The sequence below is a fragment of the Streptomyces sp. NPDC056600 genome (assembly GCF_042792855.1).
Taxonomy (GTDB): Bacteria; Actinomycetota; Actinomycetes; order Streptomycetales; family Streptomycetaceae; genus Streptomyces.
In genome coordinates this window covers 55,420-97,672 of the sequence record NZ_JBHTVQ010000020.1, presented here as the reverse complement: position 1 = coordinate 97,672, position 42,253 = coordinate 55,420, and the positions used below count along the sequence as shown (strand labels likewise).

At 74.1% G+C, this 42,253-nt stretch carries 43 protein-coding genes (1 of these 43 cut by a window edge); 25 read left to right on the top strand and 18 right to left on the bottom strand.

Going from position 1 to position 42,253, the window contains the following annotated elements; translation table 11 throughout:
* Positions 1–72: 72 nt before the first annotated feature.
* Together ACFRAV_RS13230 and ACFRAV_RS13225 are read right to left on the bottom strand one after the other, a co-directional pair.
* Positions 73–993, bottom strand: a complete 921-nt coding sequence (locus ACFRAV_RS13230) for a sirohydrochlorin chelatase (RefSeq protein WP_382554605.1) — start codon at positions 991–993, stop codon at positions 73–75.
* Positions 994–1,420: 427 nt separating this feature from the next.
* Positions 1,421–2,416: a BadF/BadG/BcrA/BcrD ATPase family protein gene (locus tag ACFRAV_RS13225; protein WP_382554618.1), complete on the bottom strand. Its 996-nt coding sequence runs from the start codon at positions 2,414–2,416 to the stop codon at positions 1,421–1,423.
* A 162-nt stretch (positions 2,417–2,578) separates the two neighbouring features.
* On the opposite strand from ACFRAV_RS13225, the gene ACFRAV_RS13220 reads away from it, so the two are divergent.
* The 3 genes from ACFRAV_RS13220 (at position 2,579) to ACFRAV_RS13210 (ending at position 4,615) form a co-directional block, all read left to right on the top strand.
* Positions 2,579–3,256 carry a uracil-DNA glycosylase gene (locus ACFRAV_RS13220; RefSeq protein WP_382554603.1) on the top strand — a complete coding sequence of 226 codons (678 nt, stop codon included), beginning with the start codon at positions 2,579–2,581 and terminating at the stop codon, positions 3,254–3,256.
* Positions 3,257–3,656: 400 nt separating this feature from the next.
* The gene (locus tag ACFRAV_RS13215; protein ID WP_382554601.1) at positions 3,657–4,052 is read left to right on the top strand and encodes a hypothetical protein; all 396 of its coding nucleotides are present in this window, start codon (positions 3,657–3,659) and stop codon (positions 4,050–4,052) included.
* A gap of 44 nt (positions 4,053–4,096) precedes the next feature.
* On the top strand, positions 4,097–4,615 hold the full coding sequence (locus tag ACFRAV_RS13210; protein WP_382554598.1) for a hypothetical protein: 519 nt from the start codon (positions 4,097–4,099) through the stop codon (positions 4,613–4,615).
* Between the two features lie 82 nt (positions 4,616–4,697).
* Here the strand turns inward: ACFRAV_RS13210 and ACFRAV_RS13205 are convergent, their stop codons facing one another.
* Positions 4,698–5,786, bottom strand: a complete 1,089-nt coding sequence (locus tag ACFRAV_RS13205) for a WD40/YVTN/BNR-like repeat-containing protein (protein ID WP_382554595.1) — start codon at positions 5,784–5,786, stop codon at positions 4,698–4,700.
* A 165-nt stretch (positions 5,787–5,951) separates the two neighbouring features.
* On the opposite strand from ACFRAV_RS13205, the gene ACFRAV_RS13200 reads away from it, so the two are divergent.
* Complete coding sequence (locus ACFRAV_RS13200; RefSeq protein WP_382554593.1) at positions 5,952–6,560, top strand: hypothetical protein; 609 nt, start codon at positions 5,952–5,954, stop codon at positions 6,558–6,560.
* 10 nt (positions 6,561–6,570) lie between these two features.
* On the opposite strand, the gene ACFRAV_RS13195 is transcribed toward ACFRAV_RS13200, so the two are convergent.
* Positions 6,571–7,260, bottom strand: a complete 690-nt coding sequence (locus ACFRAV_RS13195; protein ID WP_382554590.1) for a DUF305 domain-containing protein — start codon at positions 7,258–7,260, stop codon at positions 6,571–6,573.
* A gap of 161 nt (positions 7,261–7,421) precedes the next feature.
* Between ACFRAV_RS13195 and ACFRAV_RS13190 the strand changes: the two genes are divergently transcribed.
* On the top strand, positions 7,422–8,912 hold the full coding sequence (locus tag ACFRAV_RS13190; protein WP_382554587.1) for an LVIVD repeat-containing protein: 1,491 nt from the start codon (positions 7,422–7,424) through the stop codon (positions 8,910–8,912).
* A 315-nt stretch (positions 8,913–9,227) separates the two neighbouring features.
* Here the strand turns inward: ACFRAV_RS13190 and ACFRAV_RS13185 are convergent, their stop codons facing one another.
* The 4 genes from ACFRAV_RS13185 to ACFRAV_RS13170 all read right to left on the bottom strand — a co-directional run bounded on the left by ACFRAV_RS13185 (position 9,228) and on the right by ACFRAV_RS13170 (position 12,470).
* Positions 9,228–9,935, bottom strand: a complete 708-nt coding sequence (locus tag ACFRAV_RS13185) for an HAD family hydrolase (RefSeq protein ID WP_382554584.1) — start codon at positions 9,933–9,935, stop codon at positions 9,228–9,230.
* Positions 9,932–10,684 carry a phosphatase PAP2 family protein gene (locus tag ACFRAV_RS13180; protein ID WP_382554582.1) on the bottom strand — a complete coding sequence of 251 codons (753 nt, stop codon included), beginning with the start codon at positions 10,682–10,684 and terminating at the stop codon, positions 9,932–9,934. The genes ACFRAV_RS13185 and ACFRAV_RS13180 overlap by 4 nt, the downstream gene beginning before the upstream one ends.
* Before the next feature lie 102 nt (positions 10,685–10,786).
* Complete coding sequence (locus ACFRAV_RS13175; RefSeq protein WP_382554581.1) at positions 10,787–11,731, bottom strand: M48 family metalloprotease; 945 nt, start codon at positions 11,729–11,731, stop codon at positions 10,787–10,789.
* Between the two features lie 109 nt (positions 11,732–11,840).
* Positions 11,841–12,470, bottom strand: a complete 630-nt coding sequence (locus ACFRAV_RS13170; RefSeq protein ID WP_382554578.1) for a DUF5134 domain-containing protein — start codon at positions 12,468–12,470, stop codon at positions 11,841–11,843.
* A gap of 204 nt (positions 12,471–12,674) precedes the next feature.
* On the opposite strand from ACFRAV_RS13170, the gene ACFRAV_RS13165 reads away from it, so the two are divergent.
* The gene (locus ACFRAV_RS13165) at positions 12,675–14,438 is read left to right on the top strand and encodes an FUSC family protein (RefSeq protein ID WP_382554575.1); all 1,764 of its coding nucleotides are present in this window, start codon (positions 12,675–12,677) and stop codon (positions 14,436–14,438) included.
* Positions 14,435–14,977 carry a MarR family transcriptional regulator gene (locus ACFRAV_RS13160; RefSeq protein WP_351117880.1) on the top strand — a complete coding sequence of 181 codons (543 nt, stop codon included), beginning with the start codon at positions 14,435–14,437 and terminating at the stop codon, positions 14,975–14,977. Before ACFRAV_RS13165 ends, ACFRAV_RS13160 begins: the two co-directional genes overlap by 4 nt.
* An 18-nt stretch (positions 14,978–14,995) precedes the next feature.
* On the opposite strand, the gene ACFRAV_RS13155 is transcribed toward ACFRAV_RS13160, so the two are convergent.
* On the bottom strand, positions 14,996–15,400 hold the full coding sequence (locus ACFRAV_RS13155; RefSeq protein WP_382554572.1) for a VOC family protein: 405 nt from the start codon (positions 15,398–15,400) through the stop codon (positions 14,996–14,998).
* A gap of 27 nt (positions 15,401–15,427) precedes the next feature.
* On the opposite strand from ACFRAV_RS13155, the gene ACFRAV_RS13150 reads away from it, so the two are divergent.
* On the top strand, positions 15,428–15,997 hold the full coding sequence (locus tag ACFRAV_RS13150) for a GNAT family N-acetyltransferase (protein ID WP_382554569.1): 570 nt from the start codon (positions 15,428–15,430) through the stop codon (positions 15,995–15,997).
* On the opposite strand, the gene ACFRAV_RS13145 is transcribed toward ACFRAV_RS13150, so the two are convergent.
* Positions 15,984–16,652: a glycerophosphodiester phosphodiesterase gene (locus tag ACFRAV_RS13145; protein ID WP_382554566.1), complete on the bottom strand. Its 669-nt coding sequence runs from the start codon at positions 16,650–16,652 to the stop codon at positions 15,984–15,986. The genes ACFRAV_RS13150 and ACFRAV_RS13145 overlap by 14 nt on opposite strands.
* A 265-nt stretch (positions 16,653–16,917) precedes the next feature.
* On the opposite strand from ACFRAV_RS13145, the gene ACFRAV_RS13140 reads away from it, so the two are divergent.
* From ACFRAV_RS13140 to ACFRAV_RS13125, 4 genes are all read left to right on the top strand, one after another.
* Positions 16,918–18,324, top strand: coding sequence for a DUF6421 family protein (locus ACFRAV_RS13140; RefSeq protein WP_382554563.1), 1,407 nt, complete (start codon positions 16,918–16,920; stop codon positions 18,322–18,324).
* Positions 18,325–18,390: 66 nt separating this feature from the next.
* The gene (locus ACFRAV_RS13135) at positions 18,391–19,143 is read left to right on the top strand and encodes an SDR family NAD(P)-dependent oxidoreductase (protein WP_382554561.1); all 753 of its coding nucleotides are present in this window, start codon (positions 18,391–18,393) and stop codon (positions 19,141–19,143) included.
* Entirely contained in the window at positions 19,140–20,213 is a 1,074-nt protein-coding gene (locus tag ACFRAV_RS13130; RefSeq protein WP_382554558.1) for a threonine aldolase family protein, read from the top strand. The genes ACFRAV_RS13135 and ACFRAV_RS13130 overlap by 4 nt, the downstream gene beginning before the upstream one ends.
* Before the next feature lie 80 nt (positions 20,214–20,293).
* Positions 20,294–20,884 carry a transglutaminase family protein gene (locus ACFRAV_RS13125; RefSeq protein ID WP_351117887.1) on the top strand — a complete coding sequence of 197 codons (591 nt, stop codon included), beginning with the start codon at positions 20,294–20,296 and terminating at the stop codon, positions 20,882–20,884.
* A 49-nt stretch (positions 20,885–20,933) separates the two neighbouring features.
* Here ACFRAV_RS13125 and ACFRAV_RS13120 read toward each other — a convergent pair whose 3' ends face one another.
* A complete protein-coding gene (locus tag ACFRAV_RS13120) occupies positions 20,934–21,659 on the bottom strand; it encodes a lysophospholipid acyltransferase family protein (RefSeq protein ID WP_382554556.1) in 726 nt (241 codons plus the stop codon).
* A gap of 275 nt (positions 21,660–21,934) precedes the next feature.
* Between ACFRAV_RS13120 and ACFRAV_RS13115 the strand changes: the two genes are divergently transcribed.
* The 5 genes from ACFRAV_RS13115 to ACFRAV_RS13095 all read left to right on the top strand — a co-directional run bounded on the left by ACFRAV_RS13115 (position 21,935) and on the right by ACFRAV_RS13095 (position 26,505).
* On the top strand, positions 21,935–22,261 hold the full coding sequence (locus tag ACFRAV_RS13115; RefSeq protein WP_382554555.1) for a TlpA family protein disulfide reductase: 327 nt from the start codon (positions 21,935–21,937) through the stop codon (positions 22,259–22,261).
* 290 nt (positions 22,262–22,551) lie between these two features.
* Positions 22,552–23,013 carry a flavin reductase family protein gene (locus ACFRAV_RS13110; protein ID WP_382554615.1) on the top strand — a complete coding sequence of 154 codons (462 nt, stop codon included), beginning with the start codon at positions 22,552–22,554 and terminating at the stop codon, positions 23,011–23,013.
* A 194-nt stretch (positions 23,014–23,207) separates the two neighbouring features.
* The gene (locus ACFRAV_RS13105; protein WP_382554553.1) at positions 23,208–23,993 is read left to right on the top strand and encodes an electron transfer flavoprotein subunit beta/FixA family protein; all 786 of its coding nucleotides are present in this window, start codon (positions 23,208–23,210) and stop codon (positions 23,991–23,993) included.
* Between the two features lie 84 nt (positions 23,994–24,077).
* Positions 24,078–25,040: an electron transfer flavoprotein subunit alpha/FixB family protein gene (locus ACFRAV_RS13100; RefSeq protein ID WP_382554551.1), complete on the top strand. Its 963-nt coding sequence runs from the start codon at positions 24,078–24,080 to the stop codon at positions 25,038–25,040.
* Between the two features lie 190 nt (positions 25,041–25,230).
* Positions 25,231–26,505 carry a DUF6986 family protein gene (locus ACFRAV_RS13095; protein ID WP_382554548.1) on the top strand — a complete coding sequence of 425 codons (1,275 nt, stop codon included), beginning with the start codon at positions 25,231–25,233 and terminating at the stop codon, positions 26,503–26,505.
* Positions 26,506–26,580: 75 nt separating this feature from the next.
* On the opposite strand, the gene ACFRAV_RS13090 is transcribed toward ACFRAV_RS13095, so the two are convergent.
* The gene (locus ACFRAV_RS13090; RefSeq protein WP_382554612.1) at positions 26,581–27,573 is read right to left on the bottom strand and encodes a LacI family DNA-binding transcriptional regulator; all 993 of its coding nucleotides are present in this window, start codon (positions 27,571–27,573) and stop codon (positions 26,581–26,583) included.
* 171 nt (positions 27,574–27,744) lie between these two features.
* On the opposite strand from ACFRAV_RS13090, the gene ACFRAV_RS13085 reads away from it, so the two are divergent.
* From ACFRAV_RS13085 to ACFRAV_RS13075, 3 genes are all read left to right on the top strand, one after another.
* On the top strand, positions 27,745–28,704 hold the full coding sequence (locus ACFRAV_RS13085; RefSeq protein ID WP_382554546.1) for an ROK family protein: 960 nt from the start codon (positions 27,745–27,747) through the stop codon (positions 28,702–28,704).
* A gap of 280 nt (positions 28,705–28,984) precedes the next feature.
* Positions 28,985–29,281, top strand: a complete 297-nt coding sequence (locus tag ACFRAV_RS13080) for a hypothetical protein (RefSeq protein ID WP_382554544.1) — start codon at positions 28,985–28,987, stop codon at positions 29,279–29,281.
* Positions 29,282–29,503: 222 nt separating this feature from the next.
* Positions 29,504–30,541 carry an NUDIX domain-containing protein gene (locus ACFRAV_RS13075; RefSeq protein WP_382554542.1) on the top strand — a complete coding sequence of 346 codons (1,038 nt, stop codon included), beginning with the start codon at positions 29,504–29,506 and terminating at the stop codon, positions 30,539–30,541.
* A gap of 90 nt (positions 30,542–30,631) precedes the next feature.
* Here ACFRAV_RS13075 and ACFRAV_RS13070 read toward each other — a convergent pair whose 3' ends face one another.
* Positions 30,632–31,987, bottom strand: coding sequence for a dipeptidase (locus tag ACFRAV_RS13070; protein WP_382554539.1), 1,356 nt, complete (start codon positions 31,985–31,987; stop codon positions 30,632–30,634).
* 305 nt (positions 31,988–32,292) lie between these two features.
* Here ACFRAV_RS13070 and ACFRAV_RS13065 point away from each other — a divergent pair, with 305 nt between their 5' ends.
* Positions 32,293–33,489, top strand: a complete 1,197-nt coding sequence (locus ACFRAV_RS13065; RefSeq protein WP_382554610.1) for a geranylgeranyl reductase family protein — start codon at positions 32,293–32,295, stop codon at positions 33,487–33,489.
* A gap of 67 nt (positions 33,490–33,556) precedes the next feature.
* Here ACFRAV_RS13065 and ACFRAV_RS13060 read toward each other — a convergent pair whose 3' ends face one another.
* Positions 33,557–34,054, bottom strand: a complete 498-nt coding sequence (locus ACFRAV_RS13060) for a nitroreductase family deazaflavin-dependent oxidoreductase (protein ID WP_382554537.1) — start codon at positions 34,052–34,054, stop codon at positions 33,557–33,559.
* Between the two features lie 147 nt (positions 34,055–34,201).
* Between ACFRAV_RS13060 and ACFRAV_RS13055 the strand changes: the two genes are divergently transcribed.
* On the top strand, positions 34,202–34,924 hold the full coding sequence (locus ACFRAV_RS13055; RefSeq protein ID WP_382554534.1) for a TetR/AcrR family transcriptional regulator: 723 nt from the start codon (positions 34,202–34,204) through the stop codon (positions 34,922–34,924).
* Positions 34,925–35,060: 136 nt separating this feature from the next.
* On the opposite strand, the gene ACFRAV_RS13050 is transcribed toward ACFRAV_RS13055, so the two are convergent.
* Together ACFRAV_RS13050 and ACFRAV_RS13045 are read right to left on the bottom strand one after the other, a co-directional pair.
* Entirely contained in the window at positions 35,061–35,624 is a 564-nt protein-coding gene (locus ACFRAV_RS13050; RefSeq protein ID WP_382554533.1) for an SUKH-4 family immunity protein, read from the bottom strand.
* A 92-nt stretch (positions 35,625–35,716) separates the two neighbouring features.
* Positions 35,717–36,481 carry a maleylpyruvate isomerase family mycothiol-dependent enzyme gene (locus ACFRAV_RS13045; protein ID WP_382554608.1) on the bottom strand — a complete coding sequence of 255 codons (765 nt, stop codon included), beginning with the start codon at positions 36,479–36,481 and terminating at the stop codon, positions 35,717–35,719.
* 76 nt (positions 36,482–36,557) lie between these two features.
* Between ACFRAV_RS13045 and ACFRAV_RS13040 the strand changes: the two genes are divergently transcribed.
* On the top strand, positions 36,558–37,451 hold the full coding sequence (locus ACFRAV_RS13040; RefSeq protein WP_382554530.1) for an SIS domain-containing protein: 894 nt from the start codon (positions 36,558–36,560) through the stop codon (positions 37,449–37,451).
* Between the two features lie 57 nt (positions 37,452–37,508).
* Positions 37,509–38,408: a ketose-bisphosphate aldolase gene (locus ACFRAV_RS13035; protein ID WP_382554527.1), complete on the top strand. Its 900-nt coding sequence runs from the start codon at positions 37,509–37,511 to the stop codon at positions 38,406–38,408.
* A 38-nt stretch (positions 38,409–38,446) separates the two neighbouring features.
* On the opposite strand, the gene ACFRAV_RS13030 is transcribed toward ACFRAV_RS13035, so the two are convergent.
* Complete coding sequence (locus ACFRAV_RS13030) at positions 38,447–39,634, bottom strand: methyltransferase (RefSeq protein ID WP_382554525.1); 1,188 nt, start codon at positions 39,632–39,634, stop codon at positions 38,447–38,449.
* 87 nt (positions 39,635–39,721) lie between these two features.
* Here ACFRAV_RS13030 and ACFRAV_RS13025 point away from each other — a divergent pair, with 87 nt between their 5' ends.
* Positions 39,722–40,963: an ROK family protein gene (locus ACFRAV_RS13025; protein WP_382554522.1), complete on the top strand. Its 1,242-nt coding sequence runs from the start codon at positions 39,722–39,724 to the stop codon at positions 40,961–40,963.
* An 84-nt stretch (positions 40,964–41,047) separates the two neighbouring features.
* On the opposite strand, the gene ACFRAV_RS13020 is transcribed toward ACFRAV_RS13025, so the two are convergent.
* Positions 41,048–42,253: the 3' portion of a PQQ-binding-like beta-propeller repeat protein gene (locus tag ACFRAV_RS13020; RefSeq protein WP_382554520.1), read on the bottom strand. 66 nt of this gene lie beyond the right edge of the window; 1,206 of the gene's 1,272 nt are visible here — the last part of the coding sequence; the start codon falls outside the window, past its right edge — the gene reads right to left on this strand; the stop codon is at positions 41,048–41,050.

Below are 42,253 nucleotides of genomic sequence, written 5' to 3'. Positions count from 1 at the left end.
CCTGGGGATCGAGGAGCGGGGCCCGCGGCCTTCGTCGTTCCGACTGCCACCGGTATCCGCAGGACCGGCGGCTCAGCGGACGGGCAGACCCTGGGGCTGCTGGGGCGCGATGCCCAGGGCGGTCGTGTACTTGGCGAGAGCCAGCTTGCCGACGGCCGGGTAGGCGCCCAGCGGCTCGGCTGCCGGGCAGCCCGCCTCCTGCGCGGCCGCCTCCAGCAGCTCAGGCTGGACCTCGGGGCCGATCAGGTACGGGGCGAGCGCGAGCTGCTGCGAACCCGCGTTGCGCAGCTGCTCGGTCACGGAGGCGAGGGAGCCCTCCTGGTCCAGCGCCGCCGCCATGACCGGCACGGCGAGGCGCGCGGCCAGCAGCATGCCGGTGATGCCGGCCGCCTGGACGGCCTCCTCGCCGCCCACGGTCGCCAGGACGATGCCGTCGGCGGCCGTGTGCACGGTGAACAGGCGGGCGCGGTCGGCACGGGCGTGACCCGCCTCCGACAGCCGCACGTGCAGCGCCTCGGCCAGCAGCGGGTGCGGGCCCAGCGCGTCGGTCAGGTCGGCGGCGACCCGGCTGTCCATGACCGCCTGGCGCACCTGGCGCAGCAGGGAGCTGTCCGGGCCGGCCAGCAGCGGCACCACGACGGCCACCGGGCCGTCGGGCTCCTGCACGTCCGAGCCGGCGGCGCGCGCCAGCTCGTAGCGCGCGGTCCGCTCCTCGGCGGCGCGCGTCAGCACGGACTGCAGGGTGGGGAATTCCTCGTCTTCCCCGTCCAGATAACCGATGCGTCCGTCCAGGCCGGGGAGCTCGGAGCGCGCGATGCTCACGACCTCCTCGGCGAGGCTGCGGGTCGCGGTGCTGGGAGTGCCAGGCACCGCGAGCACCAGTGCGGGCGCGCCCTCAGGGGCAGCCAGGGGCTCGGGCCGGCGGTGCCGGCCGGGCTGGCGGGGACGCGGCATTCGTACAGGCAGGCCTGCGGGCCCAGTGGGGGAGCTCATGCTGCCGCATGCTAGTGGCTTCAGGGGCTCCTCTGTTCGGGGAGGGGGCGGGTGAGCGGTATCCGTCCGCATTTGTCCGCCGGGTCGTGTGACAAGCGGAATGGTTTTGTTCACTCCGGGCGCGCACCGTACGGGCTTCGTGGCATCCGGTGACGGGCCTCGCGAGCAGGGCCGGGTGCAAGGGTGCGGAACCTGGGCGTTGCCTGACGCCGCATCATACGGAAGCCGTCGTCGCCGCCCGCGGGGGGAGCGGCCGCCCGCGCCGACGGGGCACAACCGCCGCCGGATCTTCACCCGCAGTCCGGTGCGGCCGGCCGCGAGAGGAGGGGATTTGTCGACTTGTGGTCCCCTTTCCGGCAGTTGTGCCCGGAACCCGCCGTCGCCCGCGGCCGGCGGGTTCCGGCCGGGGCGCGGCGGCTCCGGTCGCTCACCCCTGGGTGAGGTGCAGCAGACGCCGGTCGTGGGGGAGCGCCAGGTCGCCGAGGGCGAGTCCCGCCGCCAGGCGGAAGGCGCCCAGCAGGGGGTCGCCCTCGGGGGCCACCCGGCGGGCGTGCGGGAGGGCCTTGGCCAGCTCCTCCTCCAGCGGAGCGAGCAGCGGCTCCCCGAGGCCCAGCAGACCACCTGTCACCGACACCGCGGCCTCGCCCCCGTCGGGGCAGACCGCGGCCGCCGCGGCGGCCATGTGCCGGGCGGCCTCCCGCAGGATCGCCTCCGCCACCGCGTCCTCGCGCGCGCAGGCGGCCACCTCGGGCGCGAACGAGGCCAGCACCGCGGGCCGGTCGGTCCGCGGGTACAGCGCCTGCGGCCAGCCGTCCGCCGGACCGAGCAGGGCCTGCCCCCGCTCCAGAAGGGCGACCGACCCGCCGGGACGGCCGTCATGGGCGCGGAGCGCGGCCTCCAGACCGGCCCGGCCGATCCACGCGCCGCCTCCGCAGTCGCCCAGCAGATGACCCCAGCCGTCCGCCCGCCGCCAGGCCGCGAGATCGGTGCCGGTGGCGGTCAGTCCCGTCCCGGCCGCCACCACGGCGCCCGGGCGCGCGCCCAGCGCCCCCACGTACGCCGTCACCGCGTCCGAGGACAGCGCGACGCCCGCCCAGGCTCCGTCGCCGCCGAAACGCGCCGTCAGGGCGTCCGGCACCTCCGCCCGCCAGGCGTCGCCGAGCGAGGCGAAGCCTGCCGCGCCCACCGCCACCGCCTCCGGAGCTCCCAACCCGGCCTCGGCCAGCGCCGCTTCGGCGAGCGGGGCCAGCGACTCCAGCAGGTGGACCGGATCCAGACCCTGGGGTCCCGTCCGCACCGGCTCCCGGCCCGCGCGCCGGACCACCGGACCGCTCCGCGGGGTGCCCACGGCGACCCGCAGCCCGGAGCCGCCGGAGTCCACCGCCAGCAACACCCGCTCCCGCGACGCGGCCGGGTCGGCCATGGGACGGAGCACGTTCCCCTCCTCGGACAGGACCGGCCGCACGAGCCACTGGCCCGGCCCGGTGCTCTCGACGAGGATGAAGACTAGCGTCGCGGGCCGTCCCCATGGGCGTGCTTCCGCAGGCGCGGGCGATGTCGGCGGGGGCCAGTAGGGTGACGCGTTGTGGCACCAAGACCTCTACATGCACTCGTTGAAGCGGGCTGGGCGAAGGCCCTGGAACCTGTGGCCGACCGCATCGCCGCGATGGGCGACTTCCTGCGGGCCGAGATCGCGGCCGGCCGGACGTATCTCCCCGCCGGGGCCAACGTCCTGCGGGCCTTCCAGCAGCCCTTCGACGACGTCCGCGTCCTGATAGTCGGTCAGGACCCCTACCCCACCCCGGGCATGGCGATCGGCCTGAGCTTCGCGGTCTCGCCGGAGGTGCGCAACCTCCCCGGCAGTCTCGAGAACATCTTCCGGGAGATGCATTCCGACCTCGGACTGCCCCGTCCGTCCAACGGCGATCTGACGCCGTGGACCCGGCAGGGCGTCCTGCTGCTCAACAGGGCTCTCACCACCGCCCCCCGCAAACCGGGCGCGCACCGCGGCCAGGGCTGGGAAGAGGTCACGGAGCAGGCGATCCGGGCGCTGGCGGCGCGCGGCAAGCCGCTGGTGTCGGTCCTGTGGGGACGCGACGCGCGCAATCTGCGGCCCCTGCTGGGCGACCTCCCGGCGATCGAGTCCGCCCATCCGTCACCGATGTCCGCCGACCGGGGCTTCTTCGGCTCACGTCCGTTCAGCCGGGTCAACGACCTGCTGCTCCGGCAGGGCGCCGAGCAGGTGGACTGGCGCCTGCCGTAGGCACGGCCTGCCGCATCGCGCCGCGGCCCGCAGCCCTGACAGCCCGTCTGGTCGCCGCCGACCAGGCGGGCGCCGTTCTTCTCCGGGCCGTGGGTGCGCGGGCGCGGCCCGGCGACCTCGCGGTACCGCCCGCGCCGTGAGTGCTCCGGCGTCGCCGCGCACTGGTCCGTCCGGACGCCCGCGGATCGCCGGAAAGAGCGGAACCCGTTCCCGCCCGCCCGCGTACGCCCGGTCCGCACGGCATTCCGCGCTGCACTGTTCCCCGCGGGTGTCCTCGCAGAGTTCCCTGCGGGCGTCCCGCGTCGCCGCGTCCGCACCGGTCGCCGTTCCCGCCGTCCGTCCTCACGAGAGGGGGCGCCTGCCGATGCCACAGGGCGCACACCGCCGGTCCGCGTCCCGCATGCCAGGACCGTTCGAACTGCTGACGCGCGTCGTGGCGGCGGCGGGGCTGGCCGTGGACGCGTACCTCCACATCGACCTGGCGTCCACCTACGACGGCGGCTCGGCGACCGTCGGCCAAGGCACCCTGTTCCGGATCGAGGCCGTGCTGGCGGCGCTGGCCGCGCTGCTGGTGCTGTTCTTCCGCAGCCGTCTCCTGCGCGCGTACGCCTTCCTGGTCGCGGCCGGCGGGCTCGCGGCCGTGCTGGTCTACCGCTATGTCGACGTCGGGGCGTTCGGGCCGTTCCCGAACATGTACGAGCCCCTCTGGTACACGAAGAAGGTGGTCAGCGCCACCGCCCAAGCCGTGGCCACGGTGGCGACGGCCGTGCTCCTCGCCCTTCCCCGACGGCGCTGACGCCCGCAGAGATCACCGACCCTTCACCTCCCCAGGAGATCCCCGTGGAAAAGCTCTCCGGACCCGTCCGCGCCCTCGCGGTGGTCGCCATGGCGGCCGCCGCCCTCGGCGGCTGCTCGAACGGCGACCCGGGAACCCCCGCGCCCGACAAGGCGGAGCACGCCTCGCCCACGCCCGCCACGGGTGGCGCGGCCCGCCTGACGCTGAGCTCCGCGGGCGGCCTCGGCAAGATCCTCGCCGACGGACAGGGCCGCACCCTGTACCTCTTCGAGGCGGACACGTCGACGAAGTCGACCTGTGACGGCGCCTGCGCGGGCGCCTGGCCTCCGCTGACCACGCAGGGCGCGCCGAAGGCCGGGCCGGGTGTCGACGCCTCGAAGCTGAGCACCACCACCCGTGACGACGGCAAGAAGCAGGTTGTCTACAACGGCCACCCGCTCTACTCCTACAAGGGGGACGGCGCGGCCGGCGACACCAACGGCCAGGGCCTCGACCAGTTCGGCGCGAAGTGGTTCGTCCTCGACGCCGCCGGAAAGAAGATCGAGAAGAACAGCGCCGGCTGAACTCTCCACCACCTCCGCGCACTCCCGGACGAACGGGCGTGCACCGCCTGCCCGGGGTGCTCGACGAGGGGCCGTGACCGGGTCAGCCGACGACCGCGGCCCGGACACAGAGCACGTCCGGCAGGTGCGCGGCCAGCTGCCGCCAGCTCTCGCCCTCGTCCGCGGAGGCGTAGACCTCGCCGTTGCGGGTGCCGAAGTAGACGCCCGCCGGGTCGGCGTCGTCCGTGCACAGGGCGTCGCGGAGCACCACGCCGTAGTGGTCCTCGTCGGGCAGTCCCGCCGACAGCGGCTCCCAGCTGCCGCCGCCGTCGGAGGTGCGGAACACCCGCAGGCGGCGTCCGGCGGGAACCCGGTCGGAGTCGGCGTTGACCGGGAACAGGTAGGCCGTGTCGCCGCGGCGCGGATGGGCGGCCACGGCGAAACCGAAGGTGGTCGGCAGGTCGTCGCCGATGTCCGTCCAGGACCCGCCGCCGTCGTCGCTGCGGTAGACGCCCCAGTGGTTCTGCAGGTACAGCCGCTCCGGGTCCGCGGCGTCCCGGGAGATCTTGTGGACGCACTGACCGAACTCCGGGTCCGGGTCCGGCAGGAAGACCGCCGAGACCCCGGAGTTGGACGGCGACCAGCTCGCCCCGCCGTCCGCGCTGCGGAAGACGCCCGCCGCGGACACCGCCACGGTGAGGGCGGCCGCGTCGCGGACGTCGGTGAGGATGGTGTGCAGCCCCTCGCCGCCTCCGCCGGGCGCCCAGCGCGAGCGGGTGGGGTGCTCCCACAGCGGGCGCACCAGGGTGAAGCTCTCGCCCCGGTCCTCCGAACGGAACAGCGCGGCGGGCTCGGTGCCGGCGTACACCACGCCGGGTTCGGCGGCGGACGGGTGCAACTGCCAGACGCGCTCCAGGGACGCGCCGGTGTCCTCCGGGAACCGCACGGCGGGGCTGGCCGGTTCGGTCCAGGTGCGGCCCAGGTCGTCCGAGTGGAAGACCGACGGGCCCCAGTGGGAGCTCACGCCTCCGACCAGGATCCGGGGTGCGGGACCGCGGGTGTCCAGGGCCACCGAGTAGACGGCCTGCGCGTTGAAGTGCGGATCGGGATCGAACTCCCAGTCGCCGCCGGATCCGCGGCGGGCGAGGAACAGCCCTTTGTTCGTGCCTACGGCGAGCAGTACGTCGGCCATGCCGGCCACCTCTCAGGACGTCGTCGTCCGGACGGGGAGCGATGCGGTCACGGCCAGTCTGCACGCAGCCACCGACAACGCCCTGTAGCGACGGCGCCACCGTGGGCAGGCGTCCTGCGGCGGTCTGCAGGACGCACCCCGCGGGCCGCCTCGTAGGGTGGCCGCGTGGACGGATCCGGCATGTGGGCGGAGCAGGAGGCGCTGCGCGCCGAGGCGCGGGGCGTGTACGAGGACCTCGCCCTGGGCGGGCTGCTGGAGAGGGCAGGGACGCCCGCCGTCGTCGGGAGCGCCGCGCTGGGCGTGATGGTGCGCCGGGATCTGGACGTCGACGTGACCTGCGAGCGTCTGGACGACGCCACGGCGACGGCCGTGGCCGAGGCGGGCGCGCGGCTCGCGACGCACCCGCGCGTGCGCACGGTGACTTTCCGCGACGACCGCGGGGAGTGGAACCGCGAGCCGGACCGCTATCCCGACGGCCTGTACCTCGGCGTGGAATGCCGCACGCCCACCGGGGCCGTCTGGAACCTCGACGTCTGGTTCCTCGACGACCCCGGACGCCAGCCCTCGACCGCCCACCTGGCCACCCTGCTCCCACGGCTGACCGACGGGAGCCGCAGGACGGTCCTGGAGATCAAGCGGGCCTGGGCCGGCCGCCCCGAGTACGGCACGTCCGTCTCCGGCATCGACGTCTACCGCGCGGTGCTCGACGACGGCGTCGGCGATCCGGCCCAGTTCGAGGACTGGGTCCGGCGGCGGACGAACTCCCCCGACTGACAGCGCCGTTCTAGCGGCGCATGTCCTCCATGCGCGCGATCTCGGTGGTCTGGGTGGCGATCACGTCGTCGGCCATCTCCTCGGCCCGGATGTTGTTGCCGCCGGCCTTCACGTCCCCGGCCATGGCGATCGCCCCCTCGTGGTGGGCGATCATCAGATCGAGGAAGACCCGGTCGAAGGCGGCGCCCTCGGCGCCGCGAAGTTCCTTCATCTGCTGGGGAGTCGCCATTCCGCGCATCTCCGCGTGCGCGTGTCCCGCGGTGTCCTTCTCGGCGCCGTGCTCGTCCAGCCAGCCCTCCATCATGTCGATCTCCGCGCCCTGCACGTCGGCGATGCGCGAGGCCAGGCCCTTCAGCTCCTTCGACTTGGCCCGGTCCGGGGCGAGGCGAGCCATGGTGAGGGCCTGTTCGTGATGCTCGATCATCATCTGCACGTAGGCGACGTCCGCCGCGTTGGGGGAGTCGTCCTCGCGGCGGTGCTCGGCCGCGTCCTCGGGGGACAGCGTCTTGTTCGCCTCTCCGGGCTTGCCCGGGGCGAGGACCGAAGACCCCTTGGCGGTACCGGACTTGGCGGCGGAACCGGAGTCGCAGCCGCCGAGGGCGAGGACGGCCAGGGCCAGCGAGGCGGTGACGAGCGAAGCTCGTGAAGCGCGGCGAAGGAGCACGGCGACCTCCCGGGGGAAGAGCGATTGACGGTTCATCGTGTCTGCCGACGACTGTCCTAGCACGGTTTCCGCGGCGCGTGATCGAAAAATCTTATGCCAATCACATTGCGCTCTATTGATCTGTGCATGATGCAGACGATACTCAGGGGGGTCCGTGCCCGCTCAGTTGCGCGCACGGGTCGATGAGGGAGGACGAAGTGCTCAGACGAAACCCCCGAACGCACAGCGGACGGCTGGGGATCGCGGCCACCGCCGCCGGTCTGTTGGCCGCTCTGCTCACGGCCGCCCCCGCCGGGGCCGTACCCGGCCCGGGAGACATCCCGGAGAAGAAGATCTCCAGCAGTGTCCAGGCCGAGGTCGAGGCCGCCATCGAGAACGGCGAGATACCCGGCGTGGACGAGATCGTCCACAGCGACAACATCGAGCACGTCAGCAACACCCCGAAGGACCTGTTGCCCGGCACCAACTCGGACCTCGCCTTCCAGGGCGACTACGCGTTCTCCGGCAACTACGACGGCTTCAAGATCTTCGACATCAAGAACCCGAAGCGGCCGAAGGTCGTCGCCCAGGTGCTCTGCCCCGGATCGCAGAACGACATCTCGGTCTCGGGCGACCTGCTCTTCCTCTCCACCGACTCGTCGCGCAGCGACGACTCCTGCAACAGCACCACGCAGCCGGTGACGGAGAAGTCCTCCTGGGAGGGCATGAAGATCTTCGACATCAGCGACATCAGGAACCCGCAGTACGTGGCGTCCGTCGAGACCGCCTGCGGCTCGCACACCCACACGCTGGTGCCGGACCGTGACGACATCTACGTGTACGTCTCCTCGTACTCGCCGAACGCCGCCTACCCCGACTGCCAGCCCCCGCACGACGGCATCTCGGTCATCAAGGTCCCGACCGACGCGCCCGAGACCGCGGCCATCGTCAACTTCCCGGTGCTCTTCCCCGGTGAGGGCGAGCTCGGCGGCGGCAACCCCGGCTCCCCGGTGAACCCGGGCGTCTCCCGCACCACCGGCTGCCACGACATCACCGCCCTTCCGTCCCGGAAGATCGCGGCGGGCGCCTGCATGGGCGACGGCATCCTGCTGGACATCTCCCACCCGGAGAACCCGAAGGTCATTGAGCAGGTCCAGGACAACGTGAACTTCGCGTTCTGGCACTCCGCGACCTTCAACATGGACGCCGACAAGGTCGTCTTCACCGACGAGCTCGGCGGCGGCGGCATGGCCACCTGCAACGCGGAGATCGGCCCCAACCGCGGTGCCAACGGCATCTACGACCTGGTCGGAAAGGGCCGCGACCTGGAGCTGCGCTTCGCCGGCTACTACAAGATCCCGCGCCACCAGGCCGACACCGAGAACTGCGTCGCGCACAACGGCTCGATCGTCCCGGTCAAGGGCAAGGACATCATGGTCCAGTCCTGGTACCAGGGCGGCGTCTCGGTCTGGGACTTCACCGACTCGGCGCACCCGAAGGAGATCGCCTTCTTCGAGCGCGGCCCGCTGCCCAACGGCGGGGGCGGTGGCACCTGGTCGACGTACTGGTACAACGGCTACCTGTACTCGAACGACATGGCCAAGGGCTTCGACGTTCTCAAGCTCAACGACAGGCGCACCAACCAGGCCAACGGCGTGCACCTGAAGGGCCTCAACGCCCAGACCCAGCCGGAGTACTACAAGCGGTGACCTGGGACCGGACGGCCGATCAGGCCGTCCGGACCCGTTCCGGCACCCGGTCCCGCCGTGCGGCCCTTCCGCACGGCGGGACCGTCGCTTCCGGGATCCCCCGGGCGACGCGCTTCCCCTACGGGACCCCTGAGCCCGAGGCGGCGGCCCCGCCCCACGGCGGCCGCGGGCCGGCCGGGGGAAACCTCCGGCGAGGCCCCGTTGACCGCGCGGCGGCCCGGCGACATCCTGGTAGGCCCGTCCGGGGCGACGCGGGGGAGCGCCTCGGGCGGGACCGGCCCCGGCCGCGCTCCTTCACGCCTCGCCGTACCGGCCCTACGCGGAGGCCGAGACGGCATCGAGGACGCCGCGCAGCGCGTCGGGCCGCCGCTCGACGGGGAGATGGTCGACGAAGCGCACCGCGCAGCCCAGTGCCGCGGCGCCGCCGTCGGCCCGGCGGTCGTCGCCCACCATCAGCGTCCGCTCGGCCTCCGTGTCCAGGGCGTCGAGGGCGATGCGGAAGAGTTCCGGCTCCGGCTTCTGCACCCCGTGCTCGAACGACAGGGTGTAGGCGTCGACATAGGGGTCGAGCCCATGTGCGCGGAACACAGGGCGCAGATCCCAGCCGATGTTGCTGACCACGCCCACACGCAGTCCCCGGGCGCGCAGTTCCCGCAGGACCTCCAGGGCGTCCGGGTAGGGCTGCCAGGCGTCGGGCGTCATGTGCCGGTCGTACAACGCGTCGTGCAGCGCGGGGTCCGGCAGCGCCACCCGGCGGGACAGGCCGGTGTAGACGCCGCGGTGCAGCTCCGGCGTACGGTCGCGGATCCGCCAGGCGTCCGCCAGCTCGGCGGGCAATTGCAGGGGTGCCCGGCCGCCGGGCAGTGCCCCGGCCTCCTCGAGCGCGCGGGCGGCACGGACGATCTCGTCCTCCGCCATGGGCGTCCCGGCCTCGCGCAGCACGGCGCGCAGCCAGGTCTCCGCGGGCTCGATGCGTAGCAGCGTCCCCGAGAAGTCGAACAGCACGGTGGTCCAGGCGGTCATGGGCGTGAGGGTAGTCCCGTACGGGGCCGGGCGGTGGGGCGCGGACCGGAATCCCGCAGCAGGGGCAGCCGTTCACGCACCACGAGTGCCGCGGCGACCACCAGCGCGCCCAGCAGCCAGCCGCCCACCACGTCCGACAGCCAGTGCACGCCCAGCCAGACCCGGGTGAACCCCACACCGACGACCGAGACCGCCGCCACGGTCACCGCCGCACGCCGGACGCCACGGCCGACTCCCTGGTGGTACAGCACCCACAGCAGCAGCCCGCAGCAGACCGTCGCCGTCATCGCGTGACCGGAGGGGAAGGCGGAGTAGTGGGCGTGGTCCACCGGGTCGGGCCACACCGGACGCGGCCGGGCGACGACCGCCTTGAGCACCTGCTGCGCGAGGGCGGCCACCACGACGACGCCCAGCAGCCACAGCGCCGACCACCACTGCCCCCGCCGCCAGGCCAGCCACACGGCGACCGCGAGGGTCAGCGCGCGCAGCGTGAGCGGGTCCCAGAACCAGTCGGTGAGCACCCGGAACACCGCCGTGGGCCCGTCCTCCGCCACCGCCCAGCGGTGCGTGGTGCGGGCCACCTCGGCGTCCAGGGTCACCAGCGGGTGCCAGGAGGCGTCCACCAGGGCGAGCAGCACCAGGGAGCACACCGCCAGCACGACGGCGGCCCGCAGAGCCGCGTCGTGGAGCCGCGACGGCGGTGCGGCAGGAGGTGCGGTGGGGGGCGGGGCATGCGGGGAGAAGCGCATGGGGCCGATACTGACCCGGCCCGCCACCCTGAAACCACCCTTTCGCGCCGTCCCGTCCCCGGTGACCCGCGAAGGGCGACGGGCGGTTGGGCCGTCCGGCGGTCAGCCGAGGTGCAGCACACCCAGCCCCGGGGCGAAGGCGATCAGCAGCGGGACCACCGGGACCAGCGCGCCCGCCGCGGTCAGGCCGAGGCGGCGCACCGGGGTCAGCCGGCGCGGCGGGGTGATCAGACGGTGGACGCGGCGGGGGACGTCGTCCTGTCCGGCGGAGGGCGTGGGGCCGAAGACGCCGCGGTCCTCGTTGAGACCCACCAGGGCCAGCGCAACGGCGAGACGTCCGTGGCGGCGGGAGGCGGAGTCGTCGGCGGCCAGCTCCACCAGCCGGTGGATCTCGTCCCGGAACGCGGAGAACACCGGTACCCGGGGAAAGCCCCCGGCGAGGGCCGAGGAGCAGTGCAGCAGCCAGTCGTGACGTGCCCGCGCGTGCCCCTGCTCGTGGGCGAGCACCGCGTCCAGCTCCCGCTCGCCCAGGCGGCGCAGGGCGGCCGTCGTGACCACCAGGCGAGGCGTCGGGCCGGGCAGCCACCAGGCGTCCGGCCGGTCGCCCTCCAGCACCACCAGCCCGTCGGCCGCCGCGGCCTCGCCGGGCAGTGTGGGAGCCCGCTCCAGCAGCGCCGCCCGCTCCCGGCGGAGGCGGGAGCGGGCCCGCACCACCTCGCGGGCCAGCATGGCCGCCGTCCACACGCCCCCGGCGGCCAGCGCCACCGCGGTCGCCGCGGCCCACGGGCCGCCGACCCCGCCGGGAACGTACACGTCGACGACGTCGCTGGGAGCCGGTGCGAAGACCCGGCCGCGGACCGCCTGCCAGGCCACCGCGGCGCTGAGCGTCATCGACAGCGCGAAGCACAGCAGCACGGCCGCCACCACGCACTGCCAGACCCAGAGGGCGACCACGGGCTCCCGGTCCACATCGGCCCGCGCCAGGAGACGGGGAGCGACGACGGCGGTCAGCGCGCCGAGCAGCAACAGTGCCGCGGGGACCATCATGGAGGCAGCGTAGGATCCCGGCCCGCGCCGTGGAACCGACCCGCGCCCCGAGTGACGCATGCCACGGCGGCCCGCACCCCGCGGACGGCTCCCGAGGCGCGGGGGACTGTCACATCGTCAGGAGCATCGCCAGCATGGCGATCCCCATCCCCAGCCGGCACGCCCGGGCCAGTTCGGGCCGGTCACCCCAGCGCACCGCGCCGCCCGCCGGTGCCGAGGACCGCGGCGGCACCGCGGAACCCGACGGCGCGACGCCCCCCGACGGGACGGCGGGCCCCGTCCGCGTCACGGACCCGGGCGGGCCCGCGGGCAGCAGCCGGGCGCCGGCGACCAGGACGTACCCGGCGAAGTAGACCAGCAGAACACCCGTCAGCGCGGGCAGCCCGGCGGCGCCGTGACCCGCGTGGCCGGCCGGCGCCGCGGTCATCGCCAGCGCCATGTGGACCATCGCCAGCGAACCCACCGCGTGGTGCAGGTGGTGCGCGCTGCTCCTGGCGGCCCACAGCGAGTGGAGCGCCGCCGCGGCGAAGACGGCCGCGTACACCGGCCACACCCAGCGCGGCGGATCCACGACGGCGGCCGGGACCGCCATCGCCGCCATGCCGAAGCCCATCACCGCCTCCCCGGCGGCCGCCCTGCGCTGCTCCTCCACGCCGCTGCCCGTCCGCAGGACGCAGTACGCGCCCGCCGCCGCGCACAGCGCCACCAGCAGCCATCCGGTCGTGACCGGTCCGTGCACTCCCGCCCCCTTGGTCGAGGTGCCGCCTCCCCGGCGGTCGGTCAGGGGATGCCCGCCCCGGACGGCGCGCATACGGGCGCAGGGGGGCGTACGGGGAGCATCGGACCGGAGGGTGACGGATGCCGCAGATCTTTTACTGGTGAAACACCTGCTAACGTCGGAAGGGAACACCGTTCCGTTCCGCCGTCGCACGAGGAGGCCCCTTTGGGACGCCCGCCGCTGCTCCGGGTCCTGCGACCCGGCCGCCCGGCCGAGATCTGGTACAAGCACGCGGTCAGCGTGGTGGTGGCCACCGCGCCGCCCAACCTGCTGCTCGTGGCCCTGGGCCGGCTCGACCTCGCGATGTACACGATGGCCGGCTCCCTGTGCGCCCTCTACGCCCACAACCGCCCCTACGCCGCCCGGGCCCGGGCGCTGGCGTGGGTGGTCGCCGGCATGGTGGCCGGCCTCGCGGTGGCGCTGACCGCGGCCTCCCTCACCTCCTCGGGCGTGCTGCTGGTCGCGGTGGGAGCCGTGCTGGCCGCGCTGCACAAGGTGCTCTGCGACGCGACCCGCATCGGGCCGCCCGGCAACGTGATCCTCACCTTCGTCTCCTCGGCGGCGCTGTTCGCCCCGCAGACCCTGGGCGAGGTCCCCGGCCACGTCGTACTCGCCCTCGCCGCCGGCGCGTTCTCCTGGCTGGTGGGCATGGCACCGGGGGCCCTCCGTCCCCACGGGCCGGAACGCCGGGCCGTCGTCCAGGCGCTGGGCGCGGTCGCCCGGTACGCGCAGGCCGCCGGGCCCGGGAAGGCGGGCGGGCCGGGTGAGGCCGCCGGGACCCCGCAGGCCGTCGGGACCCCGGAGGCCGCCGGGTCCGCCGCGTCCGGGCCGTCCGCCGGTCCGCACGCCGAGGCGGCCCGCGCGGACGCCGCCGGGGCGGTGCAGCAGGCCTGGCAGACCCTGCTGACGACCGGCCGGCGCTCCGCCTCCCGCCGCCCCCTCGGCGCCCTGCTCGTCCGCGCCGAGACCGTCCTCGCGGCGCCCTCCGCCGGCGACGCGGCCGCGCTGCGGGAGTGGGCGCGGCGGCTGCACGGCCTGGGCCGCGTCACGGACACCTTCGGGCCCACCCTGGACGCGGAGGGCGAGGAAGAACTGCTGGGCGTCGAGGTCGAGCGGGCCTTCGCCTCGCCGCCGCTGCTGCGGCGCCTGGCACCGCTGCGCGCCGTGGCCCTCCGCACGCTGCTGGGCTGCGCCCTGGCCGGCTGGGCCTCGCTGGCGCTGGGCATCGGGCGCCCCTACTGGGCCCTGGTCACCGCCGCGGCGCTGTTCCAGACCACCCTCTCGCTGACCTGGAACCGCGGCGTCCAGCGCGTCGTCGGCAACCTGGCGGGCGTGGTGCTCTTCGTGCTCCTCGCGCCCGTCGCCCACCTCAGCCAGTGGACGCTCGTCCTGACCGGCCTCGCGCTCGCCTTCGGGGCCGAGGCGCTCATCTCCCGCAACTACTGGCTCGGCAGCCTCTGCGTCACCCCGATGGCCCTGCTCATCACCGAGTACGCCCACTGGCAGGACACCCCCGCCCTGGTGGTCGACCGGGCGGTGGACACGCTGGTCGGGGCGCTGGTCGGCCTGCTGGCCGCCGCGGTGGTCACCGACCGCCGGGCCGTGGACCGGGTGGCCGCCGCGCTGCGGCAGGCCCGGGCGGCGCGACTCAGGGCCGAGGCGCTGCTCGCCGGTCCCCCGACCGGTCCCGGCGCCCTGGCCGTGGCCCGACGGGAACTGGCCGCGGCCCTGGTCGGTCTGCGGGGCGCCACCCAGGCGGCGTCCGGTGAATGGTGGGCGCGGGCGCTGCCCACGCGGGACGTGACGTCGGAGGAGCGGGCAGGACACCGTACGCTCGCGGCGACGGTACGCCACCCGGGCCCCGGCACCGCCGCGACGGCGGGGCCGCGGTACCGCCCGGGCACGACCACGGAGGACGCCACGTCATGACGGACAACGGGGACCGCGCCGGCGCGGGAGCTGCGGGCGCTGCGGACACGGTCGCCGCGGTGGTCCGGCAGTGGCGCGAGGTCCTCCCCGAACTGGACACCGACCCGATGCAGCTGATCGGGCGGATCAACCGCAGCGCGGCGCTGCTGCGGCAGGCCGAGGAGGCGCCGCTGCGGCGGGCGGGGCTCACCCGGGCGGAGTTCGAGCTGCTGGGGGCCCTGCGCCGCACCGGACGGGAACTCACGCCGGGCGACCTGGCCCGGGAGACGTTCTCCTCGGGGGCGGCGGTGACCAAGCGGCTCAAGCAGCTCGCCGAGCGGGACCTGGTGGACCGGCGAGCCGACGCCAGGGACCGGCGGGTGGTGCTGGTGCGCCTCACCGAGGCGGGCCGGGAGACGGTCGACGCGGTCCTGCCGCAGCAGCTGTCGTTCGAAGCGGACGTCCTGTCCGGGCTGGCCGACGACGAACGCGACCGGCTCGCCGCGCTGCTCGGCAAGCTGCTCGGCCAGCTGGAGGGACGGATCCCGCCCATGCTGTGAGCCGGCCGGCGGGGCGTCTCAGATGCCCGGCCGGTACCGCAGCGGATGATCCGCGGGGATCTCCACGAGTACGATCGGCAGGCCGTCCGGGTCGGCGATCCACATCTCGATCAGCCCCCAGGGCTCGCGCACCGGCTCCCGGACGATCTCCACGCCGCGCTCCGCCAGCTCCTCGCGCGCCGCCGCCACGTCGGCGACCTGCAGCCACAGGCGGACCGGGCCGCCCAGGGCGACGGGCTCGGCGGGATCCCGCCGCCCCGACAGCTCCAGGAACCCGCCGCCGAGGAAGTACACCGTCCCCCGTTCCTCGCCGGCGCCGAACTCCCGGTGGACCGCGAGGCCGAGCCGCTCGCCGTAGAACGCCCGGGAGGCCGCCGGATCGAGGGGGCGGACCAACGTCCTGCCGCTCAGTACATGCACCATGGGCGGCAGCCTAGACACGGAGAGAAGATGCACCCCACCGACCACGCCGCCCTTCCGCTGGTCTTCCGCGAGGCCACCGCACGGGACGTCGACGCCCTGATCGACCTGGTCCAGTCCGCCTACCGGGGAGACTCCAGCCGGGCCGGCTGGACCACCGAGGCGGACATCCTCGACGGGCAGCGCACCGACGCGGCGGCCGTGCGGGAGATCGTCGAGCACCCCTCCCAGCGCCTGCTGGTCGCCGAACGCGACGGCCTCCTGGTGGCCTGCTGCCAGCTGGAGCACCGGGGGGACCACGCCTACTTCGGCATGTTCGCCGTACGGCCCGGCCTCCAGGGCGGGGGAGTGGGCCGGGCCGTGCTGACCGAGGCCGAGCGTCACGTCCGCGAGAGCTGGGGCGCCACCGAGATGCACATGACGGTGATCACCGTGCGCGAGGAACTGATCTCCTGGTACGAGCGCCGGGGATACCGGCGCACGGGGAGGACCAGCCCGTTCCCGTACGGCGACGAGCGGTTCGGGCTTCCGCGCCGCGACGACCTGGAGTTCGAGCTCCTGGTGAAGGAGCTCGCCGCTTCCGGCGTCAGCCCCGCTTGATCTCCGGACGGTCGGTGACCACCCCGTCGAGCCCGAAGGCGTGCGCGAGACGCAGCTGCTCCGGGGTGTTCACCGTCCAGGCCAGGACGCGCAGGTCGGCCTGCCGGGCCCGCTGCATCGTCTCCAGGGTGAGGCGGCGGATGTTGAGGGACATCGTGCGGGCCCCGGCGCGGACCGCGCGGTCGACGACCTCCGCGTCGTAGCGGCTCGCCACCAGGGCCGTCCGTACGCCCGGCACCAGGCGGGCGATCTCCTCGACCGCCTCCGCGTGGAACGAGATCACCTCCACCCGCTCCACCAGGTCGCGCCGCAGCAGTACCTCGGCCAGCCGCTGCGCGGCCGCCGCGTCCTTGATCTCGGCCTGCAGCGGCGCCGTGACGGCGTCCAGCACCTCCTCGAACACCGGGACGCGCTCGCCCGAACCGGCGTCCAGGGCCCGTAGCTCCTCCAGGGTCTGCTCGGCGATCGCGCCCGTGCCGTCGGTGGTGCGGTCCACCGTCGCGTCGTGCATCACCACCAGCGCGCCGTCCTTGCTCAGGTGCAGGTCCAGCTCGATCACGTCGAGACCGGCCTTCTCGGCCGCGACGAACGAGCGCAGCGTGTTCTCCGGCTCGACGCCCATGACTCCGCGGTGGCCGATGACAAGGAAAGACAAGATCTTCTCGCTCCCGTGCGGGTGTGGCTCTTCTTGTTCTGCGTGCTTGGTCGTTCTCCGACGTCGTTCTCCGCCCCGAAGCCTAGGGGCCCCTGCGGCGCGGTGTGATCCGACCCGGCCCGTAGTCACCCGGACGGCCGCTTGACAGGAAAATCGCCGCTCAAACGGGGCTGCCGCAAGAAGTCTTCCCAAGATCTCCCCTTGCCGAAAAAGAAGATGGTGCATACGGTGAGTCCATCCGAGGTACTCCCGTGGAGGGCGAGACATGACGGAGGTTCTTGTGCAGGTGGGCACTCAGGGGCAGCAGCAGGGTCCCGGGACGCGGGTGGTCGACCACCCGGCGTGGCCCGCGCTCAAGGGCGCGGTGGAGCGCATCCGCCCCTGGCAGAGCAAGGACGGCTCCATCGACCTCGCCGTCGACGGCGCCCCGTCCCGTGACGAGGCCGAGCGGGCCGTGGCCGAGGTGACCGACGCGGTCACCGCGCTGGCGCCGCTCCTCCCGCACGACGCCGCCTACCACGAGGCGCTGGTCAAGGACCTGCGCCGGTGGGCCGAGGGCGGCTTCGGCGTCCCCGACTTCCTCGACTCGCTGATGGCCTTCCAGCCCGCCCAGCGCCGCGAGGACGGCCTGCAGCACCTGGTCGTCTTCCCGATGTACACGCAGAACGGCAACCCGGACCGCAACATCGAGGCCGTCGTGCTGCGCATGGTGTGGCCCGACTGGCTGGCCGAGCTGGAGCGGACGCGCTACGACAACCCGCTCTTCTGCGCCATCACCTTCGAGGACTTCACCTCCGGCTACGACACCAACTCGGCCGTCCTCTTCCCGGAGACCGTCGCCGTCCGCGAGGCCCCCGAGCGCTTCACCTGGGGCGGCATCTTCTGCGACCGCGAGGCCGCGCGCTTCCGCCGGGTCACCGAGGCCGCCGTGGACATCCTCGGCCTGCGTCTGCCCGACGACGTCGCCGCGATGCTCGACGACCAGCAGCGCTGCCAGGACGCCTTCGTGCTCTGGGACCTGGTCCACGACCGCACGCACAGCCACGGCGACCTGCCGTTCGATCCCTTCATGATCAAGCAGCGCCAGCCGTTCTGGATGTACGGCCTGGAGGAGCTGCGCTGCGACCTCACCGCCTTCAAGGAGGCCGTGAAGCTCGAGGCCGAGGGCGTTCCGCAGGCCCGCGACGTGCAGATGGCGGTCCTCTTCGACCGCATGTTCCGCTTCCCGGTCACCGGCGAGCGCCACCGCAACTACGACGGCCTCGGCGGACAGCTGCTCTTCGCCTACCTGCACAAGCACGACGTCGTCCGCTGGACCGACAACAAGCTGCACATCGACTGGCAGCGCGCCCCCGAGGTCACCAACCAGCTCTGCGCGGAGATCGAGACCCTCTACCGCGACGGCATCGACCGGCCCAAGCTGGTCCACTGGTTCGCCGGCTACGAGCTGGTCTCCACCTACCTCGCGCCGCACCCCGGCTCCCGCTGGGCCAAGGGCCCCGACGCCCTCGACCTGACGCAGCCGCCGCGCAAGCTCGTCGACGACGTGCTGCCGGACGAGTTTCCGCTGAGCATGTTCTACGAGGCCCTCGCCAAGAAGCTCAAGCAGGTGATCGCCTCCACCAAGGGCATCACCGCCGAGACGGGCGGCGAACTGCCCGCCGCCGCGTAGGGCGGATCCGGGCCCGGCCCGCGAAGCGGCCGGACGAGTCAGCGACACGCCTGGGAGGCGAGAGCGATGGGGAACGGAAACGGAGCGCTCGAGGGGGCGGTCGTCGCGGTGGCCGGCGCGGGCGGCGCGGCCGGCAGGGCCACGCTGCTGCGCCTGGCCGAGGCCGGCGCGGTGGTCGTCGCCTCGGACAACGACCCGGTGCGCCTTGCGGAGGCCGTCGACGCGGCCCGGTACGCGCACGGCGGTGCCACGGTCACCGGCGAGCCGGTCGACCTGCTGGACCTCGGCGCGGCGCGTGCCTGGGCGGCCGAGACCGAGAAGGAGTACGGCCGCGTCGACGGCCTGGTGCACCTGGTCGGCGGCTGGCGCGGCAGCGCCTCCTTCCCGCAGACCGACCTGGCCGACTGGGAGCTGCTGGAGAGACTGCTGGTCCGCACGGTCCAGCACACCTCCCTGGCGTTCCACGACGCCCTGGTGCGCAGCGACCGCGGCCGCTTCGTGCTGATCAGCGCGGCCGGCGCGGCGAAGCCCACCGCGGGCAACGCCGCCTACGGCGCCGCCAAGGCCGCAGCCGAGGCCTGGACGCTGGCCCTCGCCGACGCCTTCCGCAAGGAGGGGGGCGAGGAGGGCCCGGCCGCCGCGGCTGCCATCCTGGTGGTGAAGGCACTGGTGCACGACGCCATGCGCGCCGAGCGCCCCCACGCGAAGTTCGCGGGCTTCACCGACGTCAAGGACCTGGCCGCGGCCGTCGCCGGCGTCTGGGACAAGCCCGCCAGTGAAGTGAACGGAAACCGTCTGTGGCTGACCGAGAAGCCGTGAACCCTCCGAAGACCGACGCGCGCCGGCGTCACGACCCGTCGGTCCGCGGCTTCGCCAGCGACAACTACGCGGGGGTCCACCCCGAGGTGCTCGCCGCCCTGGCCCTGGCCAACGGCGGGCACCAGGTCGCCTACGGCGAGGACGTGTACACGGAGCACCTCCAGCAGGTCGTGCGCGGCCACTTCGGCGCCACCGCCGAGGCCTACCCGGTCTTCAACGGCACCGGCGCCAACGTGGTGGCGCTGCAGTCCGTCACCGACCGCTGGGGTGCGGTGATCTGCGCGGAGAGCGCGCACATCAACACCGACGAGGGCGGCGCGCCGGAGCAGGTCGCCGGCATCAAGCTGCTCACCGTGCCGACCCCCGACGGCAAGCTCACCCCCGAACTGATCGACCGCCAGGCGTTCGGCTTCGAGGACGAGCACCGCGCGATGCCGCAGGTCGTCTCGATCACCCAGTCCACCGAGCTGGGCACCGTCTACACGCCCGAGGAGATACGGGCCGTCTGCGAGCACGCCCACGCGCACGGGATGACCGTCCACCTCGACGGCTCCCGGCTCGGCAACGCGGCCGCCTCCCTGGACGTGCCCATGCGGGCCTTCACCAACGCGGCCGGCGTCGACCTGCTCTCGCTGGGCGGCACCAAGAACGGCGCCATGTTCGGCGAGGCCGTCGTGGTGATCGACAAGGAGCGGGTGCGGCGGATGAAGCACCTGCGCAAGACCTCCATGCAGCTGGCCTCCAAGATGCGGTTCGTCTCCGTGCAGTTCGAGGCACTGCTGACCAAGGACCTGTGGCTGCGCAACGCCCGCCACGCCAACGAGATGGCCCGGCGGCTGGCCGAGGGCGTCCGGGCGGTGGACGGCGTGGAGATCCTGTACCCGGTGCAGTCCAACGCGGTCTTCGCCCGCCTGCCGCACGCGGTGACGGAGCGGCTGCAGAAGCGCTTCCGGTTCTACTTCTGGGACGAGGCGGCCGGCGACGTGCGCTGGATGTGCGCCTACGACACCCGCGAGGACGACGTGGACGCCTTCGTCGCCGCCCTCAAGGAGGAGATGGCCTCCCGCTGAGTCCACCCCGGTCATGCATAAATATGCGACTGTCCGCAAAACGATTGACCGCGGGCGGTCGCATTCCTATGATCTTGGCCATGGAGACGATCCAGCAGACGCCTGACCTGTCCGCGTATCTCGCCGCCTCCGAGGCGATCGACCACGAGCACCCGGCCGTCCGGGAGGTCGCCGCGCGGCTCGCCGCGACGGCCGAGGACTCGTATGACTATGCGCGCGCCGCCTTCGAGTACGTGCGCGACACGATCCCCCACTCGCACGACGCGGACGACCCGCGGGTCACCTGGCGCGCCTCCGACGTGATCCGGCTGCGCACCGGCATCTGCTACGCGAAGGCCCACGCGCTGGCCGCGCTGCTGCGGGCCGAGGACATCCCCACGGCGTTCTGCTACCAGCGGCTGGGCGACGACCGGGGCGGGTTCGGCGTGCACGGCCTGGTCGCCGTCCGTTTCAACGGCGCCTGGCACCGCCAGGACCCCCGGGGCAACAAGCCGGGGGTCGACGCGCGGTTCTCCCTGACGCGGGAGCGGCTGGCCTTCCCGGTGGACGTCTCGTCGGGGGAGCGGGACTACCCCGAACTGCACGCCGCACCGCATCCGGCGGTGCTCGCGGCGCTGCGCGGTGCGCGCGACCGGACCGAGCTGTGGCGGACGCTGCCCGCGGAGCTGTGACACGCGGGCGGCGTGGGCCGGCCGGGGCCCTTGACGGGCCCCGGGCGACTCAGTGCTTCTCGCGGCGGGCGACGTCCTCCGGCGTGGGGGCGGTGCCGCCCAGGTGCGCCGGGAGCCACCACGAGTCCTCCGGACCGGAGGGCTGGTCCGGGTAGTCGCGCCGGGCGTCGTCCAGGAGGTCCTGGACGCGCTCCCGCAGGCGGGTGGTGAGCTCCTCCGGCGTGCCCTCGGCGGTGTCGATCGGCTTGCCGACCCGGAGCGTGACCGGCGTGTGGCTGCGGCTGAAGTCGCGCTTGCGGCCCTTGGTCCACAGGCGCTGGGTGCCCCAGAGCGCCATGGGGATCAGCGGGACGCCGGACTCCTGCGCCAGCCGGGCCGCGCCCTTCTTGAAGTCCTTCAGGCAGAACGACTGGGAGATGGTCGCCTCGGGGAAGATGCCGACCACCTCGCCCGACCGCAGCGAGTCCAGGGCGTGCGCGTAGGCGGCCTCGCCCTTGCGGCGGTCCACCGGGATGTGGCGCATGCCGCGCATCAGCGGACCGGAGACCTTGTGGCGGAAGACCGAGTCCTTGGCCATGAAGCGGACCAGGCGCTTGCTGGGGAGGGCGGCGTACCCGTCGAAGATGAAGTCGAGGTAGCTGATGTGGTTGCTGGCCAGCACCGCACCGCCCGCCCGGGGAATGTTCTCCGCCCCCCGCATGTCGATCTTCAGGTCCCAGGCCTTGAACAACGACAAGGCGAGACCGATGACGGGACGGTAGACAAGCTCTGCCATGGGCGGGATGAGCCCCTTCTCTCCGAGTGGCTGCCGGGGAAGGGGTTACCGCTCCCGGCCGATCCAACCTACGCGGCCGTAACTTACGGGCGCGTAGAGATGTTGCCCCAAGAACGGGCAAAGGACCAGATGAAGTGCCTGGTGGGGACGAGATCCTCGTCACGTCGCCCGAAAGGGTCCCTGACCGGGGAATCCGCACCCCCCGACCATCGCTGACGATCACGTACAGGTCATCATGGGGAACGCCGCGGCGGCGGCGGAGCGGAGGAGTGTGGGTGAGCGGCCACGAAGGCGGGCCACGTGTCGACGTGGCGGTGCTCGGCGACCGGGCCGGCCGGCGGGCCACCCTGCTGCAGTTCTCCACCGTCTTCTGCGCGCCCTGCCGCGCGACACGGCGGGTCCTCGCCGAGGTGGCCGCGATGGTCCCAGGGGTGACCCATGTGGAGATCGACGCGGAGGCCCACCTCGCGCTGGTGCGCGCGCTGGAGATCGAGGCCACCCCGACCACCCTGGTGCTCGACGCGGACCGTCGCGTGGTGCGCCGCGCCGCCGGGGTGCCCCGCAAGGCCGATGTGATCGCCGCCCTCGGGGAGGCGATATGAGGAAGGACACCCGTATGGCGGCCGAACCCGTGACGGCCCTCTCCGAGGAGACCGCGGCGGCCGTCCCGCCGCAGCCCGGCGCAAGGACCCCGGGGCCGCGGCGAGCGGCCCCGGGCAGCCGGGCCGAGGCGGGGCCGGGCGGCCGGGCCGAGGCGGGGCGAGCGGCCCCGGCCGCGGCGGGAGCGCCTCCGGTCGGCCGCCCGGGCGGTAGGGCCACGGCGGGTCGGCTCCGGTCGGACCCCGAGCGGAACGGATCCGCGGCGGTCGACGGCGGCGACACGCCGTCCGACCTGCTGCGCTCGGTCTTCCGGCGGCACGCCGCCGGTGTGGCGGTGATCACCGCCGGTCACCAGGGGCGCCCGTTCGGCTTCACCGCCACCTCGCTCACCTCCGTCTCCGCGGAACCCGCCCTGGTGTCGTTCGGCATCAGCGAACGGTCCTCCTGCTGGCCCGCCGTCGCCCGGGCGGAGTACGTCGGCGTTCATCTCCTCGGCGAGCACCAGAGCGAGCTCGCCGCCACCTTCGCCCGCAGCGGAGCGGACCGCTTCGCCCCGCCCACCGCCTGGCGCGAGGGCCCCGAAGGCGTTCCGGTGCTGGACGGCGTGGTCGCCTGGCTCGTCTGCCGCCCGGTGGCGCGCATACCCGCCGGGGACCACCGGGTCGTGGTCGCCGAGGTCACCGCCGGAGACCCGGCCGGGGAGGGCCGTCCGCTCCTCTACCACCAGGGACGCTTCGGCGGTCTGCGGCCCTGACATACCGGCCGTTACGCAGCGTTACCCACGTCACACCGCAAAGCGCTTGCTTAGCCGGGCGTCACCGGGTGTACTACTGGCGGGTAATTTATTCGTCGCGGGGCAGACACTCCCCGGACGGAAGAGGCGGCTTCGGGCGCATATGCTGCCTGACAGGAAGCAGCCCGACATGACGATGCAGTAGGAGAGCCGGCGTGAGCCTGAGGATCGTTGTCACCGTGAAGTACGTGCCTGACGCCACCGGCGACCGGCACTTCGCCGACGACCTGACCGTCGACCGCGACGACGTCGACGGTCTGCTGTCGGAGCTCGACGAGTACGCCGTCGAGCAGGCGCTGCAGATCTCCGAGAACGCCGACGACGCCGAGGTCACCGTCCTCACGGTCGGCCCCGAGGACGCCAAGGACGCCCTGCGCAAGGCGCTGTCCATGGGCGCCGACAAGGCCATCCACGTCGAGGACGACGACCTGCACGGCACCGACGCCATCGGCACCTCCCTGGTGCTCGCCAAGGCGATCGAGAAGGCCGGCTACGACGTCGTCATCTCCGGCATGGCCTCCACCGACGGCACCATGGGCATCGTGCCCGCGCTGGTCGCCGAGCGCCTGGGCGTCCCGCAGGTCACCCTGCTCTCCGAGATCGCCGTCGAGGACGGCAAGGTCACCGGCCGCCGTGACGGCGACGCCGCCTCCGAGCAGCTCGAGGCCTCCCTGCCGGCCGTCGTCTCCGTGACCGACCAGTCGGGCGAGGCGCGCTACCCGTCCTTCAAGGGCATCATGGCCGCGAAGAAGAAGCCGGTCGAGTCCTGGGACCTCTCCGACCTCGACATCGAGGCCGAGGAGGTCGGCCTGGAGGGCGCGTTCACCAAGGTCGAGTCCGCCACCGAGCGCCCGGCCCGCACCGCCGGCACGATCGTCAAGGACGAGGGCGAGGGCGGCAAGCAGCTCGCCGCCTTCCTCGCGGAGCGAAAGTTCGTCTAACAGAGCCTCGCGGGCCAGAAGTTCATCTAGGCCCACCGCAGCTGACCGCCCCTCAGACCTCGCATTCGCAGGAGACCGAATCCCATGGCTGAAGTTCTCGTCTACGTCGACCACGTCGACGGCGCCGTCCGCAAGCCCACCCTCGAGGTGCTGACCCTGGCCCGCCGTATCGGCGAGCCGGTCGCCGTCGCCCTGGGCGCCGGCGCGGCCGCCACCCCCGCCACGCTCGCCGAGCACGGCGCGGTGAAGGTCCTCACCAACGAGTCCGCCGAGCTCGCCGACTACCTGGTCGTCCCGAAGGTCGACGCCCTCCAGGCCGCCTACGACGCGGTGTCCCCGGCCGCGGTGCTGCTGCCGACCTCCGCCGACACCAAGGAGATCGCGGCGCGTCTGGCGCTGCGCATCGGTTCCGGCATCATCACCGACGCCATCGACATCGAGGCCGGCGCCGACGGCCCGGTCGCCACGCAGTCGGTGTTCGCCGCCTCCTTCACCACCAAGTCGGTCGTGTCCAAGGGCACCCCGGTCATCACCGTCAAGCCGAACTCGGCCCCCGTCGAGGCCGCGCCGGCCGCCGGCGCGGTCGAGGAGCTCGCGGTGACCTTCTCCGCCCTGGCCACCGGCACCAAGATCGTCTCCCGCACGCCGCGTCAGTCGACCGGCCGCCCGGAGCTGACCGAGGCCGCCATCGTGGTCTCCGGCGGCCGCGGCGTGAACGGCGCGGAGAACTTCGCGATCATCGAGGCGCTCGCCGACTCCCTCGGCGCCGCGGTGGGCGCGTCCCGTGCCGCCGTCGACGCCGGCTGGTACCCGCACACCAACCAGGTCGGCCAGACCGGCAAGTCGGTCTCCCCGCAGCTGTACATCGCCAACGGCATCTCCGGCGCCATCCAGCACCGCGCCGGCATGCAGACCTCGAAGACCATCGTCGCCGTCAACAAGGACGCCGAGGCCCCGATCTTCGAGCTCGCCGACTACGGCGTCGTGGGCGACCTCTTCCAGGTCGTCCCGCAGCTCACCGAGGAGATCAAGACCCGCAAGGGCTGATCCCCGCACGCCGCGCCCGAGGGCCCGCCGCCGGTTCGCCGGCCGCGGGCCCTCGGCGTACGCGGCGGCGGCCGCCGCAGCCGCCCGTACGCGCCGTCGCAGGTGAGGCACTGTTGACCGGGCCGCGGACCGGCCGTTAGCCTCCCGCCGAGTTCAACGATCTGTTGAAACGCCGAGAGGGGCGCCCCGTATGAGCCAGGCCGTGCCGACCTCCCTGTCCGGCGCGGTCCACGACCGGCTGGACGCGCTGCTCGCCCCCGCCGACGCCGACCTCGCGCGCCGCTACCCCGGCGACCCGGGCGCCCGCCGGCCCGTCCACACCGTGTACGTGCCCGCCGACCGCTTCACCGCCGGCACACCCCGCGACTGGGGCGACCGCGCCCTCGCCGCCCTCGACGAACACGCCCCCGACGCCGCCGCGTTCGCCGCCGTGCTGGAGCTGCCCGCGGAACTCGCCGGACCGGTGTACACCCGCGTCCGCGCCAAGCTGGAGCGCGAACCCGTCGAGGACCTCCGGATCGACTTCGAGGACGGCTACGGGCACCGCCCCGACGCCGAGGAGGACGCGCACGCCGCCCGCGCCGCCCGGCTGTTGGCCGAAGCGTGCCGCACCGGTCAGGCCCCGCCCTTCGCCGGCATCCGCATGAAGTGCTTGGAGGCCCCGGTCCGCCGTCGCGCGGTGCGCACCCTCGACGTCTTCCTGACCACCTTGCGGGAGCACGGCCCGCTCCCCGACGGCCTGCTCCTGACCCTGCCCAAGGTGACCTCCGCCGAGCAGGTGACCGCCATGGTCCGTCTCCTCGAGGAGTGCGAGAAGGCCCTCGGACTCGAGCCGGGGCGGCTCGGCTTCGAGATCCAGGTCGAGACCGCCCAGGCGATCATCGGCCCGGACGGCGCCGCCACCGTCGCCCCGATGGTCCACGCCGCCGAGGGCCGGGCCACCGGCCTGCACTACGGAACCTTCGACTACAGCGCCGCCCTCGGCGTCTCCCCGGCCCACCAGGCGAGCGACCACCCGGCGGCCGACCACGCCAAGGCCGTGATGCAGGTGGCGGCCGCAGGCACCGGAGTACGGGTCAGCGACGGCTCCACCAACGTGCTGCCGGTGGGCGACACCGAGCAGGTCCACGCGGCGTGGCGCCTGCACCACCGGCTCACGCGGCGGGCGCTCGCCCGCGCCTTCCCGCAGGGCTGGGACATGCACCCCGGTCACCTGCCCACCCGGTACGCCGCCGTCTTCGCCTTCCACCTCGAGGGCCTCGACCGGGCCGCGGACCGGCTCGCCCGGTACGCCACCGGCGCCGAGGGGGACGTCCTGGACGAACCCGCCACCGCCCGCGCCCTGGCCGGCTTCCTGCTCGCCGGCCTCGACTGCGGCGCCTTCGACGAGACCGAGGTGACCGGGCGGACCGGGCTGACCCGCGCCCGCATCGAGGCCTACGCCCGGCCGGGAGCGGTCCGGTAGGACCCGGCGGGCCGGTCGCGGGTGGCGGGCAGCGTGGGCGGTGTGGGCCGCGTGGGCGGCGAGGGCGGTGTGGCGTCAGTCGGCCGGGGGCAGTTCCCCCGACCCCCGCACCACCAGCCGGGTGGGCAGCTCCACCACGGATGGCTCGAGCTCGGCCTGGTCCATCCGGGCGAACAACCGCTGCGCCGCCACCCGGCCGAGCCCCGCCGGGTCCTGCGCCACCACGGTGACCGCGGGACGCAGCAGATCGGCCAGCTCGAAGTCGTCGAAGCCCACCAGCGCCACCGGGCGGTGTGGCTGCCGCTCCGCGAGGACCCGGACCACCGTCACGGTCACCCGGTTGTTGCCGGTCAGCAGGGCCGTCACGGGATCCGGGCCGTCCAGCATCTCCTCGGCCGCCCGCCGTACCCGCTGCGGCGTGGTGCTCCCGAGGGACACCCGGTCGGGCCGCACCGGCAGCCCGGCCTCCTCCATCGCCGTGCGGTAGCCGCGCAGCCGCTCGTCGGAGGTGTGGATGCCCGGTACGTCCCCGATGTAGCCGATCCGCCGGTGTCCGTGCGCGATCAGGTGCGCCACCCCGGCCCGCGCGCCGCCGTGGTTGTCGGTCAGCACGGTGTCCGCCTCGATGCCGCGGGCCGGACGGTCCACGAAGACGGTGGCGATCCCGGCCCGCAGCTCCGGCTCCAGATACCGGTGGTCGGCGCCCGCGGGCACCACCAGCAGACCGTCCACCCGCCGGGCGCACAGCGCCAGCGCCAACTCCCGCTCCCGGCTCGCATCGTGGGCGCTGGAGCCGTTGATGAGCAGCGTGTCGTGGGCGCGCGCCACCTCCTCCACCGCACGCGACAGCGGTCCGTAGAAGGGGTCGGCGAGATCCTCGAGTATCAGTCCCACGGTGGCGGTGCGCCCCTTGCGGAGCACCCGGGCGCTGTCGTTGCGGCGGAACCCGAGGGCGTCGATCGCCTCCTGCACCCGCCGCCGGGTCTCGGCGGTCACCCCGGGCTCCGCGTTGACCACCCGGGACACGGTCTTCAGGCCCACGCCCGCGCGGCTCGCCACGTCCTTCATCGTGGGGCGGCTGCCGTAACGGACGGGCGGACGGCCGGCGGTCAGGGTCACGATGCGCAAGTCCTGTCCTGGGAGGGCGGATTCCGGAGGGCGGATGGGGGCCGGGTGTGGCGACGAGCATAGAGTGCGGACATCGTTGTCAGGCAAGGACATCGCAGGAAAGCAGGGGACATGACGCCCATGGACACCGCGCCCTCCCGCGCCGGCCTGGTGGCGGCGCTCGACGTCGGCGGCACGAAGATCGCGGGCGCGCTGGTGGACGCCGACGGGCGCATACTGCTGCGCGCGCGACGCCCCACGCCCGCCGCGGAGGACGGAGCGACCGTGATGGCCGCGGCGGCCGAGGTGCTCGGCGACCTCCGTGACTCGCCGCGGTGGGCCGCCGTGGAGGCCGTCGGAATCGGCAGCGCCGGCCCGGTCGACCGCGCCGCGGGCGCCGTCTCGCCGGTCAACATCCCCGGCTGGCGCGGCTATCCGCTGCGCGAGCGGGTGCGGGAGCTGACCGGAGGGCTGCCGGTGGAGCTGATCGGCGACGGAGCCGCCGTCGCCGCGGCCGAGCACTGGGTGGGCGCCGCAAGGAACAGCTCGCACGCCCTGTGCATGGTGGTGTCCACCGGCGTCGGCGGCGGTCTGGTCCTCGGCGGCCGGGTCCGGCCCGGGCGCACCGGCAACGCCGGGCACATCGGGCACATCAGCGTCGACCTCGACGGCGATCCCTGCCCCTGCGGCGGCCGCGGCTGCGTCGAGGGCCTGGCCCGGGGCCCGGCCATCGCCCGACGGGCACGGGAGAACGGCTGGCGTCCGGGGCCCGGAGGCGAGGGCTCGGCCGCCGAGGTGGCGGCGGCCGCGCGGGACGGTCACCCGGCGGCGGTGGCCGCCTTCGCCTGCGCCGGGCGGGCCCTGGCGGCGGCGATCGCCGCGGTGGCCGCGCTGGTGGAGATAGAGGTCGCGGTCGTCGGCGGGGGAGTGGCCGAGGCGGGCGAGGTCCTGTTCGCCCCGCTGCGCCAGGCGCTCCCGGACTACGCCACGCTCGCGTTCACCCGTGACCTGCGGGTCGTCCCCGCCCTGACCGGGTCGGACGCCGGCCTGATCGGGGCCGCGGCGGCGGCGCTGGGGCGGCTCGACGGGTGACGCGGGGGTCCGACGGCGGGGCTCGGGGAGCAGGGCGTCCGCAGCCGCGGTGCCGGGTGTGGCGTGCCGCGGCGGCCGGGCGTGACCTGCCGGGTACGGCGTGCCGCGGCGCGGGCTCGGTGCGCCTGCGTCGTGTGACGGTGGTCGGTTGTGCGCGATCTGTAGCGAAAGATGGGGGAGTCGGGTGAATCGCTGCGCGTGTCGGGGCCGATTACGACCGAGTCGGGATTCGTCGGGCGTGTCACGGTGACCGACGCCCCGGCTGCGGTGTTGTCACGGCATGAAGAAGCGCAGCATGCTGGCCATCGCCTCCTTCGCCGCAGGGTGCGTCCTCGCGGCGGTCTCGCCCTCCCACGCGGAGGGCGAGGAGGCCGAACGTCCCGTCGAGGACGTGCGCGGCACGGTGGAGGAGCTCACCGGCGACGACAGCATCGCCCGCCACGAGGTCTTCGGCCCGACCGCCCCGACCACCCTCCACGAGGGCGCGGCCTACCTCGACGGGGCGGAGTCCCTGCAGGCGCTGGAGGCCCTGGAGGCGCTGCCGGCCCCCGACGCGGGCGTGTGGCCGGTCCTCTGAGCCGCTGACCTCCGCGGCCCGGAGGACCGGCGTCCGCGGCGGTCCCTCCTCCGGGGTTCACGGGCGGCTTCGCGGCGGTGCGGGCCGCCCGTCCGCACGTCGCGACCGTGATCCCCCGTGCTCCCCCGTTGCCCCCTCAACTGCGGCTGGTTTCCGGTGCAGGGTGGGGCGGGCACGTCACAGTCGTCCGGAGAGGACGAAGTCCGGGGAAGAGGGGGAACAGTGATCGTCTGGATCAACGGCGCGTTCGGTTCGGGCAAGTCCAGCACCGCGAGGGAGCTGCTGGACCTGCTGCCCGACAGCGCGCTCTTCGATCCCGAGGTGGTCGGGGGCGCGCTGACGTTCATGCTGCCGCCCAAGCACCTCGCCGGGGTCGACGACTACCAGGACCTGCCGATCTGGCGGCGGCTGGTCGTGGACACCGCGGCCGCCATGCTCCAGGAGCTCGGCGGCATTCTGGTCGTTCCCATGACCCTGCTGTGCCAGGAGTACCGGGACGAGATCTTCGGAGGCCTCGCCGCACGACGGATCTCCGTGTGCCACGTGGTCCTCACCCCGGCCGAAACGATTCTCCGACAGCGGATCACGGAGGCCCAGGACCCGGCGGGTCCGGAGACCGAGCGGCGCGTCCGGCAGTGGCGCCACGACCACATCGAGCCGTACCGGGCCGCGCTCGGCTCCTGGCTGACCGCCGACGCCCACCCGGTGGACAACGGTGCGCTCACCCCGCAGCAGACCGCCGCGCTGATAGCCCAAGCGGTGGGCAGCGGGGAGGCCGCCGCCTGCGACATCGTGCAGACGCCCGAACCCAGGGCCGAGACGGTGGCCTCCGGGGTGCTGCTCTTCGACGAGCAGGACCGGTTCCTGCTCGTCGACCCCACCTACAAGCCGGGCTGGGAGTTCCCCGGGGGAGTGGTCGAGCGGGGCGAGGCGCCCGCCCAGGCCGGGGTGCGGGAGGTGGCCGAGGAGACCGGACTGCGGCCGGCCGACGAGCTTCGGCTGCTGGTCGTCGACTGGGAGTCGCCGCAGCCCCCCGGCTACGGCGGACTGCGCTTCCTCTTCGACGGCGGGAGACTGCACGGCGACGACGCCGGCCGGGTGCTGCTGCCCGGGCCCGAGCTGCGCGGCTGGCGCTTCGTCACCGAGGAGGAGGCGGCCGAACTGCTGCCCCCGGTCCGGTTCCGCCGCCTCCACTGGGCGCTGCGGGCCCGCGAACGCGGGGCGGCGGTGTACCTGGAGGCGGGGGAGCCGGTGGGGTGAGCGGGAGCGGGCCGTGCGGGGCGGCTTTCCGGGCGGCTTCCCCGGTGGAAGCCGCCGCGCTTGCGCCTGCCGCACGCCCGTGACGGGTGCTCAGCCCGCCGCGTACTCCCGCAGGAAGAGGGCCTCGGCGACCGACAGCCGCTCCAGCTCCTCGGGGGAGACGCTCTCGTTGGGCGCGTGGATCTGCGCCTCCGGCTCGCTGAGGCCGATCAGCAGGATTTCCGCCTCCGGGTAGAGCGTCCCCAGCGTGTTGCACAGCGGGATGGAACCGCCCTGACCGGCGAACTGCATCTCCTGGCCCGGGTAGGCCACCGCCATGGCCCGCGCCATCGCCGTGTACGCCGGGCTGCCGGCGTCCGCCCGGAACGGCTGGCCCTGCCCGATCCGCTCGACGGCGACCCGGGCGCCCCACGGCGTGCGGCTCTCCAGATGGGCCTGCAGCAGCTTCGCGGCCTCGGCGGCGTCCACGCCCGGCGGCACCCGCAGGCTCACCAGCGCCCGCGCGCTCGCCTGCACCGACGGCGTCGCACCGACCACCGGCGGGCAGTCGATGCCCAGCACGGTGACCGCCGGCCGCGCCCAGATCCGGTCGGCGACCGTGCCCGAACCGATCAGGCCGACACCGTCCAGCACCTTCGCGTCGGCACGGAACTGCTCCTCGTCGTACTGGAGACCCTCCCACTCCGCGTCGCCCGTCAGGCCGTCCACGGTCGTCGAGCCGTCCTCGGCGCGCAGCGAGTCCAGCACCCGGACCAGCGCCGCCAGCGCGTCCGGGGCCGCGCCGCCGAACTGCCCGGAGTGCAGGTTGCCCTCCAGGGTGTCCACCTGGACGCGCACCAGCGTCATGCCGCGCAGGGTCGTCGTCACGGTCGGCAGCCCCACACGGAAGTTGCCCGAGTCGCCGATCACGACCGCGTCCGCGGCCAGCAGTTCGGGGTGCTGCTCGGCGTACCGCTCCAGGCCGCCGGTGCCCTGCTCCTCCGAACCCTCGGCGATCACCTTCACGGTGACCGGCACGCCGCCGTTCGCCTTGAGCGCCCGCAGCGCCAGCAGGTGCATGATCACGCCGCCCTTGCAGTCGGCCGCGCCGCGCCCGTACCAGCGGCCGTCGCGCTCGGTGAGCTCGAACGGCGGGGTGACCCAGGCGGCCTCGTCCAGCGGCGGCTGGACGTCGTAGTGCGCGTACAGCAGGACCGTGCGGGAGCCCTCGGGACCGGGCAGGCAGCCGTAGACGGACTGCGTGCCGTCCGGGGTGTCGAGCAGCGCGACGTCCTGGAATCCTTCCGCGCGCAGCGCGTCGGCCACCCAGTTCGCGGCGCCCTCGCTCTCGCCGCGGGGGAACTGCTCGAAGTCGGCGACCGACTTGAAGGCGACCAGCTCGGCGAGTTCCTCCTTCGCTCTCGGCATCAGCGAGGCGACGGTCGCGGCGACCGGGTTCGACGACATGGCGGGCTCCTCGTAACTCTCGGGTCTCACTCGACCCGTCCGCGCGGGTCCGGCGGGCGGGCCCTGCGCCGCCGTCCTCGCGGGCGGGCGGTTCCTCGCAGGCGGCGGACGGGCGCGAGTGGCACCGGTCCGCGTCGTCGATACTCCCACAGTGGCCTGCGGCGATCGCAGCCGTAGGATGCTGTGGACAGTGCGGCAGGCATCTGACTGGTGATCGGGAGCGGTTGGCCATCGTGAGCGGCGAGAACGGTGAGAACGGCGGAAGCACCGCGTCGGACCCGGCGGAGCCCGCGGGCTCCGCGGACCTGACCGGACGGACCGGCGACGAGGACCGCGTCTGGGACGTGGTCGTGGTGGGCGCGGGACCGGCCGGGGCGTCCGCGGCCTACGCGGCGGCGGTCGCCGGACGGCGCGTGCTGCTGCTGGAGAAGGCGGAACTGCCGCGCTACAAGACCTGCGGCGGCGGCATCATCGGCCCCTCCCGGGACGCCCTGCCGCCCGGCTTCGAGGTCCCCTTCCAGGACCGGGTGCGCGCGGTCACCTTCTCGCACGACGGCCGACGCACCCGCACCCGCCGCTCGCGCCGGATGCTCTTCGGGCTCGTCAACCGCCCCGAGTTCGACCACGCGCTCGTGGAGAGCGCGCAGAAGGCCGGAGCCGAACTGCGCACCGGCGTCACGGTCTCCCGCATGGAACAGCACGGACCGACGGTGCCCGACCGGCGCACGGTGGCCGTGGTGCTCCAGGGCGGCGAGACGGTGCTGGCCCGCGCGGTCGTCGGCGCCGACGGCAGCGCCGGCCGGACCAGCGCGCACGTCGGCGTCAAGTTCGGGCAGGTGGACCTCGGCCTGGAGGCCGAGATCCCGGTGCCGGAGACGGTCGCCGAGGACTGGCGGGGACGCGTCCTGATCGACTGGGGCCCGCTGCCCGGCAGTTACGGCTGGGTGTTCCCCAAGGGCGACACCCTCACCGTCGGGGTGATCTCCGCGCGCGGCGACGGCGCCGCGACCAAGCGGTACCTCGAGCAGTTCATCGGCCGGCTCGGCCTGGCGGGCTTCGAACCCGCGATCTCCTCCGGTCACCTGACCCGGTGCCGCACCGACGACTCCCCGCTCTCCCGGGGCCGGGTGCTGGTCTGCGGCGACGCGGCCGGACTACTGGAGCCGTGGACCCGGGAGGGCATCTCCTACGCGCTGCGGTCGGGCCGGCTGGCCGGCGACTGGGCGGTACGGATCGCCGAGGCCGCCGACGCGGTGGACGTGCGGCGCGAGTCGCTCAACTACGCCTTCGCGGTCAAGGCCGGGCTGGGCGTCGAGATGAGCGTCGGCCGGAAGCTGATGGCCCTCTTCGAACGCCGGCCGGGGCTGTTCCACGCCGCGATCGTCGGGTTCCGGCCCGCGTGGCGGGCGTTCGCCGACATCACGCGCGGGGCGACCACCCTGGCCGAGCTGGTCCGCACCCACCCGATGGCGCAGCGGGTGCTTCTGCGGCTGGAGCGGTAGACCGCGCACCCGGGCTCCGGCCCGGGAGGGCGGGTGGCCCGGCCGGCCGGCCGATCGGCCGGTCGCTTCAGGCGGTGACCGTGATCCGGAAGACCGGGTGGTCGGAGGCGGCAGCGGCCAGCTCCTCGTCGGAGGAGGCCGCGGTGACGCCCTGGAAGTACTGGTTGACCTCCCAGCCCCACTTGTCGAGGTAGCCGCGCAGCACGGCGACCTTCTGGTCGTCGGGCAGTTCGGTGGCGGTGAAACCGCGGACCTTGCGTCCGACCCGCAGTTCGCCCCCGCCCGCCACGCGCATGTTGCGCACCCACTGGGAGTGCCCGCGGGCGGAGACCAGGTACTGCTCGCCGGCGTGCCGGTAGGGGTTCACCGGGATGCGCTGCATGGCCCCGCTCTTCCGGCCGCGCACCGAGAGCTCCGCGCTGCCCATCAGGCTGACGCCGTGCCGGGCGAGCCAGCCGACGATCGCGTTGAAGCGGGAGGCGAGGGGGCCGGCCTCGAAGTAGTAGGGACCGGCGGGAGCGGCGGGGGTGGTGCCGGGCGTGGGCTGCTGGTCGTCGTTGCGCATGGGGACCCCTCCGGGAAAGTGAGAGCAGTGCTCTCGGTTGAGAACAGTGTGCGCATTGTTGGTCCCCAAAAGCAAGAGCGGTGCTCTCATGTCAGAGCGCCGCTCTCGACCGTGTGCACTGCTCTCGTTCTGTGGCACACTCGGATCATGAGCGCGACAGAGGGAGTCCGGGCCAGGGCCCGACGGGAGATCACCGTGGCGATCAAGGACGAGGCGCGACGCCGGCTCGCCGACGAGGGGGCGGCCAAGCTCTCCCTGCGGGCGGTGGCCCGGGAACTGGGGATGGCCTCGTCGGCCGTCTACCGCTACTTCCCGAGCCGCGACGACCTCCTCACCGCTCTGATCATCGACGCCTACGACTCGCTCGGCGCCGCCGCGGAGGCCGCCGAGGCGAAGGCGGCCGCCGCCCCGGGTGCGGCGCCCGTCGACCGCTGGGTCGCGGTGTGCGAGGCGGTGCGCGCGTGGGCACTGGCCCACCCCCACGAGTACGCCCTCATCTACGGCACCCCCGTCCCCGGCTACCAGGCGCCTCAGACCACCGTGCCCGCCGCGGCACGGGTGGGGCTGCTCCTGATCGGCATCACCCGGGACGCCCTCCGCGGTCCCTCCGGACTCTCGCGCACCCCCCTGCCGGAAGGGCTGCGCCCCGAGGCGGTGCGGATGACCGCGGACCTGGCGCCCGACCTGCCGCCGGAGACGACGGTCGCGCTGGTCGCCGCCTGGGCGGAGCTGTTCGGCCTGATCGGCTTCGAACTCTTCGGCCAGTTCCACCGTGTGGTCGAGGACCGCGCCGCCTTCTTCCGCCACGCCGCCGCTCGCCTCGCCCACGAGACGGGAATCGCGTTCCCGGGAGCCACCCCGGACGCGTGAGGGGCGCTCCACGACTTCGCGGCACGGTGCGGTCGCCCAGCCGGTCCGGGAAAGCCGGTCCGGCGGCGTAGCGCGAGGAGACGCCCGTTGTCACTCCAAGGCTCCGAGACCGCCCGGCGTGTGAAGCGGTGAGCGATCAGCCGCCGAGCAACTCCGCCCGGGCCTCGACCTCGGCCGCCCACAGGCACCCCGCACCCCAGGCATCCGGGTCGATCTCGTGAAGAAGCTCCGTGAACGCTTCGAGGGCCGCTGCCGCCGGGAAAGACTTCCGGTCGCGGAGTTCGACGAAGTCACGGAAGGCCAGGAGCGAGGCGAGGAACCGCGGAATGCTCGTGTTGTACAGGTGGACCCGGGTGCCTCGCTCACGATCGACGAGCAGCACGAAGCCTGGCCGTGTCCGGTCCAGCACCACGGGATTGGCCGACCCGTCGGACCCGATCACCACGAACGGGTCGGGGTCCTCGACGGGCACGTCAGGGAAGTCCCAGGACGCCAGTGGGCAGGGCAGGCGCCGATCGTCGAAAGCGAGGAACGGGGCCGCCTCTTCCCGGATGCCGACGTCTGCCAGGACGGCCACATGCCGTTCGGGCAGGCGCAGCGTCTCCACCTCGCCACGGGTGTACCGCCTGAGCCTGAAGAAGTCGCCCCTTGGCCACTCGCGGCGAAACCGCTCCGGGTCGAACTGATCATCTCGCTGCACGGGGAGGAGTCTGGCCGCTCACGTCACCCGTGGCAACGCGGGGCACGGCTCCTGGTCCCGCCCCCGAGGCGGGACCAAGGTGTGGCTCGGCGCTACCCGACCCCGGAGGTCTCCCGCCACAGCGCAGCCGTGGCCGCGTCCCCCGTGACCGAGGGGATCGGCGCACGGTTCCACAGCGCGGCGTACAACTGCGCCGCGGGCCCGGACAGTTCGCAGTCCGGGTCGGCGGACGCCGCGCCGTCCACGCCGTCGGCGCCGTCCGTGCCCCGTACGGTCGCCGGCGGCTCCTGGGAGAGCCGTACCGTCCAGATCGCGTCCGCCACGTCGGTGGCCCGCACCCGCAGCAGCCTCGGCTCCGGTGAACGCACCCTGCTGGACCGGCGGCCGTGGAAGCCGCGCAGCAGCTCGTCGATGCCGTCCACCGCGAACTCAGGCGTGACGAGCGCCGGTTCGACACCGAGGGCGGCCTCGGCGTCCATCCGGTGCACCGCGGTCTCGTGTGCCTGGCGGCGTGCCCAGAAGGCCACCGGGGAGGGGGCCCGCAGGAAGTGCCAGCAGTCGGTCGCCGGGTCGGCGGAGGCCAGGGTCCGCGTCAACTCGGCGTGCCCGTCCGTGAACCAGGCGAGCAGCTCGGAGCCGTCCAGCTCCGGGGGCTCCTCGATCGCCCGGGGCGAGGTGAGGCCGAGGGCCACGAAGGCCGTGGCCCACCGGTGCACCGCCCCCGTGTGGCGGACCAGGTCCCGCACCCGCCATCCCGGGCAGGTCGGCACCGGCACGTCCGTCCCCGCCTCCTTCGCGGCCGCCGCCAGCGACTCGCCCTCCCGGCGCAGTATGCCGACGTGCTCCACGATCTCCATGTCCATGCCCCTGAGTTTGCCGGAGATCGGCTGTAGTGTGCAGCCATTACGTGCCTCGCCGTGGAGGGATGCGCAAGTGACGCATGTCGAAGACGAGTTGACCACCCAGCCCGAGTGCTGGCAGCGGGCGGCGGACGAGGCGCCCGGTCACCTGGCGGCGCTGCCGGCCCCGGGGGAGAGGGTCGCGATCGTGGGCTGCGGCACCTCCTGGTTCATGGCCCAGGCGGCCGCCGCCCTGCGCGAACAGGCCGGTCAGGGCGAGACCGACGCCTTCGCCGCCTCCGAGTTCCCGCACGGGCGCCGCTACGACCGCGTCCTGACCCTGACCCGCTCCGGCACCACCACCGAGGTGCTCGACCTGCTGGCCCGGCTGCGCGCCGACGGCGTGCCCACCACCGCCGTCACCGCCGACCCCGACACCCCCGTCATGGAGGCCGCCGACCGGGTCGTCGTCCTGGCGTACGCCGACGAACGGTCCGTGGTGCAGACCCGGTTCGCCACCACCGCGCTCACCCTGCTGCGCGCCCACCTCGGCCTGCACCCCGAGGAGGCGGTCGCCGACGCGCGGACCGCGCTCGCCACGCCGTTGCCCGAAGGGCTCGTGGACCGCACGCAGTTCACGTTCCTCGGCAAGGGCTGGACGGTCGGCCTCGCCAACGAGGCGGCGCTGAAGATGCGCGAGGCGTCGCTCTCGTGGACCGAGGCGTACCCGGCCATGGAGTACCGGCACGGCCCCATCAGCGTCTCCACCCGCTCCACCGCCACCTGGATGCTCGGCGAGGCCCCGGCCGGCCTGGCCGCGCAGGTGCGCGGCACCGGCGCGCTCTGGGTGGCGGGAGGGCTCGACCCGCTGGCCGAGCTGGTCCGCGCCCAGCGGCTCGCCGTCGCGGTCGCCGTCGCCCGCGGTCTCGACCCCGACAGCCCCCGCCACCTCACCCGCTCGGTGATCCTCGCCGACGCACCCGCCTGAACGACCCCGCCCCAACGCCCCGGCTCCACACCCGCCTCGCCGTCCGTAAGGAGAGCCGTGCCCCTGGTACCCGCAGGTGACCTGGTCGCGGAGGCCGCCGCCGTCCGCCGGGCCGTGGCCGCCTTCAACGTCATCACGCTGGAACACGTCGAGGCGGTGGTCGAGGGAGCCGACCGGGCCGGCTCCCCGGTGATCGTCCAGGTCAGCGAGAACGCCGTGGCGTTCCACGGCGGGCGGCTGCTGCCGCTGGCCCGGGCCGCCGCGGCGGCGGCCGCCGCGGCCCAGGTGCCGGTGGGACTGCACCTGGACCACGTCACCGACGACGCCCTGCTGGGGCAGGCGGCGGACGCCGGGTTCAGCTCCGTGATGTACGACGCCTCCCGGCTCCCGCACGCGGCGAACGTCGCCGCCACCCGCGCGGCGGCCCGACGGGCCCACGCCCGGGGACTGTGGGTGGAGGCCGAACTGGGCGAGGTGGGCGGCAAGGAGGGCGCGCCCGCGCTGGACGCCCACGCGCCCGGAGCCCGCACCGACCCCGCCGAGGCCCGCGCGTTCGTGGCCGAGTGCGGGGTGGACGCCCTGGCCGTCGCGATCGGCAGCGTCCACGCCATGACCACCCGGACCGCCGCCCTGGACCACGCCCTGCTGGCCCGGCTCGCCGAGGCGGTCGACGTGCCGCTCGTGCTGCACGGCTCCTCCGGCGTCCCCGACGGCGAACTGGCGGCGGCGGTCTCCGGAGGCATCGGCAAGGTCAACGTGGGGACCGCGCTCAACGTCGCCCTGACCGGCGCCGTGCGCGCCCACCTGGACCGGCACCCCGAGCAGGTCGACCCGCGCCGCTACCTCGCCCCTGGGCGGGATGCCATGGCCGCGACGGTGGTGCGCTACCTGGAGGTGATCACGGCGGACGGCGCCCGTGCGGACGCCGTGACGCCGGCCGCCGTCGCCCGGGACTGAGCGGCGGGCCGCGGCCCCACCGGGGGCCGCGACGAAGGTCAGCCGCGGCGGACGGCCCGCAGCACCACGAACTTCGGGTCCGAGGCGACGAGTTCCGCGTTGCCGAACACCCGCCGGAGCTTCACGTGGTAGCCGAGGTGCCGGTTGCCGACGATCCACAGCTCGCCCCCGGGCCGCAGCACCCGCCGCGCGCCCTGGAACATCCGCCGGGCCACCGCGTCGGTGGTCGCCTGGTGGGAGTGGAACGGCGGATTGCTGAGCACCAGGTCGGCACTGTCCGCCGGGAGGCCCTCCAGCCCGTCGCCGACCCTGAACGAGGCTTCGCCGTCGGGCACGTTGGCCCGGTAGGTCTCCTCCGCGGAGGCCACCGCCTGGTACGACTCGTCGGTGAACAGCACCTCGGCCGTGGGATCGGCCAGCGCCACCGCCGTGCCGACCACGCCGTTGCCGCAGCCGAGGTCGACCACCCGTCCGAGACCCGGACCGGTCGGCAGGTGCTGGAGGAAGAAGCGGGTGCCGATGTCGAGCCGGTCCGCGCAGAAGACGCCCGCGTGGTTGACCACCGGGCGGCCCGCCACCAGGGCGGCGTCCTGCGGCAGGGAGTACCGCAGCGGCCACGGGTCCGTCCCCCGGTCCGCCGCGGGGGCGGGGGAGGCGAAGATCAGCCGCGCCTTCCGCTCGGCCAGCGAGGTGCGGGTGGGACCGACGATCCGCTCGAACAGGTCGAGCGTCGAGGTGTGGATCTCCTTGACCATGCCGGTGCCCACCACCAGCGAGTCCTCGTGCAGGGCCGGCGCCAGCCGGTGCAGCTGGTCCTCCAGCAGCGCCAGGCTCTTGGGCACCCGCACCAGCAGGACGTCGACACGCCCGGGCGGCTCGTCACGGGTCGTGAGCAGGGTGACCGCACCCTCGGCCACGCCGTTGGCGGCCAGGTTCGCGCGGGTGGCCTCGCGGGTCAGGAACGACTCCGTGATCTGGGTGACCGGAGCACCGGCCCCGCCCGCGGCCCCCGCAGCTCCCGCGGCCCGCGCCGCCAGGGCCGTGGTCAGCGCCCCCCAGCGGTCGCCGACGACCACCACGGCCCCGCCCCCGGGAGGCACGGTGTCCGCGAGGTGGCGCAGCAGGTACTCGTCGGAGGCGTCCCAGGCCCGCAGCCGGTCACGCGGGTCCCGGGGGAAGCGGGAGAGGGCGAGCTCGGCCCAGGGGGTGGTGAAGCGGTCGTTCATCGTGCGTCCAGGCTAGCCGAGCCGCCACGTCCGGCCGTCCGGCAGTCCGGCGGTCCACCGTCGGGGGATCATGAAAGACTCGGCGGCATGAACGGCAACGCGGACCCCCGCCCGGAGGGGGAGGGTACGACCCGGACCCGGCTGGACCGCGGGCGCGGCGCGCTCGGCCCGGCCCTGCAGCTCGTCCACACCGGGCGGGCCCCCACCCGCGCCGTGCTGACCTCGGAACTCGGGGTGACGCGGGCCACGGCCGGTGCCGTGGCCGCCGAGCTGGAGGCGCTGGGGCTGATCGAGGTCGACGCCCACCCGGTCGCCGCCGCGGGATCGCAGGGCCGGCCCTCGCACCGGCTGCTGGTCGCCGAGCACGGCCCCGTCGTCCTCGCCGCACAGGTGCACGTCGACGGCTACCGCACCGCCCTGGTCGGCCTCGGCGGCCGGATCGTCGCCACCGCGCACAGCGCCCTGAAGGTCGAGGAGGACCCCGCGCAGCTGCTCTCCGTCGCCGTGGAGGCGGGCGCGCGGCTGCTGCGCGAGACGGGACGGCGGTGCGTCGGGGCCGGACTGGCGGTGCCCTTCGCGGTCACCGAGCCCGACGGCGTCGCGCTCAACCCGCTCCTGCTGGCCTGGCCCGCCGGAGCCGCGGTGCGGGACGTCTTCGCCGAGTGCCTGCGGACCGCGGGCGTCGACGGCCCCGTCTTCGTCGGCAACGACATGAACCTCACGGCGCTCGCCGAGCACCGGCACGCGGCCGGCCGGGGCGCCGACCACCTGCTGTGCGTCGCCACCGGCCACCAGGGCGTCGGCGGCGCCCTGGTGCTGGACGGGCGGCTGCACACCGGCAGTTCGGGCCTCGCCCTGGAGGTCGGTCACCTCACCGTCGACCCGGGCGGGCGGCCCTGCCACTGCGGCAGCCGCGGCTGCCTCGACGTGGAGACCGACCCGCTGGCGTTCCTCGCCGCGCTCGGGCGGGAGCCGGGGCCCGAGGGGTCGCTGCTGCGGCAGGCGGAGGACCTGATCCGGGACGGCTACACGCACGACCCGGCCGTACGCGAGGCGGTGCGGGCACTGATCGACCGGCTCGGCATGGGACTGGCCGGACTGGTCAACATCCTCAATCCCGACCGCATCATCCTCGGCGGGCTGCACCGCGCCCTGCTCGAGGCCGATCCGGAGCGGCTGCACGCCGTGGTGGCCCGGCGCAGCCTGTGGGGACAGAGCGGCGCCGTCCCGCTGCAGAGCTGCACCCTGCCCTTCAACAGCCTGGTGGGGGCCGGCGAACTGGCCTGGCAGCCGGTGTTCGACGACCCCCTGGCGGTGCTGGGCGGCTGACCGCCGGGCGGTGCCGGGAGACCTACCGCCTGGCGGTGCCGGGAGTCCGACCGCCGGCGGTGCCGGGGGACCTACCGCCCGTGGCTAAGCCGGAAGGGCCGTCAGCCGCTTGCCGTGGAGACAGAAGACGCTGCCCCCGGCCGTGGTGACGAACCACTCGTCCAGCTCACCGGAGCCGTCGTTGTACGTCCACCGGTAGTCGCCGGTCCGGGCGTCCAGCGCGTACACACCGCCGCGCGGGTCCAGTTCGGTGGCCGCGTACAGGACGTCGCCCGACAGCGCGAAGTGCCACGGGCTGGTGGCCTCCCGGTCGGACAGACCGGTGTTCTCCCACATCACGTCGCCGCTGGCCGGGTCGAGGGCGAACAGTTTCCGGTTGGTGTCCGAGACGTACAGGACGCCCTCCAGCACGGTGGGGCCGACGAACTTGGTGAACTCCTCGGCCGCCAGCGCCCACCGCTGCTTGCCGCTCTCCACGTCGAAGGCCCGCAGCTTCCCGCCGTCCGCGAGCATCACCAGGCCCGCCGCCACGCCGAACCGCTGGTAGTTGTACTCGCCGACCTTGTGCGTCCACACCTGGCGGCCCGTGGCGGTGTCGCGCACGGTCAGGTTCTTGCGGTAGTCGGTGTAGATCAGGTGCCGTCCCAGCACGGCGGCGATGATGCCGTGCTCCTCGGTGCCCGCGTCGCGCCGCTCCTTCCACACCGGCCGCCCCGAGGCGGTGTCGATCGCGGCGATCACGTTCCGCCGGGTGAGCTCGCCGTCCTCGACCTCCGCGGCGATGACGTACACCTGGGTGTCGTCCACGGCGACCACCCGGGGATCCCCGTACGCGCCGCCCAGCCGACTGCGCCAGGTCTCCTCGCCGGTGGCCGGGTCGATGCCGACGACGTCGCCGTCGTACTGTCCGCTCGCCAGGTAGAGCGTGCCGTCGCCCAGCAGCATCTGCGCCCCGGGCACGGTGAGTTCCTCGCGCGACCAGCGCTCCTTGCCGGTGGCCGCGTCGTATCCCTTGAGCGGGTCGCCGGTGGCTATCACGACGCCGTCCGCGACCACCAGCGCCTGCACCACGCCCATGGCCTCCGCGGTGGTCTGCGCCTGCCAGCGGGGCTCGGGGGCGCCGTCGCCCCTGTTCCCGGCCTTGCCCTTGTTCCCGCCCTTGCCCGCGCTCACCGACGGCTTCGCGGAGCCGCCGCCCGAGGTGCCGCCCCCTGCGTCGCCGTCGCAGCCGGTGACCGCCGCGCCGGTCGCGGCGAGGGCGAGCGCGCCGCCGGCGAGCCGGAGCAGGCG

Bases quoted from the DNA above. Each gene is read 5' to 3' on its own strand.
- ACFRAV_RS13045 (WP_382554608.1), bottom strand. From the start codon at position 36,481: ATGGAGATCGTGGAGCACGTCGGCATACTGCGCCGGGAGGGCGAGTCG.
- ACFRAV_RS13085 (WP_382554546.1), top strand. From the start codon at position 27,745: ATGACGCCCATGGACACCGCGCCCTCCCGCGCCGGCCTGGTGGCGGCG.
- ACFRAV_RS13205 (WP_382554595.1), bottom strand. From the start codon at position 5,786: ATGGCCGACGTACTGCTCGCCGTAGGCACGAACAAAGGGCTGTTCCTC.
- ACFRAV_RS13155 (WP_382554572.1), bottom strand. From the start codon at position 15,400: ATGGTGCATGTACTGAGCGGCAGGACGTTGGTCCGCCCCCTCGATCCG.
- ACFRAV_RS13225 (WP_382554618.1), bottom strand. From the start codon at position 2,416: ATGGCCGACCCGGCCGCGTCGCGGGAGCGGGTGTTGCTGGCGGTGGAC.
- ACFRAV_RS13135 (WP_382554561.1), top strand. From the start codon at position 18,391: ATGGGGAACGGAAACGGAGCGCTCGAGGGGGCGGTCGTCGCGGTGGCC.
- ACFRAV_RS13090 (WP_382554612.1), bottom strand. From the start codon at position 27,573: ATGAAGGACGTGGCGAGCCGCGCGGGCGTGGGCCTGAAGACCGTGTCC.
- ACFRAV_RS13150 (WP_382554569.1), top strand. From the start codon at position 15,428: ATGCACCCCACCGACCACGCCGCCCTTCCGCTGGTCTTCCGCGAGGCC.
- ACFRAV_RS13095 (WP_382554548.1), top strand. From the start codon at position 25,231: ATGAGCCAGGCCGTGCCGACCTCCCTGTCCGGCGCGGTCCACGACCGG.
- ACFRAV_RS13175 (WP_382554581.1), bottom strand. From the start codon at position 11,731: ATGATGGTCCCCGCGGCACTGTTGCTGCTCGGCGCGCTGACCGCCGTC.
- ACFRAV_RS13030 (WP_382554525.1), bottom strand. From the start codon at position 39,634: ATGAACGACCGCTTCACCACCCCCTGGGCCGAGCTCGCCCTCTCCCGC.
- ACFRAV_RS13180 (WP_382554582.1), bottom strand. From the start codon at position 10,684: ATGCGCTTCTCCCCGCATGCCCCGCCCCCCACCGCACCTCCTGCCGCA.
- ACFRAV_RS13025 (WP_382554522.1), top strand. From the start codon at position 39,722: ATGAACGGCAACGCGGACCCCCGCCCGGAGGGGGAGGGTACGACCCGG.
- ACFRAV_RS13195 (WP_382554590.1), bottom strand. From the start codon at position 7,260: ATGAACCGTCAATCGCTCTTCCCCCGGGAGGTCGCCGTGCTCCTTCGC.
- ACFRAV_RS13055 (WP_382554534.1), top strand. From the start codon at position 34,202: ATGAGCGCGACAGAGGGAGTCCGGGCCAGGGCCCGACGGGAGATCACC.
- ACFRAV_RS13140 (WP_382554563.1), top strand. From the start codon at position 16,918: ATGACGGAGGTTCTTGTGCAGGTGGGCACTCAGGGGCAGCAGCAGGGT.
- ACFRAV_RS13215 (WP_382554601.1), top strand. From the start codon at position 3,657: ATGCCAGGACCGTTCGAACTGCTGACGCGCGTCGTGGCGGCGGCGGGG.
- ACFRAV_RS13120 (WP_382554556.1), bottom strand. From the start codon at position 21,659: ATGGCAGAGCTTGTCTACCGTCCCGTCATCGGTCTCGCCTTGTCGTTG.
- ACFRAV_RS13070 (WP_382554539.1), bottom strand. From the start codon at position 31,987: ATGTCGTCGAACCCGGTCGCCGCGACCGTCGCCTCGCTGATGCCGAGA.
- ACFRAV_RS13080 (WP_382554544.1), top strand. From the start codon at position 28,985: ATGAAGAAGCGCAGCATGCTGGCCATCGCCTCCTTCGCCGCAGGGTGC.
- ACFRAV_RS13185 (WP_382554584.1), bottom strand. From the start codon at position 9,935: ATGACCGCCTGGACCACCGTGCTGTTCGACTTCTCGGGGACGCTGCTA.
- ACFRAV_RS13230 (WP_382554605.1), bottom strand. From the start codon at position 993: ATGAGCTCCCCCACTGGGCCCGCAGGCCTGCCTGTACGAATGCCGCGT.
- ACFRAV_RS13060 (WP_382554537.1), bottom strand. From the start codon at position 34,054: ATGCGCAACGACGACCAGCAGCCCACGCCCGGCACCACCCCCGCCGCT.
- ACFRAV_RS13160 (WP_351117880.1), top strand. From the start codon at position 14,435: ATGACGGACAACGGGGACCGCGCCGGCGCGGGAGCTGCGGGCGCTGCG.
- ACFRAV_RS13100 (WP_382554551.1), top strand. From the start codon at position 24,078: ATGGCTGAAGTTCTCGTCTACGTCGACCACGTCGACGGCGCCGTCCGC.
- ACFRAV_RS13125 (WP_351117887.1), top strand. From the start codon at position 20,294: ATGGAGACGATCCAGCAGACGCCTGACCTGTCCGCGTATCTCGCCGCC.